Here is a 57,671-nt window from a genome sequence, read left to right on the forward strand (position 1 = left end):
GCGCCTCCGCGGCCTTCGCGAGGCCCTCGGCCGACGGCGACCCGACGGCCGCGTCCACGTAATTGGCCAGCGCGATCCGCGCGTTGAGCTCCTCGGCCCGGTAACGCGCGCGGTTTGCCGTCAGCGGCAACCGCGCCGGGAGCAGCATCCATTCGATCGACTTCCGGCACGCCGGCAGCTCGGGCCCGCGCGGCGCCTCGTACGACGCGAGGCACGCCTTCGCCTCGCGCGTCCCGTGCGCGAGCATGATCTCCGGCACGGTCACGAACGCAGCTGCGCCCGTGCCGAGGACGGCGACGCTGGCGAGCGCGATCGTCTGCGCCTTGCTCAGCTGCTTTTGCCGCGTCGCGCCCATGTGGCGCCCTTCTTAGCTGATTTTCGGTCGGCGCTGCACGGGCGAGCGATCGATCCGAGGCTTCTTTTGCGCCGTTCGCCCGTCAAATCACCGTCGACGCCACGGCGATCCCGGCCGCGATCGAGCCGAGGCCGGCGAGGGCCTGCAGACGCGGGCCGAGCGACGGGGCGACGCGGGTGAGCGAGCGCATCGGCCAGGCCACGAGCGCCGCGATGAGCGCCATGCCGATCACCGACGCGAGCCCGAAGACACCCACGAAGACCAGCGCCGCCGTGCGCGCCTGCATCGTGCTCGCGACGAGCAGCGTGAGCGCCGCCGTCCCGGAGGCGCCGTGCACGAGCCCGACCAGAAGCGGCCGCTTGACCGTCTTCGGAGGCGCGCTGTCCTCCGCGACCTTTTGCCGGCGCGACACGAGTGCGCCGATCCCGAGCCCGACCAGCATCACGGCCACGGCGATGTCGAGGGCGAGGGCGATCGAGGGGGGCACGGTCGCGCCCGAGGCCACGAGCGCGCCGCCGACGAGGACCATCACGGCCCCGTGCCCGAGCCCCCAGAGCGCCCCGGACCAGGCCGCACGCGCGACCGTCCCGCCGCGCGCCACGAAGGTGCACACGGCTGCGACATGATCTGCCTCGAACGCATGCTTGAGCCCGAGACCAAGGCCGAGGACGCTCGCTGCCACGACGGACATGGCGCGCACCGTAGCACAGCGTGATCCATCTGTGTTACGTGGGGTTTGGGGCGAAGGGCGCCGTGAGGCGACCCGAAGCCCCAAGCGTAGACCCGATTTGGGGCGAAGGGCGCCGTGAGGCGACCCGAAGCCCCAAGCGTAGACCCGATTTGGGGCGAAGGGCGCCGTGAGGCGACCCGAAGCCCCAAGCGTAGACCCGATTTTGGGGCGAAGGGCGCCGTGAGGCGACCCGAAGCCCCAAGCGTAGACCCGATTTGGGGCGAAGGGCGCCGTGAGGCGACCCGAAGCCCCAAGCGTAGACCCGATTTGGGGCGAAGGGCGCCGTGAGGCGACCCGAAGCCCCAAGCGTAGACCCGATTTTGGGGCGAAGGGCGCCGTGAGGCGACCCGAAGCCCCAAGCGTAGACCCGATTTGGGGCGAAGGGCGCCGTGAGGCGACCCGAAGCCCCAAGCGTAGACCCGATTTGGGGCGAAGGGCGCCGTGAGGCGACCCGAAGCCCCAAGCGTAGACCCGATTTTGGGGCGCTTCACCAGGGAGGCCGACCCGAGGGCGGGGGCGGGGGTGGCTTGGCCGGGAACGAGAGGCCGCAGTCCTCGCAGACGACGGCGATGTCGAGCCCGTCGAGGAAGGGGTTTTTCCGTCGCCGCAGCGGCGTCGCCCGGCCGCCGCACCGCGGGCAGCGATCCGATGAGGGATCGGCCGACGTCGGAGAGACGGAGACCTGGGGAGGCGGAGGCGAAGAAGCAGACCCCACGGGCTACGAGGATCGCACGAAGCGACCTCGTGCGGAATCAGCCGGCGGCGGGTTTTTCTTGCTCTGCGGGGCCAAAAGATGCTCGGGCCTGCCCCGAGAGCGCGGCCTCGAGATCGGATACGTCCGAGATGTCCTCTACCCGCGCGACGGAAAGTTCGAGCCCGCGCGAAAGGAGCGCGTGGCACCCGAGCGCGACGTCACGCACGGCAGGCGCGCGGCCGACGAGCTCCTCGATCGACGTGACGCCGTGGTCGCGGATTCCGCACGGGACGATCATGCCGAAGCCGTTGAGATCCACGGACAGGTTGAGCGCGAAGCCGTGCATCGTGACCCATCGCGAGAGGCGCACGCCGATCGCGCCGAGCTTCGCGATCTCGCTGGCCCAGGGCGCGCCGGCCCACTCGCCGGGCTTTTCGCGATCGACCCACACGCCGATGAGCCCATCGACGACGCCCGACTCCACGCCGAGCTCGCGCGCGAGGAGGATCATCACCTCCGCGAGGGATCGGACGTAGCGGCGGACGTCGCATCGATCCGGCTTGAGATCGAGGATCGGATAACACACGAGCTGTCCGGGCCCGTGATACGTCACGTCGCCGCCGCGGCCGGTCTGCACGAGATCGACGCCACGCTCGGTGAGTCGCTCCTCGCCGAGCAGCACGTTGCCCCCGTCGGCGGAGCGGCCGAGCGTCACGACGGGCTCGTGCTCGACGAGCAGGATGAGGTCTTCGATGTGCCCGTCCGCGCGGAGCGAGACGAGGTGCTGCTGCAGCGCGTGGATGGGCTCGTAGCGCCGTCGACCGAGGAAATACGCCTTCGCCTGTCTCTCGCTCACTACTCCGGCACCTTGTCTCCGGCGCTCCGCCGCTCGTCGCGGTAGCCCTCGATGTTCTCGGTGAAGTTCGCGGCGACCTCGGGATCGAACTGCGAGCCGGAGCAGCGCTCGATCTCGGCCACGGCGACCTCGTGCGGCAGCGCGCGGCGATAGGATCTGTCACTCGTCATGGCGTCGTACGTGTCGGCCACGGCGATGATGCGCGCGATGATGGGGATCTCGTTGCCCTTCAACTTGAGCGGATATCCGCGCCCGTCCCAGCGCTCGTGATGCAGGTGTACGCCCGGGATGAGCGGGTGCAAGAACTTGATGGGATCGAGGATGTCGCGGCCGAAGACCGGGTGCTTCTTGAAGACCTCGTACTCGTCCTGCGTGAGCTTGCCGGGCTTGTTGAGGTTGAGCACGCAGCCGATCTTGCCGATGTCGTGCATGAGCGCGCTCTGCCGGACGATCTCCACCTCGTAGGCGGAGAGGCCGAGCTGCCTGGCGAGGAAGACGGCGTAGAGCGCGACGCGATCCGAGTGGCCCGAGGTGTACCGATCCATCTTGTCGATGGCCTTCGCGAGGCCCTGGATCGTCTGCTGGAACGTCGCCTGCAGATCCTGGTAGAGGCGCGCGTTCTCGATCGCAGCGGCAGCGCGCGAGGCGATGATGCTGAGGAGCTTGCGTTGCCCCTCGTCGAAGCGCCGTCCCTTCGAGAACGAGCCGAGCGCGATGAACCCCATGAACCGCTGGCCGATGCGCAGCGGCACCGCGACGATCGAGTAGAGCGGCACCTCGGGCGGCGCCGAGAAGAACTTGAGCCCGCGCGGCCCTTGCTCGAGGAGCGTCGCCTCGGTGCGCAGGTGCTCGGCGATCTTGTCGTGATCGAGCACGCCGATCGCCGCGTCCTCGGGCAGCAGAGGTCCGCGGATGTGCTGCCTTTCGAAGAGCCCGCCCTCGCCGTTGTCGAGCCACGTCGAGACGAGATCGCTGCGCACCTCCGAGAGGCAACTGTCGGCCACGGTCTCGAGCACCTGATCGAGCGAGAGGCTCGCCTGGATGGCCTCGCTGACCTTGTACAGCCCGAGCGCCTCGCGCAGCCGCAGGTTCTCCGCGGCCATGCGTTGCTTCTCGAGGCCGCGCTGCACGACGTGGATCACCTCGTCGAGCTTGAAGGGCTTGAGCACGTAGTCGTATGCGCCGCGCTTCATCGCGTCGATCGCGGTCTCGACCGTGCCGAACCCCGTCATGATCACGGTCAGCGCGTCGGGCGCGGTCTTGCCGATCTCGTCGAGCAGCGCGATGCCGCCCATCTTCGGCATCTTGAGGTCGCTGATGATGAGGTCGTAGTGCGACTTCGTGAGCTCCCCGAGCGCGGCGGAGCCGTCCTCGGCGGTGCGGACGATGTAGCCCTCCATGCCCAGGAAATCCGCCAGCATGTCGCGGATGACCTTCTCGTCGTCGACGACGAGGATACGCGGGCGCTCTTCCGTGAGTTGGGACGGCACGGCGCGAGCCTACCAGATCGTGGACTTTTGCGGGCGGTATGTAGTTTGGTCAGGTCCGCTCAGTCGTCGTCGGAGACGATGGCGTGACGGATCGTGCGGGGAGACTCGTCGAGCTCGGGTACGTGCTCGGTCGGCGCCTCCGTGATGGTCGGCGAGGGGAGGCCGCCCGGCGGGGCGTACGACGGCGGCTGCGCGTAGGCGGTCTGCGTGGCGTACGACGGCGGCGCCGCGAATGAGTCGGGCGACGCGTACGACATCGGCTCGGCGAGCGAGTCCGGCGGGTACGAGGGCGGCGGCGGGGCGAGATCGTTCGGCATCGGACCGATCGCGGGCTGCGAGTTCCGATCGAGCGGACGCGGCGGCGGCATGGGCGCGGTCGACGGCTCTCCGGGCAGCATCGACGAAGCCCGGTTCTCGCCGAGCGCGTGCTTCTGCTCGAGGAACTTGATCACGGACGAACCCGTCGCGCGCTCGAGCGACGCGCGCAGATCGCCCGGCAGCGTCGACTCGATGAGTAGCTTCGCGCCCGTGCGCGGATGCACGATCTCGATGCGGATGAGGTGCACGAACGAGCGATCGAGGCCGTGCTTCTCCTCGAAGTAGCGGTTCGTGGGCACGTGGCCGTAGCGCTCGTCGCCGAGCACGGGATGCCCGATCGCCGCGAGGTGGCGGCGGATCTGATGCGGCCTGTGCCCGTCGGGGATCACGCGCAGGATCGAGTGGCCCGAAGCGACGGCGAGGCGGCGGTACCGCGTCCTCGCCATGTAGCTGCGGCCGCCCTCGCGAAGATCACGCGCGATGGCGCCCTTCGTCGGCGTGACGCCCTTCGCGGCGACGAGGTAGATGAGCCGGCCGCTCGTGGCGAGCGCCGTCGTCCAGAGCTGCCGCGCCACCTCGTTGCGCGCGAAGATGCAGAGGCCGCTCGTGCCCGTGTCGAGCTTGTTCACCACCTTGAGGTTCGACACGCCGGGCAGCCGCAGACAGCGCTGCATGAGCGAGCCAAGGTACTCCGGTTGGTTCTCGACCGGCTCATGCGGGCCCTTCTCGACGACGATGACGTCGTCGTCCTCGTAGATCACGCGCGGCTGCGCGGGCGGGGCGCGCTTGAGCACGGCGACCGTCTCGACCTCTTCCGTCAGAGGGATCATGTCGATCGGAATGAGTTCGCTCGACGTGTAGCCGAGGCGGCTGAAGTGATCGAGGTCGCGTGCGAGCGTGTCGGGGTCGCACGAGACGTAGATGCAGAGCGGCGCGCCGAGGCGGGCGATGGCCTCGCGCGCCGCGGGTGAGACCCCGCGACGCGGCGGGTTCATCACCACGGCGTCGAACTTCTCGTTGTTCGCGAGCAGCGAGTTCACCACGTCGGCCGCGTCGCCGACGCGCGCGTCGAGCTTGCCGAGCCCCTGCGCTTCGGCCGCCGCGCGCGCGTTTTGCACCGCGGGCGCGAACGACTCCACCATCGTCACGATGTTCTTCGCGTGCGACAGCGCGATCGAGATCGCGCCCGAGCCGCCGTAGAGATCGAGGACGCGCGGCTGCCTGCGGTTCGTGCCCGTCTCGTCGATCAGGAGCTGCATGTCGAGCGAGGCGATCTCGCGCGTGATGAGCGCGTGCACGCGCGACGCCTGGCCGCGGTGCACCTGCACGAACGAGCCGAACGAGGCCACGTGGTACGTCGGCCCGATGCGATCCTCGGCGTGCGGCACGCCGTCGAGCACCATCGTCTCCGGCCCGAGGATCTGCGGCGCGTCCGCCTCGTGCAGGTTCGCCGCGATGCCCACGACGCGCGGCAAGAGCGACCGGAGCGCGCGCCCCGCCTCCTTGAGCTCGTCGCGCGAGGGCACACGATCTCGCTGCAGCACGAACGTGAGCAGCACACCGACGCGGTTGCCTTGTGCGGTCGTCGTCGTCTCCGGCAGCGCCGTCGTGCTCGGCATGTGCACCTCGCGCAGATCGATCGCGCGGAGCACGCCGCCGCCGTGCGGATCGTACGGCAAGAGCAGCCCGCGGGCCTCCGGCGGCGGCGACGCGATGAGCCCACGCAGCATCGTCGTCACCTCCGCGAGCGCGGGCGCGAGCACGCGACAGTTCGGGATGTCGATCACGTCGTGGTTGCCGGAGCGGCCGTAGAGGCCGATCCCGCCCGTCGACGACACGATGAGCTTCGCGCGGCCGCGGTAGCCCACGATCTGATCGCCGGGCACGACCTGGCGCGTATACAGAAGCTCGAGCGCCGGGTAGTGCACGATCGCGCTCACCACACGTGCGCGCTTCGTCGTGAGCTGCTGGGCGTAGTCCATCCCGATGAGCGGGCAGCCGCCGCATTGCTCGGCGTGCACGCACTCGATCATCGTCGACGGGATTTCGCCGGCTCGCAGGGTCCGACGCGTGGGATTCGAAAGAATACCCCGCCCGGTACCTGCGGCCCCGGGGGTGTTATCGGGACCGTTCGGCCCGTTTTTCCCTGCGCCTGGGTCCATCAGCGGTAGATTACAAGCGTCACTCGGGGACGTCGAAGCAGGAAAACTCGCGGCCCATCGTTTTCTTACTCGGGCGGGGAATCTCACCACCGGACGGTCGGGGCCGGACCCGGGGTCACCCTCGGAGGCCGCCGGATGAGGCCGGTGGTAACTTTGTCGGCACGGCTGCTCGGGGCCGCGTAGGATGCGGACCGGCGAGGGCGATGGCAGCCCGCGCGATCGACCGAGCCATGCCGAAGAGGCGTCCCAGCGCCGCAGGTCGCGACCGACGAACAGGCCCGGATCGTCCCGGGCCGACGTGGATCCGCCGCCTGCTCGGTGTCGGTCTCGCCGCCGCTGCCGGGTTTTCCTCCGCATCCGCGCGCGCCGCGCCCGGGGATGCGCAGGCCCAGAAGGGGATCGCGCTTGCCCGGAAGGGCGAATGCGGCGACGCCGTCCCGCTGCTCGAAGAGGCCGAGGGCATCCGGCATCGGCCCGAGACCGCGGTCGCGCTCGCGGGCTGTTACGAGATGGCGGCCGAGCTCCTCCAGGCGAGCGCCCTCTACGGTGTTGTCGCCGAGGAGCCGCCGGATCGGAGCCACACCCGCGGCGATCGCGCGGCCATCCAGACCGCCAAACGCAAGCTGCGCGACGTCGAGGCCCGCATTCCCACGCTCTCCTTCGTGATCCCGAAGGGCTACGAGGACGTCGTCATCACGATCGACGGCGAGCCCGTCGAGCAGCCGAACGAGCCGCAGAAGGTCGATCCCGGCGACGAGCTCGCCGTCGTGATGAAGGCCAAGGGCCGCAAGGAGCGCAAGGAAACGATCACCCTCGACGAGCGCGAGCGCCGTGTCGTCAAGCTCGATCTCGCGTCGCTCGGATCTTCGGCCGCGCCCGCGCCCGCGGTCCCATCGAAGGAGCCGCGCCTCTGGCTCGGCGCTGCGTACCGCGGCTACGTCATCCCGCAGTTCGCCATGAACATCTTCGGCGACGGCGGGCGGACCGTGATCGCGCCGGGCGGAGCGCTCTCGCTCGTGCGCCCCTCGGGCAACCTCGACATCACGTTCACGCTCGGATACGCGGCCTTCTTCCTCCAGCCCACGCCCTTCAAGCCGCGCGGCACGCCCGACACGGAGTACGAGATCGTCTGGGCCGATCTCTCCTCCCTGCAGGCATCGTTCGAGCTCGTATGGAACATCCCGCTCGATCGCGCGCAGCGCTTCCGCTTCCGCATCGGCGGCGGCCTCGGTGTCGGCTACACCTTCCTCGGCGGCCTCTATCGCACGCAGGCTTATCCGCCCGGCTTTGCGCCTGCGGATCCGTACACGTACCGGCCTTGCACCGCGCCGAACGATCCACCGGGCAGCTTCCGCTACTGCAACCAGCTCGACAAGGACGTCGACCATTACGGGGCCTACGAAGAGCCGAGCTGGTTCTCCGGGGGCGTGCGGCCGCTCGTCTACCCGTGGGTCGTCCTGCCGAGGCTCGGCGTCTCGTTCCGGCCCACGCCACGCGTCGCGATCGATCTCGACGTCGCGCCGACCCTCTCGGGCATCCTCACCGGCCTCGGCGTGCGCTTCGGGCTCTGATCCTTCGAGCTCCAACGAACCCGAGTGCCACGAGCGCGAGCGCCGATGCGGCGTGCCCCGCCTCGCCGCCGCCGGTTCCACCGCGCACGCTGCAATCGCCCTCCGTCTGCTTCGCCGCGCATTCCGGCGAGAAGCCGTGGCGGGGAAGGGGATTGCAGCGCGCCGTGTCGACGGGCTCCCCCGTGGGCGGATACGCCTCGCAGATCGCCGCGATGTCGTCCGCCGCGAGCGTGCGCGGCAACAGGCTCCCCGACGTGTAGTTCGGCCACATCGTCGCGTTCGCGTCCTCCGCGTGCGCGAGCCCGAGGAAGTGCCCGGCTTCGTGCGTCATCACGGAGAGCAGATCGGTCTGCACCTCTTCGGGGTTGTCCGACGTCGTGAAGGGGAAGCCGTGCGTGTTGACTTCCATGTCCGCGTCGTAGATCTCGCCCGTCTTCGTGTCGAACGTCACCGTCGTCAGCGCGATGTTGTGCGGCCCATCCGGGTGCGTCCACGTCGCGTCGCGGAACACGACCACGTTCGCGTTCCCCGCCTTCGAGTTGTACTCGACCCGATCACACGCGACGGCCCCGAGGTTCTGCACGTGGATGTTCGGCGGCCCCGGCAGCGCCGTCTCGCAGACCGGCTCCTCCCACGCCCGGAACGACTCCTCGACGACCGCCAGGGCCAGCGGGTACGGCACCTCCTCCGAGCCTTCCACCTGCACGCTCACGCCCACGCAAGGCCGCTTCCAGAGCAGCGGCTTGCAGGCCGGATCGTCCCAGGGCGGGGGCCCGCAGAGCTGGCCCTCGGCGCACGTCGAGGCGCGACAGTAGGCGTGGGCCTCGGACGCCGCGCTCGTCACGAGCGCGAGCCCGAGTGCGAGGGCGAGGCGAGGCGTCGAGCGCATGCCAGGGCCTCCGCGCTCAGGGGGTGAGCTCGATCGTCCTGCCGAGCTTGCGCGAGAGCACGGCTTGTACGGTCGCCCAGAGCTCTGCGCCGTCCTTCGAGGCGTTCCAGCTCGCGCCGCCCGTGCGCGGGTCGAAGTGCCAGGCGTTGCGTTCGGCGGCCATCCAGATTTGCCGCGCCGCGCGGTGGCTGTTGATGACGTACCGGGTTCCGTCCTGGAACTCGACCGTGAGGACCCCCATCTGCAGATCCACCTCGATCCCGTCCAGGTCGCCGAGCGCCCGCTCGAGCTTGCGCAGCGTGTCGTCCGCGGCGCGTTCGAAGTCCCGTTCCGAGATCCCCTCGGTGCTCATGGGTCGAACCTACCTCGGCCGAAGGCGACCGCCAAGCGGCCGCGCCCCGCTTTCGTTTGGCCTCGGAATTGACTAGGATGGTGAGTCACCCGAGGACGCCTAGCGCATGCCGGAGACGAAGAAGATCACCCCCGGCCTGGTCATCGCCGGTCGGTATCGCGTGATCCGGGAACTCGGGCGCGGCGCGGTCGGCTCCGTGCACCTCGTGCAGCACGTCCACACGGACGAACAGTTTGCGCTCAAACTGCTGCACGATCCGGCCGCGGCGAGCCCCGAGAAGATCGCCCGCTTCCGTGTGGAGGCGCGCGCGCCGGCGCGGATCGACAGCGATCACGTCGTGCGCATCACGGACGCCGACGTCGCGCCCGAGCTCAACGGCGCGCCCTTCTTCGTGATGGAGTACCTCCGCGGCCGCGACCTCGGCGCCGAGCTCGACCTGCGCGGCGCGCTGCCCGCCCCCGAGGTCGTGCTCTACATGCGACAGGCCGCTCGCGCGCTCGACAAGGCGCACGCCCTCGGCATCGTCCATCGCGACCTCAAGCCGGAAAACCTCTTCCTGATCGAGCGCGAGGACGGCGTCCCTTGCATCAAGCTCGTCGACTTCGGCATCGCCAAGCTCACGGGCGACGCGGCCACGATCGCGCAGATCGTCTCGCGCACGCAGACGGGCCGCATCTTCGGCACGCCGCTCTTCATGTCGCCCGAGCAGGCCACGGGACGCGTCTCGCTCGTCGGGGCCGCGACGGACGTGTGGGCCCTCGGCCTCGTCACGAACCGCCTCCTCACGGGCCGTGATCACTTCGAGTCCGACACGGTTGCCGAGCTCATCGGCAAGATCGCGTACGACCCGATCCGCCCGCCGAGCGCGCTCGGCACCTCGCTCGGTCCTGCCTACGACGCCTGGTTCCTCCGCTGCTGCCATCGCGAGATCGGCAAGCGCTTCCGCTCTGCGGGCGAGGCCGTCACCGCGCTCGCGGCGGCGCTCGGGATCGAGGAGGGTGACGCGCTCATCGACGCCGTCATCTCCTCGCGGCGCGCGCTCGGCGGCATGGCCTACAGCGAGACGATGCGCGCGCCGCCCTCGTCGGGGCGTGACTCCATCGACATCCTCCTCGACGCCCTCGAATCGAAGGCTCCGCCGCCTGCGTCGGCCTTGCCCGCGAGCACCCCGGCGCTCCCTCCGAGCGCCCCGGCGTTCCCCGCGATCAAGCCTCCGCCCGTCCCTCGGCTCCCGGCCACGCTCTCGGATCCGCATCTCCCCGCGCACGTGCACACGCCTCCGCCTCCGCCTCCGTCGAGCACGGTCACGAGCTCGGCCGACGCCGTGGTTCGGCCTGCACTCGACATCCCGCCTGCACCTCGCGCCTCGCGTGGCTCCGTGTACGTCGGCCTCGCCGTCGCTGCTGCGCTCGCGGTGGGCCTCGCGCTCGGCGTCGTCTTCATCCAGTCGAGCGGCCCCGACGCGCCTCTCGCCACGACGAGCGCCTCTCCTGCGGCGTCCGCCCTCCCGTCCTCTGCCCGCGCGAGCCTCCCCCCGCGGCCTTCGCCATCTGGATCGTCCCTCCTTCCGGCCTCCTCGGTCGCGCCGGCCCCCTCGGCTTCGGCTGCGCCCAGCGTCCTTCCTCGCGGCACCTTTCCCCGCAAGGATCCGCTCTCCGGCCGCCACTAGGATCTTCTTCGTTGAGCCCCGATCGCCTCGTCACCCTCTTTGTCGTCGCTGGCTACCTCCTCGCGCTCATCCTCGCCGGCGCCTACGTCACCCGGCGATCCAAGGGCTTTTCCGACTACGTCACGGGCGGCGGCAAGATCCCCGCGTGGATGCTCGCCCTCTCCTTCATGGCGAACTTCGTCAGCTCGAACTCCTTCGTCGGGCATGCGGGCAAGAGCCACGAGGTCGGGCTCGGCTGGTGTGTCGTCGCCGGCTTCCTCGTCGTCGCCTGCGCGCTCTCCTTCCACCTCTTCGCCCCTCGTTTCGCCGAGTTTGCCCGGACGAACGGCGCCCTCACCCTGCCCGATTTCTTCGAACGCCGCTTCGGATCTCGCCCCCTCGCGGTCTTCGTCCAGTGGATCGTCGTCGTCACGACGCTCCTCTACGTCCTCGCCGTCTTGCGAGGCACGGCCCTCGTCGTCGCATCGGGCCTTGGCCTCTCGTATTCCGCGGCGCTGCTCGTCGTGTATCTCGTCACGATCGTCTATTGCCTGCTCGGCGGCCTCTGGGCGGACGTGCTCACGGACGTCGTGCAATCGGTCGTCCTCCTCGCCGGCGCGGTCCTGCTCTTCGTCGCGGTCGTCTCCGCCACGCCCGATCCTGCCGCGCCCGCGCCTCCGCCGCTCCGCCCCCTTTCGATCGCGCAGCTCGTCGCGGTGGGTTTGTCGGGCGCGGTCAAACTCGTCGCCGACCCCAAGCAGGTCATGGTCTTTTATGCCTTCGGCGACGCCGCGCAGGCCCGCCGCTTCCGGCATTTCGCGCCGCTCCTGCTCGCCCTCGTACTCGCCTGCCTTTTCCCCGTCGGTTACCTCGCGCGCTCGCTCGTGCCTCTTGTCCGTGACGTCGACGAGGTCGTCCCGCGGCTCGTCTTCGAGCGTGGCCTCCTCGGCGCCGCCTTTGGCCCCGTCTTTCTCGTCGCGCTCCTCGCGGCCTCGATGTCGTCGCTCGACTCCGCCTTGCTCATCGTCGCCTCGTGCCTCGAAAAGCACGTCGTCGCCCCGCTCGCCCGACGGGAGCCGAGCGAGCGCCGCACCCGCGTGATTCTCTTTCTCGTTGCGACCCTCGTCTTCGCGCTCTCCTTCCGCCCTCTCGGCGACATCGTCTCGCTCTCGACCCTCGCGGGCGCCCTCCTTGGCGCCTCGCTCTTGCCGATCCTTTGCGTGGGCCTCTTCGTCGACGCGCCCATTCCTCCGCGTGTCGCCCTCGTCTCCCTCACGTTTGGCCTCCTCGGCGCCCTCGCCGGCAAGCTTGGCCCGAAGGCGCTCGGCCTCCGTTCGCCCTGGCTCCAGGACATTTTCGTCGGCCTTCTTCTCGCGACCTTGCCCCTCGTCGTGCACTGGGTCCGGCGCCCCCGCGCCCCTGTTTCCGTTCCCGGCTGATCCCGCCTCCGGCCGCGACGCACGGAGACGTGGTCCGGACGAAGATACGTTTTTCGGGGACGTACAAAACGCCGGAAAATCCGAGAAATCGCCCGGATCCTGCGTGGAGTTTCCATTTTTTACGGGTCAGACTCATCCCCGGAACACCTGGCTTGTTTTCCGGGGGGGGCCTTAAATGAACACGAATCGAGCATTCGTGGCGGGTGCCGTGCTCGTGGCATGGGGAGCGCTCGCCGCGTGTAGTAGCTCGGATACGATCGAGCAACGGATCGGCTCGGAGGGCGCCACGAGTCCCCAAGGGAGCATCGGCGCCGCGACCGTGGGGGCCGGCGGCCCAGGTGGAATGGGCGGCGCCGGAGGCGCGACGATCGGGAGCGGCGCAGACAGCACCGGCGGGGAAGGTGGAAGCGGAAGCGGCGGCGAAGGCGGCAGCGTAAACGCCGGCGGAGGCGGCAGCGGAAGCAGCGGCGGAGGCGGAAGCGGCGGCGCCGGCGGAATCGATCCCACGGGGGGCGGCGGCTTCGGCAGCGCCGCAGCCGGCTGCATGATCGATCTCGACTGCGACGACGACATCGACTGCACGACCGACGAATGCGACGTCGGCCAATGCAAGCATACGCCGGACAGCGGGAAGTGCGACAACGGCAAATATTGCGACGGCGCCGAGGTCTGCAACCCCTCGGCTGGCTGCGTCGGCAACTCCAAACCCTGCGACGACGGTGTCGATTGCACCCTGGATACCTGCGACGAAGCGACCGACGCTTGCGGCCACACGCCCGTCGACTCCCTCTGCGACAACAAGATCCACTGCGACGGCGTGGAGACTTGCAACGCCATCCTCGGCTGCCTGTCCTCCGCCCCGATCGACTGCAACGACGGGATCTCCTGCACGAACGACGCCTGTTCCGAGTCGTTCGATGCCTGCATCTTCACCCCCATCGATGCCGCGTGTGCCTCCGGTGAGCTCTGCATCGCCGCGGTCGGCGGCTGCACCGCGGCCCTGCCTTGCGCCGCGAATGCCGATTGCGACGACGGCATCGCCTGCACCTACGACCTCTGCTACGACCCGGGCGGCGTCTGCGTCCATTACGCGCAGGACTACGTCTGCGACGACGACGTGTTTTGCAACGGCGCCGAGATCTGCGACCCATTCCAGGGCTGCACGGCAGGCTCGCCGGTCATCTGCAACGACGGCATCGACTGCACCGAGGACATCTGCGACGCCACGACCGACGCCTGCAAGGCCATCCCGCACGAGTCGTCCTGCCCCTGACGACGGCAAGCCCTGCGGGGCTGCTTGCGCAACCTGATCGAATTGGCTTGCGCGATTTGTGCAAGCGCCCCTTGCGCAGATCGCGCGCCGTGAAACCGGCCCCGCTCCGGACCTCCTTATATACCTCGCGAGGATCGCCCCCGCGCCCTCGTGGCACGGTCGCTGCTCTTCGGACCCTCGAGCCCGCGGGGCGGGCTCGAGGGAGGTCCACGTGAGACGGCCGAATCGAGTTTATCTCCTCTGCGCGCCGGCCCTCGCCACGGCGATCGTCTGCTTCGGCAGCGAGGCGCTCGCGCAGGGCGGTGCCACCATTCAGGGCAAGGTCATCAACGCCGAGACGAACAAGCCGGTGCCGGACGTCCTCGTCACGGCCACCTCGCCCGCGCTCCAGGGCGACGAGGTCGCCGTGACCGACAAGGCGGGCAATTACCGCCTCCCGAGCCTGCCGCCCGGCGACGGATACGTCATTCGCGCCGATGGCGGGACGAACTTCCGGCCTTATGCCTCCAAGCCCTTCACGCTCCGCGCGGGCGGCACGGCCCTCGTCCAGATCCAGATCCTCCCCGAGGTCCTCGAAACAGGCATCGACATCCGCGTGGAAGCCACCGTGCCCGTCATCGATTACACGACCGGCGTCAAGACCAGCGTCGGCCCCGAGTTCACCCGGCGCGTCCCGACGAACCCTCCGACCGGCAAGGGCGGCGCGACCCGCTCCTTCGAGGGCCTCGCCACCATCGCCCCCGGCACCTTCACCGACACCTACGGCGTCTCCGTCAATGGCACGACCTCCCCGGAAAACGCCTTCGTGATCGACGGCGTCTCCGCCAACGACGCCGCCTTCGGCATCCTCGGCACCCCTCTCTCCAGCGAGTTCGTCCGCGAGGTCAACGTCATCACGGCCGGCTATTTGCCCGAATATGGCCGTTCGATCGGCGGCGTCATGGATGTCGTCACGAAGAGCGGCTCGAACGAATTCCACGGCTCCTTCTTCAGCGCCATCACGCCCGGCGCCCTCGAGGGCCGGCGCACCCGCATTCCTCGCGAGGGCAGCACCATCCAGACGAGCCCGAGCCTCGCGACCATCCAGGACATCGGCTTCGAGTTCGGCGGCCCCATTCTGCGCGACAAACTCTGGTTCTTCACGGGCGCGAGCCTCGCGATCCAGAAGACGCGCCTCGATCGCACGCTGAACAAGCTCCTCTACGTCGAGAATCCCGACGGCACGCCGGCCGAGGATTCCATGGGAAACCCCATTCCGATCCGTGATCCCGAAACCGGGTTCCAGCAGACCTCGGTCCTGCCCGGGACGGAGAAAACCTACTATGCCACGAGCCGGACGTACCAGTACATCGGAAAGCTCACGTGGAAGGCCCATCAGGACCACAACGTCTCGCTCTCGGTCTTCGGCGCCCCGCAGACCTCGGGCGGCAACGGCGATTATCCGTTCAACCTCCAGACCGGCGGATCTGCGCCGAACCTGCAGGGGCCTTACGCGGCGTTCGGCGGGATCAACGAGTCTTTCTCGAACAACGTCGTCCTGAAGACCTCCTCGTCCTTCGCCGAGAAGAAGTATCTGCTCGACACCACGATTGGCTGGGTCTACGGCTCGCTCACCCAGGCCGCCGCCGACGGCAGCGGTGTCTCCGACATCGGCTCGCCGGGTACGATGGCCGGGATCCCGAACGTCGCGTGGCGCAGGTCCACGGGTGGGCGGTATCCGATCACCGAATTCGAAACCCTCCCGGCGGCCGCGCGCGAAGCATGCGCGCCGGGCGGCAGCCAGGAGATCGCGGCGCTTTATTGCCCCGTCGTCAACTACTTCACCGGCGGCCCCGGCATCATGCGTCAGGCCACGCAGAACCGCATCCAGGGCCGCGCCATCTTCACGGCCATCGGCAGCCTCCTCGGCCAGCACATCGTCAAGGCCGGCATCGATTTCGAGGCCCTCGATTACACGAGCGCCCGCGGCGTCAGCGGCGGCAATGCGTTCCGCGAGAGCTCGGACGGCGCAACGTTCCTCGACGCGCGTCGCTTCGGCTTCCTCGAGGGCCCCGACCGCGCCGTCTTCCTGAACTCGTTCTCCACCACCTCGCGCTCCTATACCATCGGCGGGTTCGTCCAGGATAGCTGGAGCATCCTCGAGCGCGTCACCCTGAACCTCGGCGTCCGTTATGACGCGCAGGTCGTCACGGGCAATGACGGTCGCATTGGCATGACGCTCCCGAACCAGTGGTCGCCCCGCGTCGGCGTCATCTGGGATCCGACCAAGCAGGGCCGCGCCAAGATCTTTGGCAACTTCGCGCGGTTTTACCAGGCCATCACCCTGAACCTCGTCGACCGCTCCTTCCCGGGCGAGCTCAACATCTACTCCCTCCGCGGCTCCAACGCCTGCAATCCGCGGGATCCCGCGCAGGTCCACGGGGCTTGCGACGACCCGAACAATCTCATCACGATCACCGGAAACAGCGATCCGACCCGGAAATTCGGCGCCACCGGCTCCGACCGTGTCCCGGTGGATCCGGACATCAAGCCTCAATCCTCCGACCAGCTCGTCGTCGGCGGCGAATATGAGCTCTTCGATAACGCGAAGATCGGCGGCGCGTACACGCACCAATCGCTCAACTATGCCGTCGAGGACATGAGCCGGGACGAGGCGAACACGTACTTCATCGGCAATCCCGGCCACGGCATCGCCAAGGACTTCCCCGAGGCCGTCCGCGATTACGACTCGTTCATGATCTTCTTCGAGAAGGCGTTCGCGAACCGCTGGCTCGCGCAGGCGAGCTACACCGCGTCCTACCTTCGCGGCAACCTCGCCGGCCTCTTCCGGCCCGAGACCCAGCAGCTCGATCCGAACATCAACTCGGACTTCGACCTCATCTCGCTCCTGCCGAACCGCGAGGGCCCGCTCCCCGGCGACCGCACCCATTCCATCAAGGTCTTCGGCGCCAAGGAGTTCATTTTGCCCGGCAACATCTCGATCAGCGTCGGCGGCAGCTACACCGCCCGCTCGGGCACGCCCATCAACGTCCTCGGCGCGCACCCGCAATACCTCACGGGCGAGGTCTTCATCTTGCCGCGCGGCGAGGGCGGCAGAACGCCCTGGGTCCATTCGATCGACACGAACGTCACGGCCGGCTTCCAGCTCGGCAAGGACCAGACCATCACCTTCGGCGTCGACATCTTCAACATCTTCAACTTCCAGGCCGTGACCGGCGTCGATTCCAATTACACGTTCGCCGACGTCCGCCCCATCGAGGGGGGCTCCATGGACGACCTCCCGGCCGCGAAGGGCAAGCTCGTGTACTGGGACGGCCAGCCCTTCAGCGACGTCGACAAGAACCCCAATTTCGGGAACCCCAACGGATTCCAGCTTCCGCGGCAGTTCCGCTTCAATGCGCGGGTGACCTTCTGAACGTGCGGACGAGGAGACAAACCATGAAGAAACGTCATTCCTTCCTCGTTGCCGCGGCCCTCGGCCTCGGCCTGGCCTCGTTCGGCGGCGCGTCGTGCTCGCAGCCCCCGATCCAGTGCGTCGTCGGGCACGGGTCGTTCATCGCGAAATATTCGCTCGTGGAGGGCACCGGCTCCTGCGCCGACCTCGTCGGCGAGGAGATCGGCCTCGCCACGTTCCTCGCGCCGAACGACGATCGGACCCTCGCCGATTACGACAAACGCAGCATTGCCGTTCAGTCCGACACGTTCGGCGGCCTCATCCGCGAGCGCGAGGGGCTCGGGGCAGGGGAGGAGGACGTGCCCTATGCGTTCGGCGCGTACACGACGAACCCCGACGAGCGTGATCTCTGTTATGCTGGCGGCGCATCCGGCACCGCCGCGCTCGCGCCCGCCGAGCTCGACCTCCCCGAGGCCGAGACGATGGACGCCATGGGAAACCCCGTCACGCTCCCGGCGAAGAGGCTCCGACAATCGTGGGAAAACCTCTCCATTTACGTCACCGCCGCCGCGCCGGGCACGCAGGTGGTCGGCACGATGAAGTACGAGGACCTCATGGAGGGCTGCTCGGCGACGTACACGTTCGTCGCGCTCTTCCCGGCGGTCCAGTGCGCGAAATCGGACGCCGACGGCAACCCCACGAACGAGCCGGACGACGCGCTCTGCGATCCGACGGGCAATGCTGCCGAGGGCCGCACGCCCTCCGGCATCAACCCCGATTACCGCGTGAAATGTGATCCCACGCTGCTCTATTGCGTCCTCGACGAGACCCCGCGCGCCGCGCCCTGATCCTCAGGCGCCCATGTCGACCCCAAAAGGCCCGACCGTCCGCGACGCGGGCGCCCGCTCCCGCGCCACCCGCGCCGCCGGCTCCTCGAGATCGCGGCTCTCCGCGAGTGCATAAAGCGCCACGATCTCCGACAGAGCGAACACCCGATCCCGCGGCGGATTGAGCAGCACCTCGAGCCGCTCCCGCGCGTGTTCGTCCACCGCCCGCCGCTCGATCGCGATCGGAATCACCTGCCGCGACGCGAGCGCCTCCCTGAGCTCGTCGAACCGCACTGTGCCCTTCGCGCCCGCGGCGTGCTCCCCCGGCTCGAGCCGCACGATCTCCTGCCCGTACTCGCCGAGAATCTCGTCGTAGAGCGCGGTCACGCCCGGCACGAACGCGCTGTGCACCATGAAGTAGTTCTTGATCCGGTCGGTGCTCACGAGCGAAAGCCGGAGCCTGCCCGAGGCGAACCCGCATCGCTCCGCGTCCACGAGCCTCCGCGCGTGCTCGCCCTTCTGCACCGACGCGAACTCCGCGAGCACGTGCAGCCGTTCGCCCCGCGCGAGCTCGCCGCGCTCGAGCGCGCCCACGAACCGGAGTAGCCGCATCGTCGTGCGCGCGTCCCGATCCACCGCGTCGGGCTCGCTCAGGAAGATCACCGCGCCGATCGGCCCGCCCTTCTTCGCGCACTCCACCGCGAAGGACGCGAGATCATGCCCGCGTTGCGTGTACACCGTCACCCGCCCCCCGTGCTCGAGCGACATCGTCACGCCCTCGCGCCCTGGCGGCGGCACATCCCGCTCGATGCCGATTCCGAGCGACGCGAGACGCATCGCGAGTGGCATCCGCTCGTCGCCACGCTCGCCGAGCACGAGCGTCGCGTCCACGCCCGGCATGAACCGCGCGAGCTCACGCACCATCGACGGCAGCGCCGGGCTGTACCCCACGACGAGCACACGCGAGAGTAGCCCTCGCGCCATGTGCGTGTCCTCGGCCCACGTGCAGATCTCGGCCCGCGGCGGCGTGGTTTGCTGACTGACGGGCGTGATCCCACGCCCCATCACGAGATCCCGCCCGTACCTGCGCAGCGGCGCGTACGTCGCGGTCACGCCGATGATCCCGCGCAGAAGCTTCGTCGGGATCTTCCCTGCGCGCGCGCCGAGCTTCCACGCGCCCGATCCCTCCTCCGGATCACGCAGCGGATTCAGCCATTGCTCGAGGTCCGCCACGGGCACGAGCCCGCGCGTCCGCCGCGGCGTCGCCTTCCCCAGGAACACCCCCGTGAGCAGCACGCCGCGCTCTTCGTACGCCGCACGCGCGAGCCTCTCGAACGACACGAACCCGTCCTCGCCGCCGAGCGCCTCGATCGCCTCCGCCTCGCCGGGCTCCACGAACATGTGCGTGTAGAACTCGGATCCGTCGGCCGTCATGAGGTCCGTGTACAGCGCCTCGACCCCCGGCGTGACCAAGTGCTGACAGAGGAAAAGCCCTAGAAAACGCGGCATATCGAGCGGGAACGTATGAGGTCCACCGATCGCCATCACGAGCGCGCGGTTCTCGCTCTCCACCACCTCGACGAACACCTGCGCGTCTTGGTTCTGCGCGCGGAACGACGCGAGCGTCATCGTCGTCACCGCGTCCGCGTCGGGCCCCGCGTCCGCGCGGGAGAGCAAGATCGCGCGTTTCGCCGTCGCCGCCGACACCCGCGCGAGCGCGTCCGGATCCCATCCGTCGCCCTCGCGGTACATCACCCACCGCATCATCGGCTCGTACAGATATCCGGGCGGAGCCTCGGTCGTCCCGAGCAGCGCCATCCGCGGCAGGGCATGCCGGCGCGGCATCGCTCCGCGCCCCCGCAGCCATTGCAGGATCTCCGCTGGCCGGAAGAAGCTCCGCAGGATCCGGTTCCGCTCGTAGAGCCGCGCGAACTCCCGCACGAGCATCTCCGCCTCGTGCACGGGACCAATCACCAGCGAGTGCTCGTCGTAGTCGACCGTGCGCCGACGCTCGGCCCGCACCACCTGATCGACCACGTTCGAGCCGATGCCGATGATGAACGACACCACGAACACGCCCACGATCGTGAGGCCCAGCGACAGCACCGCGATCGGCGCCGGCACCTTGATCGTCCCGACCAGGTTGTCCGCGCTCTCGAGCTGCCGGAACGCCCACCACACCCGATCGATGAAATCGGCGTCGGCCGCGAGCCCGCTGCCGGTGTAATCGTAGCGGATCGCCAGGTGATCCAGCACCACGGCCGCGCCGAACGCGAGCGACCAGACCGCCACCGTCACGAGCCCGAACTGCTGGAGCTGCTCGCGCCGCGTCACGATCGAGTAGAGGTCCGCCGCGAGCTCGCGGGCGAACCGGAGCAAGAGCAAAAGCCGGGCGAGACGGAGCGAGAGCAGCGGCGCCACGTACCTGGGATCGCCGATCTGCTCGAAGGGCAAGAAGCTCAGGAGCGCGAGCAGATCGACGACCAGGAAAAACCATTCGAAGCGCCGGATCTCCTCGCGGGGCCGCCGGAGCGCGAGGAAGCGCAGCGCGAGCTCGATCGTGAAGATCGCGAGGAAGACGGGCCGGAGCGCGCTCTCCAGCCGGGGCATCGGCAGGAGCGAAACGAGGATGCAGATCGCGAGCCCGATCTTGACCGGACGTTTGTCGAGTAGCGCGGCGACGCGGCGGGGGAGGCTCGGTGCCCGAGGGGCCATCGCGCCGCAGCATAGACGCGCCGAGGGCCGCGTTTCCAGCGGCCTCCGCGCGCATCCATCACGACGAGATCAGCGCTTCGCTCGTTGCTTCGAGCTTCTCCCCCGTCGCCTCCACGACCTCGAGCGCCCGCACGTCCTCGCTCGCCTCTGCCGCGTGCGCCGTGTCCGCGAGGAGGTACGCGCGCCGGAGCGCCTCCACATGCGCGCCGATGCGTTGATCCACGCGCCGCGCGACGGCCGTGGGCGCGTCCGCGCGGGCGCCCTTTCCTCCGACCCGCGCTCGTTCGAGCCGCGCCCGCGCCTCGCCGAGCCGCACGAGCGCCTTCCAGCTCGCGCGCACCTCGCGCGCCGCGGCCGCGTCGAGCAGCCGTTCGTCCACGTGCCTCCGCAACGCGGCTCCCTCGCGCAAGGCCGCGCCCGCCTCCTCGCCGGCGTCCTCCGCGAGCCCGTCGAGCGCGTACGCTACTGGATCGTCCGCCTCCACGAAGAGCGGTAGCGCCGCGAGCACGGCCGCGACCAGCGCTGCGACCACGCGGATCGAAGGCGATCCGCTCCCGTACGCCGCCGTGATCGTCCCCGCGAGCGCACCTGCCACGAGCGCGCCGCCCACGTGCACGAGCCGCGCCGTCCCGGCCTTCACCCGCGTCGTCCGCTCCGCGTACGCGAGCGCCACGAGCGCCGCGCCCGCCGCGGCCGGCGACGTATTTCCCACGATCGCCGCCGACAGCGCGCCGAGCGCCCCGCCCGCCGCGGCGAGGCCATCGATCGTCGCGCTCGCCGCGAGCGCGAGCAAGACCCCGAGCCCGAGCAGCGCGATCGATCCCGTCACGAGCCCGAACCGGCCCGCGAAGGGCCACAAACCAAACGCCGCCGCCGCGGCCACGAGGAGGGCAAGCTTCCGCATGATTCCTTTGATCTCCAACGGGTTCGTCGTTCAGTACGCCGCCGCCCGACCGAGGTTCGAGAACTCTTTGTCGGCCATGCTCCGGGCCGCCGCCTTCGCGCCCGCGCTCTTCGGCGGCGCCGCGTGGATCTCCTTCTTCGCCTGCTCGTAGGCGTCGACCTGCGCCTGGATCGCCGTCGCAGCCGGCGCCGGTGCTGCCGCCGCCGCGGCCTTGAGCGCGCCGATGTTCTCGTCGACGATCCGCTGCGCCGCGTGGATGTCGCCTTGCTCGAGCGCTGTGGCCGCCTCGAGCTGCCGGCTCGACGCGAGCGCGCTCGTCGCCTCCGCGAACGCCGCTCGATCCACGCTGAGCTCCGCCTCCCGCGCGTCCGCCGTGCCTTGCAGATCGAGCGGCGACAGCGCCACGCGCGTCCGCTCTCCGCCCACGAGCGACCACCCGACCTCGCCCCCGATCGCGAGTTTTTCCCCTGCCTCCGCGTTCGCCGCGAGCTCCACGACCACACGCCGCTCGTCGCCCGCGAAGAGCGACCCGATGCGCAACGTCACCTCGCGCCCGTCGCCTTCCGTCCGTGCCTCCGCGCCGATCGCCCGGACGAACCTCACCCCCTCGGGGAGCACGAACCGCGCCTCCGTCGCTTCGACCGTCGTCGCGGCCGTCTCTTCGAGCTCGCGGCGTAGGAACGTCCGGAGCGCCGCTCCATCCTTCACGAACGCAAAGTTCCCGCGCCCCGCCTCCGCGACCCCGCCCATGTACCTCGGATCAAAATCGAGTCCGATTCCGAGCGACGACACCGTCACCCGATCCTCCGTCGCGTTCCGCGCGATCCGCTCTGCATCGAAACGCCCGTTGTCGAGCCCGTCGCTCACCAGCACCACCCGCTTCACGCGCCCCGACGAGGCGTTCGCGAGCGACTCCATCCCCAGCGACAGCGCCGGCGGGATGTTCGTCCCGCCGCTCGCCGAGAGCTCGTGCACCCGCGCGGCGAGCCGCTCCCGCACGTCCCCCACGCGCGCGAGAGGCTGCAGAACGTCGCTGTCCGACGCGTACCGCACCAGCGTGATCTGATCGTCGTCACGCAGCTCGCGGATCAGCTCCACCACCGCGTCCTTGGCCTGCTTCATCTTGCTCTCGGTCATCATCGAGCCCGACGTGTCGAGCACGATCGCGAGCGCGAGCGGCGCCCGCTCCCGCGCGTCCGCTTGATCGGCCTTGATCCGCAGCACCGCCGAGATCCGCGCCTCGCTCCCGCCGAACACGCGCGACTGCGTCAGCGTGATCGACCCATGCGCGCCCCGCCCCGAGAACGTCGCGCCCGCGCCACCCTCGCTCGGGCTCGCGAACGCCACGTTTGTCCGCGCGCTGAGCGGCGCCCTGTGCAGGATGAGCCCTCCCGCGCACAGCGCGATGAGGCTCGCCGCGAGCGCGCGGCGGGTGCGGGGGACACGGAGCCATCGGTTCGTCATGACACACTCCTCCGGGCACGCGCCGAACGCCCGGCGCGCGTGGAAACATCGCCCCTCGAGCGCTCGCGAAGGGGAGCGCCCGGGGCGACGAACATCCGCGGCGCACGTCTACGGACGAGCGGGCCGTTCGGTCTAAATGACGTAGCGTCACGTTTCGAGACGTGCGAGAGTCCCGACCGATCGAGGGAAACAGATGAATCTCAGTGAACCGCTCAAGCAGCGTATCGAGGCGCTCGTTCGGTCCGACCGGGTCGTGCTCTTCATGAAGGGCTCACGCCGGTTTCCCCAATGTGGGTTCTCCAGCTCCGTCGTGCAGATCCTGGACGAGGTGCTTCCCAGCTACACGACGGTGAACGTCCTCGAAGATCCCGAGATTCGCGAGGGCATCAAGGCCTACGCGAGTTGGCCCACGATCCCGCAGCTCTACATCGACGGCGAGTTCGTCGGCGGGGCCGACATCGTGCGGGAGATGCGCGAGAGCGGCGAGCTCGCGCAGAAGCTCGGCGCCGCCGGGGCGGGTGGCGAGGCGAAGGCGCTGAAGATCACGCTCAGCGCGTCGGCCAAGCGCGCATTCGACGAGGCGGCGAAGGAGGCGCCGGGCGAGCTCCTCCGCTTCGAGGTGAGCCCGCGCTTCGAGTATGGGCTTTATTTCGGGCCGCGCGCCGAGGGCGACATCGAGGTCGACGCGGGCGGCATCACGGTGCTCGTCGACAAGGGGAGCGCGCGCCGGGCGGACGGTGTCTCCATCGATTTCGTGGACGGCCCCGAGGGCGCCGGCTTCAAGATCGAGAACCCGAACGAGCCCCCGCGCGTCCGGCAGCTCTCCGTGAAGAAGCTGAAGGAGATGCTCGACGCGGGCGAGACGTTCGAGCTCATCGACGTGCGCACCGACAAGGAGCGCGCCATTGCGCGGATCGCGCAGGCGAAGCTCCTCGATCAGGCCGAGCTCGAGCGGCTCGAAGCGCTGCCCAAGGACACGCCGATCGTCTTCCATTGCCACCACGGCGGTCGCAGCCGCTCGGCGGCCGAGGCGTTCGTGGGGCGAGGTTTTTCCAAGGTGTACAATCTCGAGGGGGGCATCGACGCCTGGTCGGTCGTTGTCGACACCTCGGTTCCGCGGTATTGACGAATTTCGGGAGGAATCGCGCGTGTCGTACCACATGACCACGTTCCAGGGCTCGATCCCTGCGGCGATCGAGCAAGCCATCAAGGAAAAGATCAGCGACGCCGTGGTGGAGGTGCAGGGTGGGGGAGGGCATTTCGAGATCTCCGTCACGAGCAAGGTCTTCGCGGGCAAGGGCACGCTGGAGAAGCACCGCCTCGTTCTCGGCGCGATCGCACACCTCATGGCGGGAAATGACGCCCCCGTGCACGCCGTCGACAAGCTGAATACCAAAGTCCCCACGTGACGCCCCCGCGCCCTCGCTGCTGCTAGAATGGGCGCGATGTTCCGAAGCGCCCTCCTCGCGGCGACCCTCGCGCCCCTGGCCCTCGGCTGTGGCGCAGCTCCTACGCCATCCCCGCAATCACAAAACCCCGCGGATTTCGTCCTTCTGGGCGGCGCCGTCCGCACGCTGGATCCGGCCCGCCCCCAGGCGACCGCCATCGCCGTGCGCGGCGATCGCATCGTCGCGGTCGGCACGGACGCCGAGGTCGGCGCGTTCGTCGGCCCGGAGACCCGCGTGGAGCGGCTCTCCGGGCGCGCCGTGATCCCCGGCCTCGTCGACGGCCATTGCCATCTCCACGGCCTCGGCGTCGCCCTCGAGAGCCTCGACGTCCGCGGCAAGAAGAGCCCCGAGGACGTCGCGCAGCTCGTCGCCGCCGAGGCGAAAGGGCGCGCGCCGGGCGAATGGATCACCGGCCGCGGCTGGGATCAAAACCTCTTCACCCCCGCCACGTTCCCCACACACGCGCCCCTCGACGTGGCCGCGCCCGATCACCCGGTCGCCCTCGAACGCATCGACGGGCACGCGCTCTGGGCGAACGCGGCCGCCCTCCGTCTCGCCGGCGTCGACGCGAAGACCGCCGATCCCGCGGGCGGCCGTATCCTCCGGGATGCCACGGGCGCGCCCACCGGCGTCTTCATCGACAATGCAATGGACCTCGTCACGGCGAAGATCCCCGGCGAGCCGCCCGAGGTGATCGAGCGCCGCATCCTGCGCGCGTCCGAGCGCGCTCTCTCGCTCGGGCTCACGGGCGTGCACGAGATGGGCATCAATGACGCGACCGTCGCCGTGTATCGCAAGCTCGCGGCCGAGGGCCGGCTCCCGATCCGCGTGTACGCCTATCTCGCCGGCGGCTCGAACCTCCCCGCATTGTCGCAACGAAAGCCCGACGTCGACCCGCAGGGCACCGCCATGTTCGTCCTGCGCGGGGTAAAACTCTTCGCCGACGGCGCGCTCGGCTCCCGCGGCGCCGCTTTGCTCGCGCCCTACGCCGACGAGCCGAAGAGCACGGGGCTCTCGATTGCAGACCGAAAAAAACTCACCGACGCGGCGCGCCTCATCGCCGACGCGGGATTCCAGCTCGCCGTGCACGCCATCGGCGACCGCGCCAACCGCGACGTGCTCGACGCCTTCGCCGCGCTCGGCGAAGGCCGGGCGCGCGCGCTTCGTTTTCGTGTCGAGCATGCCCAGGTCCTCGCGCCCGAGGACATTCCCCGGTTCGCCGCGCTCGGCGTCCTCGCCTCCATGCAGCCGACCCACGCAACGAGCGACATGCCCTGGGCCCCCGCGCGCCTCGGCCCTGAGCGCCTGCGCGGCGCGTATGCCTGGCGTTCGCTCCTCGACGCCGGCGCGCGCCTCGTCTTCGGCTCGGATTTCCCCGTCGAGGAGCCCTCGCCCCTCCTCGGCCTCTGGGCCGCCGTGAGCCGCCAGGATCCCTCGGGCGCCCCGCCGGGTGGCTTCATGCCCGAGCAGCGCATTACCCTCGACGAGGCGCTCGCCGCCTTCACCACGGGCCCGGCGTATGCCTCCTTCACCGAGGCCAGCCACGGCCGCATCGCGCCCGGCTACATCGCTGATCTGACCCTCTTTTCCGGCGCCCTCGCCGCGGATCGATCGCTCCTCGCCGCGAAGATCGACCGCGTCATCGTGGGCGGCAAGGTCGCGTTCGGCGCCGCGATGTCGAAAACGGAGGCCCCGTGACGAACCTCGTCCTTCGCGTGCTCCTCTTCCTCGCCCTCGGATTCGCGCTCGGCTGGGCGCATGCGAAGGCCATCGCCGAGGGCGAGCGCATTCACCGCGAGACGGGGGAGCGCGCGCGCCCCACGGTCATCTTCGTCCTCCGCCTCGTCCTGCTTTGCGTCGCATTCGGCCTGATTGGAAAATCGGGCTCGATGCCGCTCCTCGCCTCCCTCCTTGGGTTCGTCATGGCGCGATTGGTTCGCCGTCGAACGACCAAAGCGCCATTGAATTGACGCCGCTTTTGCCATTCGGCTCTCTGTACGGACACCGCGCAGCGTTATAAGTAAGGGAAGGTCCTGCGGCGACTCGTATCCTCGGTGCGACGTGGCCTGCCCGTCCTGGGTGGCCCCTCGTGCCTGGAGATACGGGCGCCACGTTGGGGGGTGGACATGAACGTGCAAGAATTCCAGGGATTGCAGGCAGAGTCCGACCGGCTCCGCGCGCGCGTGGCCGAGCTCGAAGAGGCCCTCGCGGCCGCGAACCACCGCGCGGACCTTTATCAGGCCGTGTTCGAATGCATCCCCGTCCCGGCCGTCGTGCACGACGTCGAGGGCTTGGTCTTCGATATCAATCGCAAAAACCGAGAGTTCTGCGCCATCCCCGACCGCGAGCTCGTCATCGGCAAACACAACCTGCTCAAAGATCCCGATGCCGTGGCCCGGGGATATGCCGCGCACCTCGAAAGGGCCACGCGCGGGGAGGCCTCGGTCATGCCGCCCACTTCGTTCAACACGGCGGAGGTGGGATTCGATAACGCCGAGGATCGGGAGCTCTGGTCGGAGACCTCGTACGCGCCCGTCGACGTCGCCGGCAAGCGGTACGTGGTGTCCGTGAACCTCGACGTGACCGAGCGGATCCGGGCGCAACGCGCGCTGGAGGCGAGCCAGCAGTTCCTGCTCGGCATCATCGAGAACGCGCCGTCGCTCGTGTACGTGAAGGATCTCGCGGGCCGCTACATGCTCGTCAACAGTCAGGTCGAGCAGTTCGTCCAGATGAACCGTGAAGGCCTGCTCGGCAAGACCGACGCCGAGCTTTTCCCGTCCGAGATCGCGGAGAGCTACAGCGCCTCCGACGCCCTCGTGCTCCGGACCGGGGAGCCCCTCACGCGCGAGGATGTGATGCCCCTCGAAGGCGGCATCGTCGCCTACGTGACCACGAAATTCCCCCTCCGGGACGCCGAGGGCAAACCCGTCGCCGTGTGCAGCATCTCGGTCGACGTGACGACACAAAAAGAGGCCGAGGCCCGCGCGCGAAAGCTCCAGGAGGAAATGCTCGGCCTGCAGGAGGCCACGCTCCGCGCCCTCTCGACGCCGCTCCTGCCGATCGCCGAGGGCGTCGTGGTGATGCCGCTCATCGGCCACATCGACGCCCGTCGCGCCGAGCAGGTGCTCGAGACGTTGCTCCACGGCATCGTGCAGAATCAGGCGTCGATCGTCATCCTCGACGTCACCGGCGTGCCCGTCGTCGACGAGCAGGTCGCGAGCACCCTCGTGCAAGCCGCGCGCGCCGTCGAGCTGCTCGGGGCCGAGGTCGTCTTGACCGGCATTCAGCCGGCGATGGCCCGCACCCTCGTCGAGATCGGCGCCGAACTCGGACGCATGCGCACCCGGAGCACCCTCCGGGGCGGCATCGCCCTCGCGCTCGGCCGCGGCGCGACCCGCGGAAAGCGCTAGTTCTCCTTCGCGGAGAGAGCCTCCTTCGCCATCTCCTCGTACGACATGCGCCGGGCCCGCGTGAGCTCGGAGTCGTCGTATTGCCGGGCCATGAACTCCTTGCCCACGCCTCCGACGCGGCCGAGCAGATCGCCGAGCAGCCGGCCCGTGATCGGGTGATCGACCCCGTCCTGCAGGAGCCGCAAGAACCGCGTGAACGGCCGCCGCGACGTCTCCTCCTTCCGCCCGAGGAGCTGCATCCGCTTGAACGCGTCCCGCAGCCGTTTGCCCTCGGGATCGACGAAGTTCATCGGGTCGAGGAAGACGTCGCGGATGAACGGATGCCCGTAATGCAGCATGTACACGAACGCCTTCGCGCCCCGCGCCCGCTCCGCGACCGAGAGCTTCGTCTGCCGCTCGGCCATCCGCCGCTCGTAGGCCTCGGAGCCGTAATACTCGGCCATGTGATAGTCGATCGCGATGTGGCGCGACTCGTCCCGGTTGATGAGCGTCATCGCCTCCTGGCTCATCTCGTCGTGCACGTAGTCGTTGATCGACCGGAGCAGCGCGATGTCCAGGATGAGCTCCCCGCACACGATGTACGCGTTCGCCACGTCGTCGCTCAGGTAATGGATCGCGTCCACGAAATGCGGGGCGAACGCCGTCAGGCTCGGGCTCTGCCGATACATCTTGTAATGATGGACGTCATAAAAATCGGCGAGCATCTGCGCCGCGTGCGCGTGCCGGACCTCGTCGACGACGAAGCTCCGGAAGATCGCCTTCAGCGTCGGATCCTCCACGCGCCGCTCCTGCTCGCGGAAGAGCGCGCCCGCGAGCCGCTCGATCCCCGACATGTCCGTGAAGAGCTGCACGATCGCGATCTCGTCCTCCCGCGACATGCTCCGCGGCTTCCGACTCCAGTCGAGGTCGCCGACATGCCACTGGTCACGCCGGCAGTTCTCCAGCATCCGTTCGAGGTCCATGCCTGCCAGGATACCCGTCGTTATCATCCCGGTAAAGCGCCCAACGGAGGACGCACACGCGCCCCGGGCACCACGCTTGCGTTCGTCGGAGCATGACCATCCCGCGACCCATCGAGACGACCCGAACGGAGGAAAAATCCCCTCCCACGCAACCGGAGCGGCCCGAAGCACCCCCCGTCGAGGATCCCCGCATCCGCAAGGGACCGATCGAGGATCCGCCGCCTCCGAGCCCCGTCCCCGGCGAGCCGCCGCCCGAGCCGCCCGTCATCCGGGATCCGCCCGCGCCGACCCAGAAGCCGGGCGAGGTGATCCGGGTCGCCTGAACAAGCGCACGAGCACCTTGATGCCGCGGATGTCCTTCGGGCATCATCCGGTCCCATGCGCACGGGAGACGTCGTTGACGGACGCTTCGCCATTCTGGAGCGCGCCGGCGTCGGCGGCATGGGGTCCGTGTATCGAGCACTCGATCGACAGACGACGAAGCTCGTCGCGATCAAGGTTCTCCACGCGCCCGACATGACCTCGCAGGCCCGCTTCCTCAAGGAGGCCAAGGCTCTCGCAGGGCTCGAGCACCCGCACGTCGTCCGCTACGTGACGCACGGCATCTCGCCCGACGGCGAACCTTACCTCGTGATGGAGTGGCTCGAAGGCGAGAGCCTCGATCGGCGCCTCACCCGCGAGCCTTTGCGCCTCGAAGAGTGCATCGATCTCGCGCGACGCATCGCCGTGGCCCTCGGCGCCGCCCACACGCGCGGCATCGTCCACCGCGATGTCAAGCCGAGCAACGTCTTCCTCGTCGACAGCACAATCGAAAAGGTCCGCCTCCTCGATTTCGGCATCGCCCGCCTCGACGACGCGTCGAGCGGACTCACCCGCACCGGCAACGTCCTCGGCACCCCAGGCTACATGGCGCCCGAGCAGGCGCGCGGCGACAAACGGTACGTCGACGCCCGCGCCGACGTCTTCTCGCTCGGCTGCCTGCTCTACGAATGTTTGGCAGGCCAACCTCCTTTCCACGGCCCGCACCCGATGGCGATCATCACGAAGCTGCTCGCGGAGGAGGCTCCGCGTCTGCGCACGATGCGCCACGACGTCCCCGAGGCCCTCGACGCGCTCGTCGGCCGCATGCTCGCCAAGGAGCCAGGCGCGCGCCCCTCGGACGGCGCCGCGGTCGCCACCGCGCTCGACGCCGTCTCCAGCATGAAGAGCGTCGAGCCCCCGCCGCCCTCGATTCGCTCGCGCGCGTTTGCCGAGATCTTCCCCTCGATCCCGCCCTCGTCGCCACCCTCGTCGGATCCGACGCTCGGCATGGCGGCCACGATGCCGGGCCTCTCGTCGTTCCGCGAGCTCTCCGAATCCTCGAGCCAGCGCCCCTCGTCGCCGCCGCCCGAGCCTCGATCGAGCCGCATGGTCGATCTCCCGCCGGCGAGTGTCTCCCCGGCGAGTGATCGCCGCTGGTTCGAACGTCTGCCGCGCCCAGCAGGCCGGAGCCAGTTCCGGGTGAAGGGCATCGCCTACAAGGGCATGCTCCATTATGTCTCGACGCGTCTCGACGGCGGGATGCAGTCGCTCACGAATACGTTCCGCGATCCGGTGCTGCGCGAATACCTCGGGCAGCCATTCCTCGCGTCGAGCTTCTACGATTTCTTCCCGCTCGTCGCGGCGAGCGCCGGGTGCGCGTCGCTCGCGAACGTCCAGCTCGACATCTTCGCGCAGGGCCAGGGTCGGGCGCAGGCCAAGTACGACGCCGAGCACGCATATCGCTCGTTCATCCAGGGCCGTTCGATCGACGATTTCCCCTCGCGCTTCCGGCTCATCGCCCAGCGATATTACGATTTCGGCGAATGGGAGGCGAACTCGTTCTCGCCGGGCACGATCACGTTCGTGCAGCGAGGCATCCCAGCGTGGGCCATTCCCTGGTACTCCCCGCTGCAATCAGGCTACATCTCGACGCTCGTCGACCTCGTGTCGAACAAGCGCGCATCCGTGACCGTCTACCCGACCCGCCGCGACGGCGTGATCGAGGGCATCCAGACGGTCATCCTCGAGATGGACGTGTCGTACTGAAGGCGGCGTCGCGCCGGGGCGCTGCCCCGGACCCCGCGGGGGCTATCCGCCCCTCGACCCGGACCAGGGCAAGCCCTGGACCTTCAGGGGAAGAACTGCGCGATGCGCAGTTCTTCCCACAGGCACGGGCGTTGCCAGTCGAAATGGCAGCGCGGCTGTCTTGATTGGCAGGGTCGTCGCCGGTCTTGCCTCGGCCTGTTCGATGAACTGCGCATCGCGCAGTTCATCGACCCCGAGTCCAGCGCTTGCGCTGGTCCGGGTCCAGGGGCGGACAGCCCCTGGTGGGGCCTGGGGCAACGCCCCAGCGAAAACGCTTCAGCCGAGAACCCGTCCCACGAAGAACGGCCCCATCTGGCTGATGAACTCGCTCGTTTGTCGCGTCTTGCGCATCGCTTGCACGATGTGCGACAGCGGGTGCAGCTCCTTGCCCACGAGACCGATCACGAATTCGTTGTCTCGCGCGTCGAGCCCGTGACATGCGAGCCGGATGTCGTGCGCCAGGTCCTTTGCTCCGTAGGCCTTCCCGATCGTCCCGTGCTCGCGCAGGATCGAGCCCTGCTCTCGCGGCTCGAGCTTCGCGAATGCCCCGCTCCGGCGCAGCGGGTACCACACTGCCCACGGCCATGCCGGGTTTGCCACCGTCTCCGCTGGCCGCCGGAGCAGCCAGAATTCGAGATCTTGCTCGTAGCCCGTCGAATAGGTACGCCCGAGCATGGTCATGTCGGGCCGAAGGTGCAGACGCGGCGCGGAGCCCTCGTCGAGGATCGCCGGGCGGACCACCTCCACGAAGACCGCGGGATCTTCGCCCCACGTGAGCAGACCGATGCTCGAGGGATCGTTCACGTCCTCGTAGACCACGACCCCGACACCCTTGCTCGCGATGGCCGAGCGGATCGAGCGCGCCTTGCGCGTCACGCCCTCTGCGTTCGAGGCTTCGGCCTGGAATACCAAGAGCTGCATGAACAGCCGCCGATCCTGCGTCTGCGGCTTCCCGTCACGCGGGGCTCCGCGCTCGCTCACATCGATGACCGGGAGTTCCTCGCTGCCCTGTCCGTGGCTGTGTCCGGCCGCTCGGCCGCTCGGGTTCGCTTCGCTCATGTTGCAAGGGCTACCTGCCTCGGCAGCCGGCTGCAAGGCCGGATCGCCCGGCGCGGCGGCAGCATGCTAAAGCCGAAGTCATGGATACGAGTGCGCTCAAGGCGGCGCTTCTCCCCGAGCGGGAGAACCTCATCGAGACCTTGATCGTCGAGATCCTCGAGGTGGCCCCGTTTTACCGCGAGTTCCCGCGAAGCGCGCAGGTCGCCATGTCCGCCCGCTTGATCGACCTTTACCTCGATGCCCTCGACGAGGTGAACCCCGAGGCGCTGCGCACCTTCGGGATCGAGATCTTCACGCGCAGGCAAGAGCAAGGCGCGTCGCTCCTCGAGGTCCTCCACGGGATCTCCATCGGCCGCCGCGCCATGGCCCGCGGCGCCCTGCGCATCCTGTCCACGGCTGAGCTCGCAGGGCAGGTCATCGAGCGTGCCGAACAGGTCGCCGACGAGCTCGTGCGCACGGCCGTCGCTGTCTACGAGAAGCGCCGCGACACCGAGCGCCGCGCCTTCGAGGCCCTCGAAGAGCGATACCAGCGCCTCTACCAGCGCACCCCTGCGATCATGCACTCCATCGACCGCGAGGGCCGCATCACGGCCGTGAGTGATCACTGGCTCGACGTGCTCGGCTACACCCGCGACGAGGTACTCGGCCGCCACTCCATCGATTTCCTCACCGAGGCGTCGCGCAAGACCGCCGTCGAGGTGAACATCCCGAAGCTGCGCGCAGCGGGGCACGTCGAGAACGTCCGCTACCAGTTCATCCGAAAGAACGGCGATCCCTTGGACGTCCGCCTCTCCAGCGTGGCCCTGCGCGACGAGCGCGGCGAGAACCTGCAGTTCCTCGCGGTCGCGCAGGACATCTCGGCCGAGATGGATGCGACGCGCGCCTTGCGCGAGAGCGAGGAGCGCTGGCGCGGCCTCACCGAGCTCGCCCCGCTCCCGCTCGCCGTGCACAAGGGCGGCGTGTTCCTCTGGGTCAACGAGGCCCTGTCGCGGCTCCTCGGCGTACCGCGCGACGAGCTCGTCGGGATGAACGTCATGCGCATCGTGCACCCCGAGGATCACGAGCTCCTCCGCGCGCGCCTGCAACAGAGCCGCGAGGGCCGCGTCTCGCTCCCGCCGATCGAAGAGCGGTACCTCCACGCGGACGGCACCATCATCTACACGGACGTCGCCGCGCGGCCTGTCGTCTTCGAGGGGGAGAACGCCACGCAGATCGCGGTCGTCGACGTCACGGCGCGCAGGCACGCGGACGAAGTACAGCGGCAGAACGAGGCTCAGGCGCGCCTCATCGAGGCCCAGGAAGCGACCCTCCGCGCGCTCTCCACGCCTCTCATCCCCATCGGCGAGGGCATCCTCGTCGCGCCGCTCATCGGCCGCATCACGGGTGACCGCGCCGCGGGCATCGTGGAGACCATCGCCGCGGGTGTGGTCGCCCAGGGCGCGCGCGTCGCCATCGTGGACGTCACGGGCGTTCCCGAGGCGGACGCGTCGGTCGTCGAGGCGCTCGTCCGGGTCGCGCAGGCCATCCGCCTCCTTGGCGCCGAGGTCGTCATCACGGGAATCCAGCCCTCGATCGCCCGCACGCTCGTCGATCTCGGTGCCGATCTCGGCAGCCTGACCACGCGCGGCACCCTCCGTGATGGTATCACCCATGCGCTCCGGGCCCGCCCGAAGAGACGCGCATGAACACGACCGACCTCTTCCTCTCGCTCACCCCGCACAAGGTCCTCGAAGCCGTCGAGGACGCGGGGTTTCCCGTCAATCCCCTCTGCTACCCGCTGAACTCGTTCGAGAACCGCGTCTACGAGGTCGAGCTCGAAGATCGCTCCCGACTCGTCGCCAAGTTCTACCGCCCGGGTCGCTGGAGCCCCGAGCAGATCCTCGAAGAGCACCTCTTCCTCGCCGACCTCGCCGAGGCCGAGGTCCCGGTTTGTCTCCCTCGAACGCTCCGCGGCGGCGGCACCCTCGGCACGATCGACGGCATCTCGTATTGCCTCTTCCCGCGTGTGGGCGGCCGCGCGCCGGACGAGCCCGATGCAGACCTCCTCGAGCGCCTCGGCATGCTCGCCGCGCGTATCCACAACGTCGGCGCCGGGCGCCCCGCCGCGCACCGCGTCCGCCTCGATGCGGACGCGTTCGTTCGGCAAAACGTCGCGTTCCTCCGCGACAAGGGAAGCATTCCTGCGCGCCTCCTCCCGCGCTACGAGCGCGCCGCGCGCGCGATTGCGGACTTCGTCGACGAGGGCCTCGAAGGCACGCCCGTCCACCGCATTCACGGCGATCTGCACCTCGGCAACCTGCTCCTGCGGGACGGCGTGCTCTCGGTCGTCGATTTCGACGACATGGTCGTGGGCCCGGCCGTGCAGGATCTATGGCTCCTCCTGCCGGGCGAGGGCGTCGAGGCGCGGATCGCGCTGGAGAGCTTCCTCGAAGGGTACGAGGCCCTTCGCGCCTTCGATCGAAAGAGCCTTCGCCTCGCGACGCCCCTGCGTGGCCTGCGCCGCGTCCATTATGCGGCCTGGATCGCGCGCCGCTTTCACGATCCCATCTTCCCGCGCACGTTCCCTCATTTCGGCACCGAGGCGTACTGGGAGGAGGAGACGCGGGATCTCGAGCAGATCGTCCGGATGATCACCGAGGAGCGCGGGGGCTTCCAGGCATGACCGCGTATGTCGTGTTCGATTTCGAGGCGATCCTCGACAAGGACAACCCCCTCCCCGAGGGCGCGGATCCGGACCGCGTCCCGGCCGTGCCGCACCTCGCCATCGTCTCGGGCGCGCTCCTCGCGCTCGTCGTGGAGAGCGGCCACGTCCGCGTGCAGCCCCCGCGGCTCCTCGGCGGCCCCGAGGGCGGCGACGAGGCGGCCATCCTGCGTGATTTCGTCGGCATGGTGGGTGAGCGCCGCCCGGTGCTCGTCTCGTGGAATGGCCGCGGCTTCGATCTGCCGCTCGTCATTGCGCGCTCGGTGCGCCACGGCATCGTGGCTCCGTGGCTCTGGGATCGCGATTTCGAGGATCGCTACCGCGGGAACAAGCACGTCGACCTGCAAGACGCCGTGAGCTTTCGTGGCGCCGGCCGCGCCGCGCGCATGGCCTCGTTCGCGTGCCTCTGCGGCTGGCCGGGCAAAGTCGGCGTCGACGGCTCCGACGTCGAGGGCCTCTGGGCGAAGGGCCCCGAGGGCCGCGACGCCGTGCGCCGCTACAACCTCGCCGACGTCGCCTCCGAGGCCGCCATTCTGCTGCGACTTCTCGTCTGTCGGGGTGATCTCACGCTCGACGAATACCGCGACGCCGCTCGCGCGCTGCTCGCGCACGTCGACGGGGACCCGCGCCTCGCCGTGTTACGTCCCGCGATCGATCGCCGGATCTTTTTGCTTGCGGATGTCGAGCGCACGGAGGGCGAGGGGGAACCGGCGGTGGTGGCAGCGGGGTAGCGCGGGGGGGGCCGGCGCCGTGCCGTGCCCTGGTGCGACGCATCGGTCGGAAATTGGCGGCGCGCCCTGCGGCGTGGGTAGCATTCATTGCCATGGCTCCCCCCAAGTTGGCCCGAGGCATCGCCTCGCCGTCGCGGCCTCCGCACGCGGCGACGGTCTCTCCCAGCCGTTCCGTGCAGCCGAAGGCGCCGTCGCGGCCTCCGCACGCGGCGACGGTCTCTCCCAGCCGTTCCGTGCAGCCCTCCTCGGCCCGGCCCTCCTCGGCCCGTCCCCCGCATCCGGCCACGGTCGGAGCGCCGCGGGCACGCGAGGCCGGGCCCGTGCAGCCCATGATGGCGCTGCCGACCCAGGACGAGCTCATGGAGGGGTACCTGGACGCGTACGACGCGCGGATGGCGTGGCGCGAGAACACGCACGGGAAGCTCGATCAGGACTGGTTGAACGCGTTCTTCACGCTCGAGAACAGGGTCTATGGGATGCGCAACGGCACCGTGACCCATCAGGCCGCGGCTCATGCGTGGCAGCAGTTTCAGGCGCAGGGCGTCAGGCCCAGGCGATACGTGTCACCGGCGGAGCGCCTGGCGCGGCAGGTCTATGCCGACATGAACACGCAGTTCGCGACCTGGGACGGTACCTCGAAGAACCGCGGGGCCTGGTGGGGGTCGCCCGCGCCCGGGGACACGACGGGGGCCACGGCCGTCCCCCATGAGGTGATCGAGTATTTGAAGTTCTGGGCGCCCAGCAAGGGGTGGCAGTTCAGCTCCAGCGACAGCGGCGGCGTGTCCTTCAAGCGATGGAGAGACGGGAACAGCACCGCATTCATCTATCACATGCTGCCGCCGTGAAGCCTCACGCCTTCCGATAATGCTCCACGCTCTTGTACCGCGTCGCGTACGCGCCGAACGCAAGCGCGAAGAGGAACGCGAAGCCCGCGAAGAAGAACATCTGGAACGCGGTCGTCGATAGGCCCGTCTGCGCCGTGATGGCGCTCGTCAGACGCTCGTTTTTCATACCCGCGTTCACGATCAGCACCCAGAGCCCGCCGACCGTGACCGACAGCGACCAGAAGCTCATCAGCGTGCCCTTCATCTTCGCCGGCGCCTGGCTGTAGGCGAATTCGAGGCCCGTCGTCGAGACCAGAACCTCGCCGAGCGTCAGAATCGTGTACGGCAGGAGCTGCCAGAGGATCGAGACCTGCTCGCCCGCGTCGATCCAGCGCTGGATCACGCCGATCACGATCCACGACACGCCCGCGATCGCGATGCCCGCCGTCATGCGCCGGAGCGGCGTCGGGTCGAGGCCGATCTTCCGGAGCAGCGGATACGTGACGGCATTGTTGAAGGGAATGAGCAGCATCACGAGCAGCGGATTGATCGCCTGCATCTGCGAGGCCGTCTCCAGGATGCTCCACCCGGGCAGCACCATGGCCTTGCCCTGGATGATCCACGTCGAGGCTTTCTGATCGAAGAGCGACCAGAACGGCGTGACGAGGGCGAACACCACGAGCACCTTCAGCACCGATCGCACGCCCTCGACGTCCTCGTCCGGGTGCACGCCGCGCGCCGCTTCGAGCGAGAGCAGCACGCCCGGGCCCGCGAACACGAGGAAGGCCACGATCGCGAGGCAAAACGACGCGACGAACCCGAGCGTCGGGATCAGGAAAAAAGAACCAACGAACCCGAGCAAGCCGAGGCCCGCGAGCACGCGCCCCGCCCCGCGGCCCTTTTGCAGCGCCGTCCACGCGATGCTGCCGAAGGAATGGGGATCGGCGGGGGAGGGGGGGACCACCACGTACGTCTTGCGCCCCATCCAGAAGATGAGCGTCGCGATGAACATCAAGATGCCCGGGATCCCGAACGCGATGCTCGGCCCCCAGTGCTTGAGCGCCCGCGGCATGAGCTGCGACGCGAAAAACGAGCCGAAGTTGATCACCCAGTAGAACGCCTCGAACACCCCACGCGCGAGGTGCTTGTTCGTCTGGTCGAACTGGTCGCCGACGAACGACGACACGCACGGCTTGATGCCGCCCGAGCCGAGCGCGATCAGGAAGAGGCCCGCGTAAAACCCGGTCTTGTTCGCCTCGAAGACGGCGAGGCAGCCGTGCCCCACGCAGTAGAGCAGGGAGAGCCAGAATATCGTGCGATACTTGCCGAGGAAGCGATCCGAGATCCACCCGCCGAGCAGCGGGAAGAAATAAACGCCCATCACGAAGACGTGGAAGACCTCCTTCGCGGCCCCGGCCCGGTCCTTCTCGACGAGGCCGAGCAGGAGATACCCGATCAGGAAATCCGTGAGGATGTTCCGCATCCCGTAGAAGCTGAAGCGCTCGCACGCCTCATTCCCGATGATGGACGGGATCGACTTCGGGTACCTGGCGGCTGCCTGGGCAGGGGCAGCCTTGGGGATCGCGGGCCCATCCTCGACTTCGGTCGTCATCGTGCGCGGGGCTCATCCTTCCGGGGATCGCCCTCCGAGACAAGCACATTCGATTGCAGCGCGCGGTAGCGCTCCCAGAACACCTCGTTCGGCTCGACGCCCCGTTCGTCCTGGCTGAGCGCCGGCAAGATGCGCTCCAGGAAATACATGTCGAGCTCGCCCTTGCCCTTCACCGACACCGCCCCGCGCGCCGAGAGCTCGAAGAAGTCCTTCACCCGCTCGTACGTCGTGCGCGAGACGTTGATGCGCCAAAGCTCCCCCGACGACTCCATGCGGCTCGCCGTGTTCACCGTGTCGCCCCAGACGTCATAGGCGAACTTCTTCGCACCGACCATGCCCGCCATGAGCGGCCCCGAGTGCACGCCGATGCGCACGCCCTGGAAGTGCGCCTCATGCCCCTCCACGTCGCGCCGGATCCGAAGCGCAAAGAGGCAAGCATCCACGGCATGCGTCCGCGTCGGCGAAGGCAGCCCCGCCGCCACCATGTACGCATCGCCGATGGTCTTCAACTTCTCCACCCCCGAGCGATCCGCGATCGCATCGAAGCGGCAAAAGTAGGCATCGAGCATGGCGACGAGCGCCTCGGGCGGCATGGTCGCAGCCTTCGCCGTGAAGCCCACGAAATCAGCGAATACGATGGTCGCCTCCTCGTGGAACACAGGCTTGACCGAGCCCTCGCGCGTGAGCTCGGAAGCGATCGGCGAAGGCAGGATGTTGCAGAGGAGCGAGTCAATCTTCGCCTTGTCCCGCGCGATCTCCTCGGACTGGCGCTGGACCGTGCTCCCCTTGGCCCAGCCCTGCTGCCGCAGCCGGTCACTCAGGTGCACGAAGACGCCGGAGACGAGCGCCGCAGCGCTGAGGTCCTGGAGCGCATAGTTGCGCTCGGGCCCCTCGAAGCCCATGCCCGCGAGCATGCCCGTCACCCAGAAGACGAGGATCGCCGCGCCGAGCATGCCCCACGCGTACCGCCGCCGGACGGGCGCGAGCGGCGCGAGCATGAGCACGAACATGAACCCGCCGAGATAAGGGCCTTTGCCGCTGGTGAGCCCCGTGATGAGCCCCGTCGCGCACTCGAGGCACACGCAGAGCGCGAAGAGAGCGCGACTCGCGTGGCGCGGCGCCGAAGGGAAGAACGAGAAGGCGATCGTCAACGCACCCGCAAAGGTGAGGCTCAAGCGAAGGAGCAAGAGCGACGGGAGCTCAGGATGGAGCGCCGCGTCGAGCCGCAGATACGGCAGCCAAGCAAGCGCGCAGATGAGCCCCGAGACGCGCAAGATCTTCCACGACTGAAAAGCGAGCTCGTCGTCGAACGTCTCCGGGTACCCACCCTGGCGCTCCCCCGCGCCGAAGAGCCACGTGAAGGCTTTCTCCGCGCCCGCCATGTCTCGACCCTACCAAGCCAAGCCCCGCCTCCGCAACGCCCTTCGCGCGAAGAAAATTACACCCGCCTTAATCGTTTGGCGGGGCAATCTTGACGGGGGGCGTTGCGCTGGGGCGTTGCCCCAGGCCCCAGCAGGGGCTATCCGCCCCTGCACCCGGACCAGCGCAAGCGCTGGACCCAGGGTCGATGAACTGCGCGATGCGCAGTTCATCGAACAGGTCAGGTCAAGACCAACGACGACCCTGCCAGCCAAGACCGCCGTGACTGGCAACACTGTCCCCGGTCTTGCCACCGGCCTGTGGGAAGAACTGCGCATCGCGCAGTTCTTCCCCGATCGGTCCAGGGCTTGCCCTGCAAAGGGGGGCGGACAGCTACAAAAATTTCCCCCGCATCGACTGCGCGAAGCGCAGTCGATGCCCAGAGGTCCAGGGCTTGCCCTGGTCCGGGTCGAGGGGCGGATAGCCCCCGCGGGGCCCGGGGCGGCGCCCCGGCGAGGCGCCTTCCACATGAGACCCGTTGACACGCGCCGCCTGTCCGTCTTTTTTGGCACGCATGTCGCGAACCTCGATCGCCGTCCTCCTCGCCGCTGTTGTTGTCTCTGCTGGGTGCGGTGCGGGCACGCCGGTGTATCCGCCTCGGCCGCCGGCTACGCCTGGCGAGCCTGTCTCTGATCCGGTTCCTTCGCGTGTCGTCGTGCATGCGACGATCACGGGGGCTGCGCTCCAGCGTGAGCTCGAGACGGCTGTCCCGCGCACGGGGGATGGCACGTTCCCGATGCTTGGCAACGAGCGCAAGTACACCTGGACGCGTGGGGCCATCGCGGTCCGCTTCAACCAGGGCCGCATCGCGCTCGACCTGCATGTCGATGCGAACGCCGACATGCCCATTGGCAGCCTCGACGTCCCGCTCGAGTTCTCGATCCTTGCCGAGCCTGTCGTCACGAGTGAGTACAAGGCGAAGCTGCAATCGCTCGAGGTCAACGTGAAGAGCGATGACCGCGTCATCAAGGCTGCGGATGCGGCGGCGGACATCCTTGGCAAGGTCAAGTCGGCGGTGAAGGAAAAGCTCGAGGCGTTCGAGTACGACCTTTATCCGACGCTTGCCGAGGCTCATGGCCGCCTTGCGCGACCCATCGAGCTCCCGCTTGGGAATGCGAACGGCTGCGCGGCGCTCCAGGTCGTCTCCGTCGAGGCGGGGCCGACGGTCCTTGCGGGTGGGTTCGAGAAGGACCTTGCGCTCGTCGTTGCGCCTTCGGTCACGATCCCCTGCCAGCCACCGAATCCTGACGCCAAGCTCCCGCCGCTTGCCAACGTGGCCACGCTCCAGCCGGGCCCGTTCTCCGTCACCGTGCCGATCGTTGCCAAGTATGACGAGCTTGCGAAGGCGATGGGCCTCGTCTTCACCGACGGCAAGTTCTTCTTCTCGAAGGAGCACCCGAAGCTCTACATGGAGAAGCCCGAGATCTACGCCGCGAAGGATCAGCTCGTCTTGAAGCTCCACATCGCGGGGCATGTCGACAACCCCGTCAGCTTGGACCTCGACGGTGACCTCTTCATGACGGGCCACCCGACGGTCGTGGACAACGAGCTCCGCATCCCGGACCTCGAGCCGACGATCGAGACGAAGAGCTTCCTCTTCAAGCTCAAGGCCTCCATGGATGCCGACAAGATCCGCGATCAGGCGCGGGATGCGCTCCGGCTCGACATCGGCGAGCGGCTCAAGTCGGTGCGCGACAAGCTCTCGAACGACATCTCGTTCGCGAGCGGCCAGGGCTGCATGAAGGCCCAGGTCCACAAGATCGAGGTCAGCAGCGTCCACGTGCACGGCACGTACATGCGCGTCTACGTCACCTCGAACGCGAGCGCGTCCGTGTACATGCCCTGTCCGTGACCCACCTCGCGTGCTAGGGAGGTGCATGCGCGCCTTCCTTGTTGCGACCCTCTTCCTCGCTGGTTTCTCCCTCTCCTGCGCGTCGGCGGACGACGGCTCCATTCGCCCCGAGCCGCCCGCCGAGACGCCGAACGCCCTTGCGCCTCTGCCTCAGGAGTTCGCGCAGCTCGGAAAGCCTTGCCCTCCGCCGGACCAGAAGACGGACTACGCGGCCCCGTATGCTGGATGCGGGAAGGATGGTCACGTCGGCATCGTGACCGTGGGTCGACACACGGGCTTGCCGGAGGGCGCGCAGAAGCTCGAAGGCTCGATGGGCAAGGTGCAGGTGCTCATCGAGTCCGAGCGCGTGTGGGTGCAGGGGACGTGTGTCTGGTGCCGGAACCTCACCGAGCAGACGAGCGTCGTGCACCTCGCGTACGCGACGGACGAGCAGCTCATGCAGATCCAGATGCAGGCGGAGCTCACGAACAAATCGCCGCTGCGCGACGCGGAGGCGTGGCGCGCGGCGGTCGCGGCGTGGGAGCCGAGGAAATAACGCGCGCGGGGACCATCGTGCCCCTAAGAAGGCGCCTCGCTGGGGCTTTGCCCCAGACCCCACCGGGGCTATCCGCCCCTGGACCCGGACCAGCGCAAGCGCTGGACCCGGGGTCGATGAACTGCGCGATGCGCAGTTCATCGAACAGGCCGAGGCAAGACTGCCAACCACCTTGCCAACCAAGACAGCCGCGCTGCCCTTTCGACTGGCGACGCGGTTCAACCGGCCCGTTGGAAGAACTGCGCGGAGCGCAGTTCTTCCACCACCGGTCCAGGGCTTGCCCTGGTTCGGGTCGAGGGGCGAACAGCCCCCGCGGGGCCCGGGGCAGCGCCCCGGCGAGGCGACCCCAAGAAGAGACCCATGCTCAGCGCCCTTAGGGCTTTCCGAGGCCCTTCAGCCAGCCATTCACGTGGACAGAGATGTCCGCGCCCGTCTCGGCCTCGATCGTATCGATCATGTCCTGCATCCGGGCCGCGCGGTTCTTGAACGTCCCGTAAAACTTCGCGAGCGCCGCGTCGAGCTTGTCCCGGCCGACCTGGGCTTCCACGGCCCGGTAGAAGAACGCGCCCTTCATGTAGGTGACGGTCGACCACAAGGGGTGCGTGATGAGGTCGATCGTATTGCACGTGTCCAGCATGAGGACCGTGTCCTGCTCCATGATCACCGCGTCGAGCTGGGTCTGGTAATCGCTCCAGATCGCTTCGCCCACGGCCGTGCCCCCGACGGCTTCGAGCCCGCGGGCCGCGAGATACGAGACTGTGCCCTCGGAGAGCACGAAATCCTCCCAGCATGCGATACGCACGCCGTTGCCGAACCAGCCGTGCGCCGCCTCGTGTGCGTGCGTGACCGGATCGTTCATCGAGTCGCTTCCCACGTGCCAGTACGGGTGATGCTCCATGCCCCCGTATGCGCCCGGCCCCCATTTCGCTGAGACCGACCCGACCTCGCCGCCGAACGAGTAGGCTCCGTAGGTCTTTTCGAGCCAATCGAACACGGCCGCCAGATCCTTCGTTCCTTCGGTCGCGGCTGCTTCCTCGCCGGGCAGATGGTAGACGCTCACCTTCGTGCCCGCCGTGGTCGTTCCGAGCGCGACGTGCGTGTATTCGCCGAGGGCGAAGGCCGGCATGTAGGTCGGCGCGTCGGCCGGGATCTCGGCGGGGAAGACGGCGTCTTTGCCCATCGGCACGCCCGAGAGCGTCATCTCGAATTTCACGCCCTCCGAGGGCACGGATTTGCACGGAAAGAGGTTTCCGCAGAAGCGCGGCCACAGGAACGTGAGCTCCTCGGCGAGATACCCATCGAAGTTCTTCTGCGTGGTGAATGCGTACTTGATCTGGAGCGTGGTGTTCTCCGCGCTCTCTTTCACGCCCACGTCGAGCCTTCCATCCTGGACCGCGTATTCGAGCTGCCCGCTCGCGTCTTCGACGCTCTGAATGACGAGCCCGGCCACCTCGAACGAGGCGCCCGGCTTTCCCGCGGGCGCGAGATCGATCGTGGCTTCGCCGGTCATCGCCGTGACGTCGAGGGCGAGTGCAGTCGAGAGGATGTCGCGATCGAGGTTTTCCGTTGGCGCGACGGGGATGGGACCGGGCTCCGGCCCCTCGCCGCCGTCCCCGCAGCCGGCGAGGAGGAAGAGGGGGATCGAGGCCCAAGCGAGCGTGAAGAGGTGTTTCATGCGGCCAGGGTACGAGCCGGGCGGCGCGGAGGTCAACGGCGCTGGATCCGGGGCATTTCGGCGGGCGGGCATGGCTTCTTCGACCTGCTCGGCGGACCGAGGCGCGGGGGATCGAGGCTCATCGGAGCTGCCCGCCCGAGCCACGCCGTCCCCCTCGGCTGCTTCTCGGACCTGCTCGAACCCCCGGAACGACCCCCTTCCGAGCAGATCGGACCTTCCCGCAACACCCGAGCCCACCCCCTCCGAGCAGGTCGGAGAAGCTCGCTCGTGCCGGCGAAGGGGTGCGCGAGCAGGTCGGAGAAGCTCGCTCGTGCCGGCGAAGGGGTGCGCGAGCAGGTCGGAGAAGCTCGGCACAGGCGCGGGGTGGCGCGGGGGACATGATCGGCTCTTGTCGCGGGTGCCGGCGGTTGGTGGTTCGGGCAGGTCGGAGAAGCTCGCCGGGACCGGCGGCGGGGGAGGGGAGCAGGTCGGAGGAGCTACGGGGTGGCGGCCGTCGCCTCGACGGGGGAGGGCGGGGGAGGAATCTCGGGCGAGGCTTTGCTCTTCGCCGCGTCGGCGGCGCTCTTTTCGAGGAGGTCGAAGTAACCGAAGATACGTGCGTCGAGGTCTTTGGGCAGGCTCGGATCCTCCTGGAGCTCCAGGGCGAGGTTTTTCCGGGTGCGATTGAGGAGGCCGATGACTTCCCCGCGGAGGCGGGTCGCGTCTTTGCGGGTCTTCGTTTCGAGGTCGGCGCGGGCGCTGAGGAGGGAATCGATGGCGACGCCGGCGTTCAGGAAACTGTCAGCCCAATCGTAAAGGGTGCCGCCGCCGGCGACGGGGAACAGGGCGAGGTCTGGTTGCAGGTCCACGAGCGCGGGCTTTCGGTCCATGGCCGCCTTGGCTTCGGCGGGATAACTGGCCCCGAGGTCTTCGAGGGTGGGAATGAATGCGGCGCGGATTTTCCGAGCGGCCGCGCGAATGTGCTCGGGGATGTCGGGGTGGCGGTCGTAGGCTTCGAGGAGGTGCCAGAGGGAATACCCGAGGGCATCATGGCGGGCGTCGGCGGCGCTGAGGTCGTCGGCGAGGGGTCGGCCCGCGGCAATGGAGGGGAGCTTGGCGAGGGCGTCGCGTCGGGCCGTGAGGAGCTTGGTGCTGGCGGCACCGGAGGCGAAGCTGACGAGAGCGGCTTTTCGAGTCGTGAGGAGATCGTTCAATCCGACGAAAAGAGCGATGAGAGAGATATGGCGCATGGGGTGGGAGGTTACAGGGGTGGGAGGGGCGGGGGCAAGGGGGATGTGAGGAGCGATGTAGGATGCTGCCTGCGCTGCCGCCCCGTCACTCGTCTTCGACGACGCGGATGGGCAGCCACTGGAACCCGGTCACGCCCGCGTCGCGGAAGATGCGCCAGACCTTGGGGGTGACGACGAAGTACGGTTGCCACAAGACGGCCGTCTTCAGGTCGCCGTTCCACCGAACGTACCCGAAATGCTCCCACATCCGGTTCACGTCCTGGGCTCCTTCGACGTCCTTTGCGCGGTAGGCGAAACGCTCGGGGCTCGTCGAGTCGATTTTGCCGCGCCTGCAGGACTTGCATGCGCTGTCGAAGTCGATCCCGGTCGAGCGCGGCGACATCGGGGGGAGCGTGTGCGACGCCCATAGCTGCCGCCAGATCAGCTCGATCGGCGCCTCGTCCGGCTGGTACGCGTACACGCTCCGGAGGGAGAGCCCCGAGAGGTTGGCTCGCGCGAGCGTCTCGGCGAGCGGCTGGTCGACGAGGATCTCGCTGTAGCTGGATACAGCGCGAAATTGGCCGAGCCTCACGGTTTGTGGGCCCGCGCCATCGATCCAGTACGTCCCGGTCTGCCGCATCCCCGCGCCGCACGCCGGGCAGGCGTTCGAGAGATCGTACTCCGTGTAGAAGCGGGGACCTCCGACGATGTGGTTCTCCGACAGCGCCTGTACGACGATCAAGCGCGCGGCCTCGTACTCCTCGTCCGTGTACTCGTCCCAACGATCCTCCGACCATTGGACCTTGTAGGCGAGCAGGAGCTTCTGCAGGGTGAGGAGGCGAGGGTCGTCGATGTCGAGCGTAACATAAACGAAAACTTGCTTCAGAACCTTGTTGTCGCTGACCTCGGCCACATCCGGACCACACCCCGCGGGGCCCAAGACGGTCTGTTCGCGTCTCGGAACGTCATTCCCGTCAAACTTTACCCGTACCTTGGTTTTCATCGTGCCACTTTCACCCGCCTGGTCCGCTTACTTCTCGAAGTAATGCGCGATCGCCTTCAACCAGTGAGGCGACTTCTTGTACGCTTCCTCGTATGCCTTCCATAGGGCCTGGCGGTTTTTCCCTGGAATGTGTAGCGTGTAATTCCTTAGCTCGTTCGTCACCACCGTGTGCGCCTCCTCCGAGAGGATCACGGACGGCCCGTCCAGGGCATCGAGGCCGATGTCTAGCATCTTCTTGGTCTCGTAGATGTGATGCGCTTGCCACGCCCCACCATGCTTCGTCGTGAAGTGCCGCATCACCCGGAACGGCCCGATGACCTCCGCCTGCGCGAGCGCCTTCGTCAGCTCCTCTCCGAACTCCTCCGCCAGGTACTTGGCCGCATCCTCCGACAGCTCACTCACGTTCTTGATGACGACCTTCTCCCCGCGTTCCAAGGCCTCCGACGTCGCCTTCATGAACTTGTTGCCCAGCGCCATCGCCACCGGCGAGAACATCACGGCCGCGGCCGCCGCCTGGAGCCTCGGGTCGTTTGGCCCGTCGGCGTTCATCCCGCCGACGATCCCGTATTCCTTTCCGTCGGGCCGATAGAGATCCTCGTTCATTTGCAGGTTGAAGATCGCCCCCGCGATCACGACCTGCTCCAGGATGGCCCCGGCCCGCGTCTTCTCCTTCCGCGCCTTGCACCCCTCCTTCGTCTGCTCGCACGACGCCACACTGGAGACCGGCGCTCCGGGTCGAAACACGCGCTCCGGCAACGCGCCGCCCCGATCCACCAGCGTGCACGCCTCGTCCACACACTTCGGCGGATGCACCTCGTCCCGTTTCGGCAAGGTGGACGTCGTCGGTAAGAGCGGCTCGTTCGAGAGGACGCCCTGTGGCGCGGGTTGCGGCTTCTCTGGCGGACGTTCCGGCATCTTCTTCACGCCGGGCGGCACGACGTCCCCCTGCATATCCTTGACCTGCTGAGGCGGAGGCTTCTGCGACTCCGCATCCTCGACGGGCGCGGACGTCCCTGCCTTGCTCTCCTCGGCCGGAGCCTTGGGCGCAGTCTTCGCCGGTGCCGGCTTCGGACGCGGCGGCGGCGCAGGACACTTCAACTTGTTGTGCGGCGGCGGCAAGAACCGCACGTTTTCTGGCGGCGCATAAGGGTCGTAGACGAAGACCGTGAGGCCATTCGTCTTGGCCGTGAAGACCGCCCAGTCTTTCGTGATGACGGTCGCGCTTCCCGACAGGGCAAACCGGTCCATCTTCGGGTGCCCCGGAAGCCTGACACAGACGGGGATCTCCGCGCGGGCGAGCGACGGCGCGCACAGGAAGAGAAGGACCAGCGGCGAGCACGCGGCAAGGATACGATCGCGCATGCGACCTCCCGCGCCGAGGATACCGGTCCTTCGAGCCCCATCAATGACCCATCGGTTCTCACAGCCCTCGGCGCGCGGCGAGGGAGGGCGGCCGAAGGGGCCGCGTCTTCAAGAGGTCAGGCGGACACTCCTCATAGGTTCACCCATGGTTTGTCTCACCCCCTTGCCCCTCATCCCCCGGACAAACTATCCTCCCGCGCATGCCCCCCCGACGCCTCCTTCTCAGCGTCCTCGCAACCGCCTCCCTTTCCGCCGCGATGTTCCTCGTGCTCCCCTCGTGCACGGTCGACTACTATATTAACGGGGACTGCCCTCCTGGCACCTCCGAGCGCTGCTGTCCCTGCCCGATCCCCGAGGCGTGCCCGGATCCGGATTTTCCGGGATACGTCAAGCCGAGGCCGATCCCGTGGGACTGCGCGAACGCGTGTGATGGCCCGCCACCGTTGCCTCCCCGTTGCACCGATGGAGGCGCAGATGGCGGCGACGCGGATGGTGGTGCCGAAGGCGGCATGTCCTCGCTCTGCCCCCCGGGCACGTGCGCGCCCAAGAGCCCGCAAAGCTGGGAGGGCCCCATCGCCCTCTACTACGGCCCGGACTTCGGGGCGCCGCCCTGCCCGGAAACAGCACCCACGCTCGTCTTTGAGGGCTGGCCCGAGCCCGATCCGATCGCGTGCGAGACATGCTCGTGTGATTGGCCCGTCGGCACGTGCTCGCCCCCCACGACGTGGACCGTGAGTGCCGGGTCATGTTCTGATCTTGGTGTCAATACAAATTTCGACGCGCCGACAAACTGGGATGGCTCCTGCACGGCGAACACCTCGATCCAGGAAGGTAAGACGTGCGGCGGTGTCCCCTGCGTGGGAGCAATCACGATCGACCCACCCGTGATCGAGGAGCAACCCTGCACCCCTCACGGCAATGGCGATCCGATCCCAGGACCGGCACACTTCACGGCGGGAGATGCGTTCGGCCCTTTTGGTCGAGCCTGCACGGGGGCCCCGTGGCCCGCGTGCGGGCAAGAGGAGAAGGTGTGCGTGCCCAAGCCCCCGAGCTTCGAGACGTGCATCATGCGAGAAGGGGATGAAGCCTGCCCCGAGGGCTGGCCGATCAAGCACCTCCTTTATGGAGAGGTGAACGATCAACGGGAGTGCACCGCGTGCACGTGCAGTGCGCCGAGCGGTGGGAGTTGCACCGCGTTCGTGGCGCTGCACGATGACTCCGCCTGTGTGACGCTGCGGGGCTCCAACATCGTGCACGCGGGAGATCCTACGCTGTGCATGGACCTGTCGCCGGGAGCTGGGCTCGCAGCCAAGTCGGCCACGCTCCTCACGTACGAGCGGGGAACGTGCACGCCCGAGGGCGGGCAGGCCGTCGGAGAGCTCGTCCTTTCGAACGCGCGAACGTTCTGCTGTCTGGACGCTTCGGCTACTTGAAGGACGTCACGAGGCGCGCCCCCGTGATCACGGTCGCCCATGGGGTCTCCCAGACGGCCGGACGATTGGATGTGTTGATCTGGGAGCGGGGGAGCGTCGCCGCGACGTCGAGATCCGCGCGGATGCTGAACGGTCCTCCAAGATGCTGCTGCATCCCCACACGCCCACCAACGCCCGCGAACCCCGTGCGGTTGAGTTGCGGATACGCGCTATCCACGTCCTCGGTCAACCTCGCGCCCCCGATGACGAGCCCGCACACGGTAAATCGGCCGGGCCGATAACAGAGAGCAGCGGTACCCGAGGCCGTGAGCACCTCGAAAGCCGTGAGGCCGAGGGGCCTCGTCTCGAACCACGGGGTGACGCGTGCGTCGCCCTCGAACCACCACGAGCCCCGCAACCGAACCGCCGCGCCGAGCTGCACGCCGGGGACGATTTCGGGAGCCATGCCGGTCGCGAGAATGGGACCCGCGCTCACCTCGAATCGCGGGGGCACGTCGGCAAGCCCGGCTGAAGCAGGCAGCGGCGGAGCTGCGGGGGTTGCGGGAGGAGGGGGCGGAGCTTGCGAAGGTGGCGGAGGCGCGGGGCACGAGGCGGGAGGGGGCGGTGGCTCGACGACGGTAGCCGCCTTTCCCTCGTGCAGGATGTGGACGGAGGCGAGGAGGGCCGCATTGTAGAGCACCTCGAAGCAGCACGTCGACGCCGGGAATTCACGGTGCACGGTGTCGACCACACGCCCGTCGAGCTCCTCGATCTGCATGTCGACGGCGTGGTCACCGGCCTTCGTGCGACCCATACGAACGCGGAGCGTGCGCGATGCGGGCGGTTCGAGGATCGGCTTGGAAAACTGGTTATTCAGGAGGGCGGCAAACTCCTGTCCCCGGTCGCACGCCGGGAGCTTCGGGTCGACGCTGAACTCGACCTGGTAATGGAGTAGCTCGTCGGCCTTGGCCCGAGGAGGCACGAGGACGAGGAAGAAGACCACGAGGGCAGTGGCGTAGCCGGGGCCACGCACAACGCCTCGGAAAGCCCCTCCCTGCGTGATCCGCTTCACCGTCCTGGGCCCGCCGGAGGAATTTTTGGGGGGCATGTCGTTTTACCACGCGCGTTTGGGTCGCTTCTGTTCCTTAGCAGATGGCAGGGTGGTCAAGACAGACCGTGGAGGCAAATTGGTAGACGCGCACAGGAGGGAGCACGAGGATCTTGCTCGGCACACCGAGAAAATGCGCGCCCGTGCGCGAAAAGCGGGGATCCCGCATATCGACATCGATGATGTCGTCGGCGAAGCGTTGCTCGTCGCCTGCAAAGAAGACGAACCTAGACCGCCGCCCGAATGCGAAGAACGTGTCGTTGCCTGGCTGCTCGAGCTCGTCGACTGGCAGGTCATGGCCTACTGGACGAGGCGCGCGCGTCGCTCCCGGGAGATCCTCTGGCCCGATCCCGACGCGGAGGAGCTCGTGGCCGACAGCCGCGACCACGGCAGTGTCATCGAGGCACGCCAGCAGATCGAGCTCGCGTTGAAGGAGGTGCCCGCGCACGTCGCCGAGGTCGTCGTCGCGCGATGTGCGTACGGGATGCGGCTCAGCGAGTTTGCTTGCGAAACCGGGATCAGCAAGAACACCGTGAGCTCGTGGTTCCAGCGCGGGGAGCAGGCGTTTCGCGAGGCGCTGGTATCCCTCGACAAGCCGAAGCGTCGTCGTGGGATGGTGCCGCTGTTCCTGCCGTTTGGCGATTGGCTGCAATCGGCGCTCCGAGGATTGGGACGCGCGCTCGAAAGCATGTTTTCCAAGCTGGTTTCCGGGCTCGTCGCTGGGGCGGCGGTGGTCGCGTTCACCCCATCGAGCCTGGATGCGACGGCGGGAGAACTTGGGCAGGCCGACATGTCGGTTGCACAGCGTGAACCACACCGAGTCGAGGCGCGGCGGTTTCACCAGAGGCCCGGGACCGCCGATGTCATCCCCAAGGCGGCCGACGTCTCGATGCGGTCGAGCCCCCCGCGGCCGACCCCGAAGCAGGGCGAGCGCGCGACGAAGGGGACGCGACCGAGCCCGGATCCTGGCCTTCTCATTCTCCTCGCGGCGAAGTCTGCGCTTCAGCAAGGGACCCCGGGAAAGGCGCAAGCCTTGCTCGAAGCGGACGCGGCGAACCACCCCGATTCTGCGAATCAGCGCGAACGCGACATGCTGCGTGCGCTCGCACAGCCGTAGCGTCGCTCGTCACGTCATTGCCCAAGGTTCACGAAACCCACGTCACGATGGAGGGACGGCCATGCCACGTCGACAAACGACCCATCCGCTTCTCACAGCCTTCGGCGCGCGTATGCGGGACCTGCGCCTCGACCGAAAGATGTCGCTGGCCAACCTGGCCGAGACGAGTGGCGTCGGGAAGGGCGCCCTATCCAGCATCGAGAATGGGCGCGTCAACGTCACGATCGCGACATGCGTGCGGATCGCCATGGGTCTTGGGATCGGGGTCGAGGACATGATCCCGAAGGGCTCGAGCTTCCCGAATCGGAGGTAAGCGCGCCGTCCCCGGAGCCGCCGCCGTTGCCTCCCTGTTGCACCGATGGAGGGCTGAGGCGCGCCTACACGAGGCGAGCGGGGACCGCGGGCGGAGCAAGGGGGCACGGCGAGGGCTCGCCCGGCGCGTCCTACGAGAGTGCTTGACTTGGGCGAGGATTCTAGCGTTTCCTACACCCAAACCTGCTGCGGGGCCCGTCGGCAATACGCAATGACGGCGAGGTTCGGAATGGCCCAATGAACAAATTACCGATCGTTTCACTGTCCAGCGTATCGCTCCCCCCCATCCCTTCCTCGTCGAGTGACCCGTTCCACTTCTTCTGGCACCCGGAAGAGAAGGCGTTCTGGCTCCTCGTCCTCGGCAAGAACTCGAGCGGCGATGTCGAACGACGCGTATGGCGCGTCTCCGAAGACGGCACCGGCGCCATCGTCCTGTCGGACGAGCAGCTCGGTCTCCCCGACGATCTCGACGCGGACTCGCTCAGGGCGTTCTACTTCGACACCGCGCGGGGCCAGCCGGTCTGGCTCGTCTCCACCTCCGACGAGGTCGTGCTCGGCGCCTTCGACGGAAAGACGTTCGTCAAGGTGAAGCAGAAGAAGACGATCCGCGCTTCCGCCAACGACAGCTTCGTCTTCGATCCCGCCCGCCGCGTGCTCGTGCACTTCGTCAGTCAAGAGAAGATGGAGCGCGAGGGTCTCTCGGTGCGCGAGCTCGGTTCCGACGGAGAGTGGCAGGACAAGGGGGCGGTGATGGCCGACGCGGGCTCCTGGAAGACCTTCGCGGCGTGGGACGAGCGCCAGAAGCTCGCGGTCGTGGTCGATAGCGCCAACAACAAGGCATTCGGCTGGGACGGCAAGAATTGGCGCGAGCTCCCGGAGGCGCCGTTCTCGAACTCCAAGGCGGCCACCACGCACCCGCGTACGAAGGGGCTCGTCCTCATCGAGGAGTCGAGCGGGTATACGGCGAGCTACAAGAGGTACAGGTCGGCCGAGCTGACCGACACGAAGTGGGTCGATGGCGAGGAATCGGCTCTGAAGCCGCTCGAGCGGCTCGTCTCCATCGCCTACATCCCCGAGCGCAACGAGAGCTACGTCTATGCCCCGAAGCTCGGGGGGACGATTCAACACACGCTCGGCCGCTACGATGGGCAGAAGGTGCATCCGGCCGGTCAGCCCGTACTTGCCATGACCGGCGGCAGCACGGCGGGCCCGGTCCTCTTCTGGAGCTACGACGGGATGTTCTCCGTCGTCGGCGAAGAGCTGCGCAAGACGGCGGACCATCCCGAAGAAGCGGTCCTCGGATTTCGCGCCGACCGAACCGGCTGCGTCGCGGTCGGTCGAACGGGAGAGGTCGAACGCCTGACCTCGAAGGGCTGGACCTCCGTCTGCAAGGCGCCTCCCGGCTTCACCGAACGATGCGACTCCAGCATGGGATCGGACGGGACCGGGCGCCTCCTCGTCGTCGGCGGAGGCGATCCATACGGCGGAAAGAAGTTCCTCACCGACACCTGGCTGTTCGACGGCAAGACGTGGACGCAGCTAACGACGCGGGGCCCGGGCCCGAAGACGCTCTTTACGCGCATTGCGTTCGAGCCGTCCCGTTCGACGTGGGTCGTGATCGGCGGGCGAAAGAAGGACGCCTACTCCGACCATTTGGACGAGACCCACGAGCTCGACGGCAACAACAAGTGGGTCGCGTTCAAGTCGAATTTCGACGAATCCCCGGGGCTCGGTGCGCGCTTCATCGCTCGAGACGACGCCTCCGGGCAACTCTTCCTCGTGACCTACGGCTGCAACGACCCCGACAGGCTGCACGTCTATCGCGGCGCGGGCGAGTGGCACTGCGTGGGGGACATCGACGCAGCGCTCGTTCCGTGGGGCTCCCGCTCCGGGATCGACGCACCGTACGCCTACGACGACGAGCGCCGCGTGCTCGTCGGGTATGGGAGGGGCTCGCTCGTCGAGGTCGCGATCGGCGCCGCTCTCGATGCGGTTCGCCCGAAGGAGAGCGCGCAGCCGAAGGCGAGCGAAAGTGAAGCGAAGCCCCGGCCCAGGGACGGCGCAAAGACAAAAGGCAAAGAACAACTCACAGAAGAAGCCATCCCGCCGGCGGTATGGTTGCGCCTGCAGGAGGACGGCAGCGAAAAGTTCTGGTTCGCCTCGTCGAGGGAGGGCGCGACGTGGACCGCGTGCTGGGGGCGGCGCGGCGCGACGCCGAGCGAGAAGGTATACACGCTCGACAGTCGCGCTGCGGCGAAGAGCGCGTACGAGAAAGCCGTCCGCGAGAAGTTGAAGAAGGGCTACGAGCACGCCCCCGAGAAAGAAGCGGCGGCGCTCGTCCCGGGTCGCATGTCGTATCGCTTCAAGCTGGGAAAGTTCGAGCGCATCGAAGACGACATGTTCGGCGGCATTCCCGCCGGCGTGACCCGGGAGTCGTGGCCCATCTGCGCCGGCTGCAATCACCCCATGCCGCACGTGATGACGCTGCACGCGCACCCCGAGCGCCTGCCGCTGACGAAGCACGCCGCGATCACGCTCTTCGTCTGCGACAACGAATCCTCGGGCGGAACCTGTCTCACGTCCGAGACCGACAAGGGCTGTAACGCCGCGCTGCTGCTCACCGCCGCGGAGCTCGAGCGCGCGCCGCTCTCGACGCCACCGTCGGGCAAGAAGGGAGCGGAGCCGTCGAAGACCATGCGCGCGCGCAAGCTCACCTATCGTGAAGTCTTCGAGGCCGACCCGGAGAAGAACGAGAACGTCGACGACATCGAGGTCGCCGACAAGGTCGGCGGCTACCCGGGCTGGTACCAGTTCGAGAACACGCCGAAGTGCGACAAGTGCAGAAAGGAGATGCGCTTCGTCGCCCAGCTTCAGGAAGAACACATGACCGGCGGCGGCTCCAGCGAGGGCTATCTCTTCTGCTGCCTCGACGAGCACCAGGCCAAGTTCTTCTGGCAGCACTGAACAGGGGAATCAGGCTCGCATTCCGTCGGTAACCGCCCGACCAACCGCATTCCCAGCACCGCCCTCTGTGTCACCCTCGTACCATGCTCGGACAGAGTACGTCGAGAGAACCCGTACGTATCGAATCCGATACGGTCGTGCGGTTTTCGCAGGGCATTGGGGGGCATGGTCGAGAGGGTTGCCGCCCGCACGGGACGCGTGGTAGGGCGTGTCCTCATGGTCCGATCTCTCCTCGTCGCCGTACTCCTCACAGCCGCCTGCCATTCCGCAAGCCCGACGAACCGGACTTCGTCATTGCCAGCCGCAGCGCCGGCAATCGCGGCCAGCTCCTCCAAGCCCCCTGAGATTGTCGTGGAGCGGGGTACCGTCAAGAGTGAGACCGGCGCCGATGTGCCTTACGAGCTCGGCACCTTGTACGTGCCCGAGAACAGGCGAAATGCCAAAAGCCGCCGGATAGGCGTCGGCTTTGCCCGCATCAAGGCGCCTCATCCCACCGGCGCGCCGCCCGTCTTCTGGTTGCCCGGTGGTCCCGGTCTGAGTGTGCTCGGCGCATTCACCGACGACGACGCGGCTGCCAAGAGCCGGCTGCGGTCCTGGCTAACCTATGGTGCCGTGGGGGACCTGGTCGTGATCGAGCAGCGCGGTTACACGCGCCGCGGCGAAATGCTCGAAGCGATGAGCGATGCCTTGCCTTTGGATCAACCCGGTTCGGCGCGCGTGGAAGCCGAGGCCATGCGTGCATTGGCCAGGGCCGCCATTGCGGCGAACCCCGACAAGGACCTTTCGGGCTACGACATCGGTGAGCTCGCCGCGGATGTGGACGACCTTCGCCGGGCGCTGGGGTACGACAAGATCAGCCTGTTCGGTGGAAGCTTCGGCTCCCAGTGGAGTTTCGCGGTGATGAGACTCCATCCCGAGATCGTCGCGCGCGCGGTGCTGTCGGGCGTGGAACCGTTGAACAACGGTTATGACATGCCCTCGCACGTGCTCGCGGCGCTGCAGCGTATCGCCCAAGACGCTGATCGGGATCCTGGGCTTGCGCCTTATCTGCCCGCGGGCGGACTGATGGAAGCCATGCGCGCCCTGCGCCTCCGTTTTGCCGAGAAGCCGGTGCGCGTGCAGGTCGACGACGATGCCGGCGGAAAGCGCACGGTGGTTCTAGGGGCGGAAGACCTTCAGCTCGCCCTGCAATCGCATACGCAGGAGGGCGAGCAATGGCCCGCGTTCATCTTGTCGCTCTATCACGGGCACTACGAGGCCTGGGCGCGCGAGGTCATCGAAGACCGAAAAGCGAGCAAGACGAAGCTGATCGGGCCCTTGATCGACAGCAGTCTGGGCGTCACGGCCGCTCGCGAGCAAAAGCTGCGGACCGATCCGGCCGTCGAGATGCTCGGCACATGGAACTTCGAGTCGAACATCGCTTCCGCGCCCGACTGGCCGACCCGCGACATGGGCGACGCGCTGAGAGAGCCGGTCACGAGCCCGATCCCGGTCTTGTTCGTGCACGGCGATTGGGATACCTCGACGCCGGTCGAAAACACCCTGGGCATCAAGGCTTACTTTCCGAACGGCCATGCGATCCTCGTCCATCGCGCCGGCCACGACGGCCCGTTCTACCAGCTTCGCGGAGAACCGGCTGTGAAGCAGGCGGTGTATGAATTCCTCAAGACCGGCAAGAAGGAAGGTCTCCCCGCCGAAGTGACGTTGCCGCTCCCCAAGTTCGAGGTGCCGCCGTTTGCGCCCCCGCGCGCGACGTGAAAAAGGAGGCGGGGCGCACGATTCCGCGGAATGCGGGGACCGTCCGATCGGGAGCGCCTACCGGGCCGTGGTGGATCTCGACCAGGCCGCGGGCCGCACCTTCCCAATCCCGAGCGGGGCGCTCGAGCGACACCGGGGCACGGTCGAGAGAGCGCTCGGCCAGGGAGGGTGTGGCTCGGGTGACGACGAGATCCAGGGGGCAGAGGCCGTGTTCCATTACGATCGAGAGGGGAGCCTGGTGGTCGACTACGATTTCTTCGTCTACACCGCGCCGGCCTGCTTCACGTATGGGTGGGCACCTACGATCTCCCGGCCGATCTCGAGCCTTACGGCCGGCTGCCCACGTGGCTCCGGGCATTCCTCGCGGAGCACCCGTCGACGGGCGTCTCGGTAATTCCGATCGGCCGGGAGGACGCTGCCCGCAAGGAGTTCGAGCGCCTGCCCAAGGTCGCCCCCAAGCTGCCCAGGGACTCCGAGCCCGAGGGCCAATGAATCCTGGTGAAGCCGGCGTCACTTCTTGCTTGCTTTGGGCACCTTGATCGGCAGGTACCCCAGCACCGCCGGCTCGAGCACGTCCCAGTGCGCCGCGTACGAGGCTCCGATCTTCGTGGCGTAGGTATAGGCTGCATCGCCGACGGCGAGGGCGCTCGGCAGGCCCAGGTTGACGCCCGCCTTGTGGTGCTCGTTGCCCACGTCGAGCGTAGCGCGCCCGCGCGTCCAGCGGAAATGGGCGTCGAGCACCGACCGGTACAGCGCCGTGGCGCGCACCTGGAAGGAGAGCCCGTCACGCGTGTATGTGAGATCGAGCTCGCCCCCGTCCGACTTCACCTTGTAGGCAGTATTCGGCTCCGAAAACCCTTTCGACCGCAGGAAGGCGCCGATGTCCCGCTCGATGGCGGCCACGAACGGCGCGAAGATTTCGGTGAGGTCCCGCAGCTTGCGCTCCGGGGAGATTGGCTCCGCGAACACATTGAAGCTCGTGACGACACACGCCACCTCGCCGGCCGCGTCGATGCCGAAGTACGTCGCATACGTCCCGTCGCCGTCTCCGGAGCGGAAGATCATCACGTTTTCGCCCGTGCTCCCGTGGGGCCGATGATCCGCCCACCAGCCTCCATTCACGCGGAGCTCGGGACTCACGACGTCGTAATAACTCCCATACGAAGGCCCCTCCGCCTTCTGTCGCACGGCGTCCGCATCGCGGAGGTGACGCAGGGCGGCCTCGTCGGCGAAGCAGCCGAGCCCCGCGTCGACGGGATAACCGAAAAACCGCCCCTCGCCCAGCGTCGCCGCATCCTGTCCGGCGATCGTCGCGAGCTCGAAATGGTCGATGGCTGCCTTCCGCACGCGGATCTCGGCGAATCCAATCACCGAACCCTCTTTTGCGACGAAGAGGTGAACGGGGTATTTCCCCGGCGCGAGAACACGCTCGAACGGGGGCCGCTCGGGCTGCATCATGGGATCGCAGGCCACGAGGCGGCCCGTGGTGATCACGATTTCGCCGGCGCGAAGGATTTCCTTCACGCCGGCAGCCTTCTTGCCGGCGAGGTGGGCAGAGCGGATCGGAAGGAACGAGCGGGGGAGCGCGTAACGGGGTTCGGTCATGGGCACGAGACCCTACCCGATCTTGGCCGCGCTTACCGATGCTTTGGTGCCCGGGCGCTCCGCTCTCCGGAACGGTCGGGCTCGGAGCCCCCGACCGCACCCCTGCGATCAGGTCGGAAAGGCTTGTGATATTTCGATGACCTCGCTCGGCACCGGCCCACTGCAGCGCAGACGCGCAGGCGGAGCCGAAAAGCCTGTTTGACGGCGGCGGTGCAGTACGTCACGGTTGCCGGGAGCACGGCGGTCGCGAAGGAGGCGTCGGCCCAATGAGGGATGCAACGCTCGCGGGCATGAGGCTCGATCGGCATTACCACGTCTGCACATTCTTTCGCTCGCGCGACGAGGAGTATCGGGTGCTCGGCCCCTTTTACAAAGAGGGACTGGAGTGGGGCGAGAAGGTCGTCAAT

Annotated in this window: 47 protein-coding genes (2 of these 47 running past the window's edge); 26 read left to right on the forward strand and 21 right to left on the reverse strand. The window is 68.1% G+C overall.

All coding sequences use genetic code 11. The features are described 5' to 3' along the window. The 6 genes from KEG38_RS30100 to KEG38_RS30125 form a co-directional block, all read right to left on the reverse strand. Positions 1-355: the start of an amino acid adenylation domain-containing protein gene (locus tag KEG38_RS30100; protein WP_272423359.1), read on the reverse strand. Its footprint begins 1,796 nt before the window's first position; the window shows 355 of its 2,151 coding nt (coding positions 1-355); it begins with the start codon at positions 353-355; its stop codon lies off the left edge, out of view. An 82-nt stretch (positions 356-437) separates the two neighbouring features. Then, positions 438-1,046 (reverse strand): hypothetical protein, encoded by a 609-nt coding sequence (locus tag KEG38_RS30105; RefSeq protein WP_272423360.1) that lies wholly within the window; start codon positions 1,044-1,046, stop codon positions 438-440. A 526-nt stretch (positions 1,047-1,572) separates the two neighbouring features. After that, on the reverse strand, positions 1,573-1,800 hold the full coding sequence (locus tag KEG38_RS30110; RefSeq protein WP_272423361.1) for a hypothetical protein: 228 nt from the start codon (positions 1,798-1,800) through the stop codon (positions 1,573-1,575). Between the two features lie 37 nt (positions 1,801-1,837). Beyond that, complete coding sequence (gene lipB / locus KEG38_RS30115; protein WP_272423362.1) at positions 1,838-2,635, reverse strand: lipoyl(octanoyl) transferase LipB; 798 nt, start codon at positions 2,633-2,635, stop codon at positions 1,838-1,840. Further along, complete coding sequence (locus KEG38_RS30120; RefSeq protein ID WP_272423363.1) at positions 2,635-4,125, reverse strand: HD domain-containing phosphohydrolase; 1,491 nt, start codon at positions 4,123-4,125, stop codon at positions 2,635-2,637. The genes lipB and KEG38_RS30120 overlap by 1 nt, the downstream gene beginning before the upstream one ends. A 59-nt stretch (positions 4,126-4,184) precedes the next feature. Further along, on the reverse strand, positions 4,185-6,476 hold the full coding sequence (locus KEG38_RS30125; protein ID WP_272423364.1) for a pseudouridine synthase: 2,292 nt from the start codon (positions 6,474-6,476) through the stop codon (positions 4,185-4,187). 359 nt (positions 6,477-6,835) lie between these two features. Between KEG38_RS30125 and KEG38_RS30130 the strand changes: the two genes are divergently transcribed. Then, the gene (locus KEG38_RS30130) at positions 6,836-8,176 is read left to right on the forward strand and encodes a hypothetical protein (RefSeq protein WP_272423365.1); all 1,341 of its coding nucleotides are present in this window, start codon (positions 6,836-6,838) and stop codon (positions 8,174-8,176) included. On the opposite strand, the gene KEG38_RS30135 is transcribed toward KEG38_RS30130, so the two are convergent. Both KEG38_RS30135 and cyaY read right to left on the reverse strand, forming a co-directional pair. Further along, complete coding sequence (locus tag KEG38_RS30135; protein ID WP_272423366.1) at positions 8,145-9,065, reverse strand: matrixin family metalloprotease; 921 nt, start codon at positions 9,063-9,065, stop codon at positions 8,145-8,147. The genes KEG38_RS30130 and KEG38_RS30135 overlap by 32 nt on opposite strands. A gap of 16 nt (positions 9,066-9,081) precedes the next feature. Continuing rightward, positions 9,082-9,417 (reverse strand): iron donor protein CyaY, encoded by a 336-nt coding sequence (gene cyaY, locus KEG38_RS30140; protein ID WP_272423367.1) that lies wholly within the window; start codon positions 9,415-9,417, stop codon positions 9,082-9,084. Between the two features lie 106 nt (positions 9,418-9,523). On the opposite strand from cyaY, the gene KEG38_RS30145 reads away from it, so the two are divergent. The 5 genes from KEG38_RS30145 (at position 9,524) to KEG38_RS30165 (ending at position 18,019) form a co-directional block, all read left to right on the forward strand. Further along, the gene (locus KEG38_RS30145) at positions 9,524-11,086 is read left to right on the forward strand and encodes a serine/threonine protein kinase (RefSeq protein WP_272423368.1); all 1,563 of its coding nucleotides are present in this window, start codon (positions 9,524-9,526) and stop codon (positions 11,084-11,086) included. A gap of 11 nt (positions 11,087-11,097) precedes the next feature. Then, positions 11,098-12,504, forward strand: a complete 1,407-nt coding sequence (locus tag KEG38_RS30150) for a sodium:solute symporter family protein (protein WP_272423369.1) — start codon at positions 11,098-11,100, stop codon at positions 12,502-12,504. 175 nt (positions 12,505-12,679) lie between these two features. Then, on the forward strand, positions 12,680-13,777 hold the full coding sequence (locus KEG38_RS30155; RefSeq protein ID WP_272423370.1) for a hypothetical protein: 1,098 nt from the start codon (positions 12,680-12,682) through the stop codon (positions 13,775-13,777). 211 nt (positions 13,778-13,988) lie between these two features. Continuing rightward, entirely contained in the window at positions 13,989-17,192 is a 3,204-nt protein-coding gene (locus tag KEG38_RS55675) for a carboxypeptidase-like regulatory domain-containing protein (RefSeq protein ID WP_272423371.1), read from the forward strand. Positions 17,193-17,215: 23 nt separating this feature from the next. Next, complete coding sequence (locus KEG38_RS30165; protein WP_272423372.1) at positions 17,216-18,019, forward strand: hypothetical protein; 804 nt, start codon at positions 17,216-17,218, stop codon at positions 18,017-18,019. A gap of 3 nt (positions 18,020-18,022) precedes the next feature. Here KEG38_RS30165 and KEG38_RS30170 read toward each other — a convergent pair whose 3' ends face one another. The 3 genes from KEG38_RS30170 to KEG38_RS30180 are packed head-to-tail and all read right to left on the reverse strand — an operon-like array spanning position 18,023 to position 23,081. Next, a complete protein-coding gene (locus KEG38_RS30170; protein WP_272423373.1) occupies positions 18,023-20,713 on the reverse strand; it encodes an ion transporter in 2,691 nt (896 codons plus the stop codon). Between the two features lie 58 nt (positions 20,714-20,771). Next, the gene (locus tag KEG38_RS30175; RefSeq protein ID WP_272423374.1) at positions 20,772-21,617 is read right to left on the reverse strand and encodes a hypothetical protein; all 846 of its coding nucleotides are present in this window, start codon (positions 21,615-21,617) and stop codon (positions 20,772-20,774) included. 30 nt (positions 21,618-21,647) lie between these two features. Next, positions 21,648-23,081: a vWA domain-containing protein gene (locus KEG38_RS30180; RefSeq protein ID WP_272423375.1), complete on the reverse strand. Its 1,434-nt coding sequence runs from the start codon at positions 23,079-23,081 to the stop codon at positions 21,648-21,650. Positions 23,082-23,274: 193 nt separating this feature from the next. On the opposite strand from KEG38_RS30180, the gene grxD reads away from it, so the two are divergent. From grxD to KEG38_RS30210, 5 genes are all read left to right on the forward strand, one after another. Further along, on the forward strand, positions 23,275-24,207 hold the full coding sequence (grxD, locus tag KEG38_RS55040) for a Grx4 family monothiol glutaredoxin (RefSeq protein WP_276073725.1): 933 nt from the start codon (positions 23,275-23,277) through the stop codon (positions 24,205-24,207). A gap of 22 nt (positions 24,208-24,229) precedes the next feature. Further along, positions 24,230-24,490, forward strand: coding sequence for a BolA/IbaG family iron-sulfur metabolism protein (locus KEG38_RS30195; protein WP_272423376.1), 261 nt, complete (start codon positions 24,230-24,232; stop codon positions 24,488-24,490). Between the two features lie 36 nt (positions 24,491-24,526). Continuing rightward, a complete protein-coding gene (locus KEG38_RS30200; RefSeq protein WP_272423377.1) occupies positions 24,527-26,227 on the forward strand; it encodes an amidohydrolase in 1,701 nt (566 codons plus the stop codon). Continuing rightward, complete coding sequence (locus tag KEG38_RS30205) at positions 26,224-26,499, forward strand: N-ATPase subunit AtpR (protein WP_272423378.1); 276 nt, start codon at positions 26,224-26,226, stop codon at positions 26,497-26,499. The genes KEG38_RS30200 and KEG38_RS30205 overlap by 4 nt, the downstream gene beginning before the upstream one ends. A gap of 156 nt (positions 26,500-26,655) precedes the next feature. Next, positions 26,656-27,939 carry a PAS domain-containing protein gene (locus KEG38_RS30210; RefSeq protein WP_272423379.1) on the forward strand — a complete coding sequence of 428 codons (1,284 nt, stop codon included), beginning with the start codon at positions 26,656-26,658 and terminating at the stop codon, positions 27,937-27,939. On the opposite strand, the gene KEG38_RS30215 is transcribed toward KEG38_RS30210, so the two are convergent. Further along, positions 27,936-28,901: a hypothetical protein gene (locus KEG38_RS30215; protein WP_272423380.1), complete on the reverse strand. Its 966-nt coding sequence runs from the start codon at positions 28,899-28,901 to the stop codon at positions 27,936-27,938. The genes KEG38_RS30210 and KEG38_RS30215 overlap by 4 nt on opposite strands. Positions 28,902-28,993: 92 nt before the next feature. Between KEG38_RS30215 and KEG38_RS30220 the strand changes: the two genes are divergently transcribed. After that, entirely contained in the window at positions 28,994-29,224 is a 231-nt protein-coding gene (locus KEG38_RS30220) for a hypothetical protein (protein ID WP_272423381.1), read from the forward strand. A 55-nt stretch (positions 29,225-29,279) separates the two neighbouring features. Further along, positions 29,280-30,968 carry a serine/threonine-protein kinase gene (locus KEG38_RS30225; protein WP_272423382.1) on the forward strand — a complete coding sequence of 563 codons (1,689 nt, stop codon included), beginning with the start codon at positions 29,280-29,282 and terminating at the stop codon, positions 30,966-30,968. 315 nt (positions 30,969-31,283) lie between these two features. Here KEG38_RS30225 and KEG38_RS30230 read toward each other — a convergent pair whose 3' ends face one another. Further along, positions 31,284-32,066: a chlorite dismutase family protein gene (locus KEG38_RS30230; protein ID WP_272423383.1), complete on the reverse strand. Its 783-nt coding sequence runs from the start codon at positions 32,064-32,066 to the stop codon at positions 31,284-31,286. A gap of 80 nt (positions 32,067-32,146) precedes the next feature. Here KEG38_RS30230 and KEG38_RS30235 point away from each other — a divergent pair, with 80 nt between their 5' ends. From KEG38_RS30235 to KEG38_RS30250, 4 genes are all read left to right on the forward strand, one after another. After that, a complete protein-coding gene (locus KEG38_RS30235) occupies positions 32,147-33,751 on the forward strand; it encodes a PAS domain S-box protein (RefSeq protein WP_272423384.1) in 1,605 nt (534 codons plus the stop codon). Then, positions 33,748-34,728: a serine/threonine protein kinase gene (locus tag KEG38_RS30240; protein ID WP_272423385.1), complete on the forward strand. Its 981-nt coding sequence runs from the start codon at positions 33,748-33,750 to the stop codon at positions 34,726-34,728. The genes KEG38_RS30235 and KEG38_RS30240 overlap by 4 nt, the downstream gene beginning before the upstream one ends. After that, entirely contained in the window at positions 34,725-35,498 is a 774-nt protein-coding gene (locus tag KEG38_RS30245; protein WP_272423386.1) for a ribonuclease H-like domain-containing protein, read from the forward strand. The genes KEG38_RS30240 and KEG38_RS30245 overlap by 4 nt, the downstream gene beginning before the upstream one ends. A 320-nt stretch (positions 35,499-35,818) precedes the next feature. After that, positions 35,819-36,343: a hypothetical protein gene (locus KEG38_RS30250; RefSeq protein WP_272423387.1), complete on the forward strand. Its 525-nt coding sequence runs from the start codon at positions 35,819-35,821 to the stop codon at positions 36,341-36,343. A gap of 4 nt (positions 36,344-36,347) precedes the next feature. Here KEG38_RS30250 and KEG38_RS30255 read toward each other — a convergent pair whose 3' ends face one another. Further along, the gene (locus KEG38_RS30255) at positions 36,348-37,934 is read right to left on the reverse strand and encodes a POT-type proton-dependent oligopeptide transporter (protein ID WP_272423388.1); all 1,587 of its coding nucleotides are present in this window, start codon (positions 37,932-37,934) and stop codon (positions 36,348-36,350) included. Then, positions 37,931-39,316: an adenylate/guanylate cyclase domain-containing protein gene (locus KEG38_RS30260; protein ID WP_272423389.1), complete on the reverse strand. Its 1,386-nt coding sequence runs from the start codon at positions 39,314-39,316 to the stop codon at positions 37,931-37,933. The genes KEG38_RS30255 and KEG38_RS30260 overlap by 4 nt, the downstream gene beginning before the upstream one ends. Positions 39,317-39,867: 551 nt before the next feature. Here KEG38_RS30260 and KEG38_RS30265 point away from each other — a divergent pair. Next, positions 39,868-41,205, forward strand: a complete 1,338-nt coding sequence (locus tag KEG38_RS30265) for a DUF4403 family protein (protein WP_272423390.1) — start codon at positions 39,868-39,870, stop codon at positions 41,203-41,205. Between the two features lie 25 nt (positions 41,206-41,230). Next, a complete protein-coding gene (locus KEG38_RS30270; protein ID WP_272423391.1) occupies positions 41,231-41,740 on the forward strand; it encodes a hypothetical protein in 510 nt (169 codons plus the stop codon). A 373-nt stretch (positions 41,741-42,113) separates the two neighbouring features. On the opposite strand, the gene KEG38_RS30275 is transcribed toward KEG38_RS30270, so the two are convergent. The 4 genes from KEG38_RS30275 to KEG38_RS30290 form a co-directional block, all read right to left on the reverse strand. Beyond that, on the reverse strand, positions 42,114-43,415 hold the full coding sequence (locus KEG38_RS30275) for a M1 family metallopeptidase (RefSeq protein WP_272423392.1): 1,302 nt from the start codon (positions 43,413-43,415) through the stop codon (positions 42,114-42,116). A gap of 476 nt (positions 43,416-43,891) precedes the next feature. After that, positions 43,892-44,644 (reverse strand): hypothetical protein, encoded by a 753-nt coding sequence (locus tag KEG38_RS30280; protein ID WP_272423394.1) that lies wholly within the window; start codon positions 44,642-44,644, stop codon positions 43,892-43,894. 85 nt (positions 44,645-44,729) lie between these two features. Then, positions 44,730-45,536: a hypothetical protein gene (locus KEG38_RS30285; RefSeq protein ID WP_272423395.1), complete on the reverse strand. Its 807-nt coding sequence runs from the start codon at positions 45,534-45,536 to the stop codon at positions 44,730-44,732. Positions 45,537-45,653: 117 nt separating this feature from the next. Beyond that, positions 45,654-46,988 carry a hypothetical protein gene (locus KEG38_RS30290; protein ID WP_272423396.1) on the reverse strand — a complete coding sequence of 445 codons (1,335 nt, stop codon included), beginning with the start codon at positions 46,986-46,988 and terminating at the stop codon, positions 45,654-45,656. Positions 46,989-48,022: 1,034 nt separating this feature from the next. Here KEG38_RS30290 and KEG38_RS30295 point away from each other — a divergent pair. Beyond that, positions 48,023-48,421 carry a hypothetical protein gene (locus KEG38_RS30295; RefSeq protein WP_272423397.1) on the forward strand — a complete coding sequence of 133 codons (399 nt, stop codon included), beginning with the start codon at positions 48,023-48,025 and terminating at the stop codon, positions 48,419-48,421. On the opposite strand, the gene KEG38_RS30300 is transcribed toward KEG38_RS30295, so the two are convergent. Beyond that, entirely contained in the window at positions 48,414-49,403 is a 990-nt protein-coding gene (locus tag KEG38_RS30300) for a hypothetical protein (RefSeq protein WP_272423398.1), read from the reverse strand. The two genes, KEG38_RS30295 and KEG38_RS30300, sit on opposite strands and share 8 nt — an antisense overlap. 238 nt (positions 49,404-49,641) lie before the next feature. On the opposite strand from KEG38_RS30300, the gene KEG38_RS30305 reads away from it, so the two are divergent. From KEG38_RS30305 to KEG38_RS30325, 5 genes are all read left to right on the forward strand, one after another. Then, positions 49,642-50,625, forward strand: a complete 984-nt coding sequence (locus KEG38_RS30305) for a sigma-70 family RNA polymerase sigma factor (protein ID WP_272423399.1) — start codon at positions 49,642-49,644, stop codon at positions 50,623-50,625. Between the two features lie 61 nt (positions 50,626-50,686). Further along, positions 50,687-50,938, forward strand: coding sequence for a helix-turn-helix domain-containing protein (locus tag KEG38_RS30310; RefSeq protein WP_272423400.1), 252 nt, complete (start codon positions 50,687-50,689; stop codon positions 50,936-50,938). Between the two features lie 236 nt (positions 50,939-51,174). Next, the gene (locus KEG38_RS30315; protein ID WP_272423401.1) at positions 51,175-53,901 is read left to right on the forward strand and encodes a WGR domain-containing protein; all 2,727 of its coding nucleotides are present in this window, start codon (positions 51,175-51,177) and stop codon (positions 53,899-53,901) included. A gap of 216 nt (positions 53,902-54,117) precedes the next feature. After that, positions 54,118-55,659, forward strand: coding sequence for an alpha/beta hydrolase (locus tag KEG38_RS30320; RefSeq protein ID WP_272423402.1), 1,542 nt, complete (start codon positions 54,118-54,120; stop codon positions 55,657-55,659). Positions 55,660-55,950: 291 nt separating this feature from the next. Next, positions 55,951-56,151, forward strand: coding sequence for a hypothetical protein (locus KEG38_RS30325; protein WP_272423403.1), 201 nt, complete (start codon positions 55,951-55,953; stop codon positions 56,149-56,151). An 18-nt stretch (positions 56,152-56,169) separates the two neighbouring features. Here KEG38_RS30325 and KEG38_RS30330 read toward each other — a convergent pair whose 3' ends face one another. Beyond that, the gene (locus tag KEG38_RS30330) at positions 56,170-57,264 is read right to left on the reverse strand and encodes a DUF4241 domain-containing protein (protein WP_272423404.1); all 1,095 of its coding nucleotides are present in this window, start codon (positions 57,262-57,264) and stop codon (positions 56,170-56,172) included. Positions 57,265-57,530: 266 nt separating this feature from the next. On the opposite strand from KEG38_RS30330, the gene KEG38_RS30335 reads away from it, so the two are divergent. Beyond that, positions 57,531-57,671, forward strand: partial view of an MEDS domain-containing protein gene (locus KEG38_RS30335; RefSeq protein WP_272423405.1) — the 5' end (the start) only. 501 nt of this gene lie beyond the right edge of the window; the window shows 141 of its 642 coding nt (coding positions 1-141); the start codon lies at positions 57,531-57,533; its stop codon lies beyond the right edge, outside the window.

It is taken from the genome of Polyangium jinanense (genome assembly GCF_028435265.1).
GTDB classification, from domain to species: domain Bacteria; phylum Myxococcota_A; class Polyangia; order Polyangiales; family Polyangiaceae; genus Polyangium; species Polyangium jinanense.

Coding starts and splice junctions, on each gene's coding strand:
- KEG38_RS30105 (WP_272423360.1), bottom strand. CDS start 1,046: ATGTCCGTCGTGGCAGCGAGCGTCCTCGGCCTTGGTCTCGGGCTCAAG.
- KEG38_RS30125 (WP_272423364.1), bottom strand. CDS start 6,476: ATGATCGAGTGCGTGCACGCCGAGCAATGCGGCGGCTGCCCGCTCATC.
- KEG38_RS30130 (WP_272423365.1), top strand. CDS start 6,836: ATGCCGAAGAGGCGTCCCAGCGCCGCAGGTCGCGACCGACGAACAGGC.
- KEG38_RS30135 (WP_272423366.1), bottom strand. CDS start 9,065: ATGCGCTCGACGCCTCGCCTCGCCCTCGCACTCGGGCTCGCGCTCGTG.
- cyaY (WP_272423367.1), bottom strand. CDS start 9,417: ATGAGCACCGAGGGGATCTCGGAACGGGACTTCGAACGCGCCGCGGAC.
- KEG38_RS30145 (WP_272423368.1), top strand. CDS start 9,524: ATGCCGGAGACGAAGAAGATCACCCCCGGCCTGGTCATCGCCGGTCGG.
- KEG38_RS30155 (WP_272423370.1), top strand. CDS start 12,680: ATGAACACGAATCGAGCATTCGTGGCGGGTGCCGTGCTCGTGGCATGG.
- KEG38_RS30165 (WP_272423372.1), top strand. CDS start 17,216: ATGAAGAAACGTCATTCCTTCCTCGTTGCCGCGGCCCTCGGCCTCGGC.
- KEG38_RS30170 (WP_272423373.1), bottom strand. CDS start 20,713: ATGGCCCCTCGGGCACCGAGCCTCCCCCGCCGCGTCGCCGCGCTACTC.
- KEG38_RS30175 (WP_272423374.1), bottom strand. CDS start 21,617: ATGCGGAAGCTTGCCCTCCTCGTGGCCGCGGCGGCGGCGTTTGGTTTG.
- KEG38_RS30180 (WP_272423375.1), bottom strand. CDS start 23,081: ATGACGAACCGATGGCTCCGTGTCCCCCGCACCCGCCGCGCGCTCGCG.
- grxD (WP_276073725.1), top strand. CDS start 23,275: ATGAATCTCAGTGAACCGCTCAAGCAGCGTATCGAGGCGCTCGTTCGG.
- KEG38_RS30200 (WP_272423377.1), top strand. CDS start 24,527: ATGTTCCGAAGCGCCCTCCTCGCGGCGACCCTCGCGCCCCTGGCCCTC.
- KEG38_RS30210 (WP_272423379.1), top strand. CDS start 26,656: ATGAACGTGCAAGAATTCCAGGGATTGCAGGCAGAGTCCGACCGGCTC.
- KEG38_RS30215 (WP_272423380.1), bottom strand. CDS start 28,901: ATGGACCTCGAACGGATGCTGGAGAACTGCCGGCGTGACCAGTGGCAT.
- KEG38_RS30220 (WP_272423381.1), top strand. CDS start 28,994: ATGACCATCCCGCGACCCATCGAGACGACCCGAACGGAGGAAAAATCC.
- KEG38_RS30225 (WP_272423382.1), top strand. CDS start 29,280: ATGCGCACGGGAGACGTCGTTGACGGACGCTTCGCCATTCTGGAGCGC.
- KEG38_RS30230 (WP_272423383.1), bottom strand. CDS start 32,066: ATGAGCGAAGCGAACCCGAGCGGCCGAGCGGCCGGACACAGCCACGGA.
- KEG38_RS30235 (WP_272423384.1), top strand. CDS start 32,147: ATGGATACGAGTGCGCTCAAGGCGGCGCTTCTCCCCGAGCGGGAGAAC.
- KEG38_RS30240 (WP_272423385.1), top strand. CDS start 33,748: ATGAACACGACCGACCTCTTCCTCTCGCTCACCCCGCACAAGGTCCTC.
- KEG38_RS30245 (WP_272423386.1), top strand. CDS start 34,725: ATGACCGCGTATGTCGTGTTCGATTTCGAGGCGATCCTCGACAAGGAC.
- KEG38_RS30255 (WP_272423388.1), bottom strand. CDS start 37,934: ATGACGACCGAAGTCGAGGATGGGCCCGCGATCCCCAAGGCTGCCCCT.
- KEG38_RS30260 (WP_272423389.1), bottom strand. CDS start 39,316: ATGGCGGGCGCGGAGAAAGCCTTCACGTGGCTCTTCGGCGCGGGGGAG.
- KEG38_RS30265 (WP_272423390.1), top strand. CDS start 39,868: ATGTCGCGAACCTCGATCGCCGTCCTCCTCGCCGCTGTTGTTGTCTCT.
- KEG38_RS30270 (WP_272423391.1), top strand. CDS start 41,231: ATGCGCGCCTTCCTTGTTGCGACCCTCTTCCTCGCTGGTTTCTCCCTC.
- KEG38_RS30275 (WP_272423392.1), bottom strand. CDS start 43,415: ATGAAACACCTCTTCACGCTCGCTTGGGCCTCGATCCCCCTCTTCCTC.
- KEG38_RS30280 (WP_272423394.1), bottom strand. CDS start 44,644: ATGCGCCATATCTCTCTCATCGCTCTTTTCGTCGGATTGAACGATCTC.
- KEG38_RS30290 (WP_272423396.1), bottom strand. CDS start 46,988: ATGCGCGATCGTATCCTTGCCGCGTGCTCGCCGCTGGTCCTTCTCTTC.
- KEG38_RS30305 (WP_272423399.1), top strand. CDS start 49,642: ATGCGCGCCCGTGCGCGAAAAGCGGGGATCCCGCATATCGACATCGAT.
- KEG38_RS30310 (WP_272423400.1), top strand. CDS start 50,687: ATGCCACGTCGACAAACGACCCATCCGCTTCTCACAGCCTTCGGCGCG.
- KEG38_RS30315 (WP_272423401.1), top strand. CDS start 51,175: ATGAACAAATTACCGATCGTTTCACTGTCCAGCGTATCGCTCCCCCCC.
- KEG38_RS30320 (WP_272423402.1), top strand. CDS start 54,118: ATGGTCCGATCTCTCCTCGTCGCCGTACTCCTCACAGCCGCCTGCCAT.
- KEG38_RS30330 (WP_272423404.1), bottom strand. CDS start 57,264: ATGACCGAACCCCGTTACGCGCTCCCCCGCTCGTTCCTTCCGATCCGC.